Origin of the sequence: Mesorhizobium sp. BAC0120 (genome assembly GCF_033542235.1) — a bacterium.
Taxonomy (GTDB): Bacteria; Pseudomonadota; Alphaproteobacteria; order Rhizobiales; family Rhizobiaceae; genus JAWRCU01.
Genome location: NZ_JAWRCU010000004.1, coordinates 1 through 55,425 on the forward strand (window position 1 = coordinate 1; position 55,425 = coordinate 55,425).

The 55,425-nt window shown below is 61.9% G+C and carries 55 protein-coding genes and 10 pseudogenes (1 of these 65 only partly in view); 29 read left to right on the forward strand and 36 right to left on the reverse strand.

Annotated elements, in window-relative coordinates:
• The coding region (locus SAZ10_RS10305; RefSeq protein ID WP_318609141.1) for a cold-shock protein at window positions 1–185 on the reverse strand (185 nt) is incomplete at its 3' end.
• Between the two features lie 46 nt (window positions 186–231).
• A complete protein-coding gene (locus tag SAZ10_RS10310) occupies window positions 232–408 on the reverse strand; it encodes a hypothetical protein (RefSeq protein WP_318609143.1) in 177 nt (58 codons plus the stop codon).
• A 1,339-nt stretch (window positions 409–1,747) separates the two neighbouring features.
• On the opposite strand from SAZ10_RS10310, the gene SAZ10_RS10315 reads away from it, so the two are divergent.
• Entirely contained in the window at window positions 1,748–2,059 is a 312-nt protein-coding gene (locus SAZ10_RS10315; protein ID WP_318609144.1) for a DUF736 domain-containing protein, read from the forward strand.
• 126 nt (window positions 2,060–2,185) lie between these two features.
• On the opposite strand, the gene SAZ10_RS10320 is transcribed toward SAZ10_RS10315, so the two are convergent.
• Together SAZ10_RS10320 and SAZ10_RS10325 are read right to left on the reverse strand one after the other, a co-directional pair.
• A complete protein-coding gene (locus tag SAZ10_RS10320) occupies window positions 2,186–2,350 on the reverse strand; it encodes a hypothetical protein (RefSeq protein WP_318609145.1) in 165 nt (54 codons plus the stop codon).
• Between the two features lie 486 nt (window positions 2,351–2,836).
• Complete coding sequence (locus SAZ10_RS10325; RefSeq protein WP_318609146.1) at window positions 2,837–3,190, reverse strand: hypothetical protein; 354 nt, start codon at window positions 3,188–3,190, stop codon at window positions 2,837–2,839.
• Between the two features lie 311 nt (window positions 3,191–3,501).
• Between SAZ10_RS10325 and SAZ10_RS10330 the strand changes: the two genes are divergently transcribed.
• Window positions 3,502–3,897 carry a hypothetical protein gene (locus SAZ10_RS10330; protein WP_318609147.1) on the forward strand — a complete coding sequence of 132 codons (396 nt, stop codon included), beginning with the start codon at window positions 3,502–3,504 and terminating at the stop codon, window positions 3,895–3,897.
• Window positions 3,898–4,095: 198 nt separating this feature from the next.
• A complete protein-coding gene (locus tag SAZ10_RS10335; RefSeq protein WP_318609148.1) occupies window positions 4,096–4,302 on the forward strand; it encodes a hypothetical protein in 207 nt (68 codons plus the stop codon).
• 527 nt (window positions 4,303–4,829) lie between these two features.
• On the opposite strand, the gene SAZ10_RS10340 is transcribed toward SAZ10_RS10335, so the two are convergent.
• On the reverse strand, window positions 4,830–6,419 hold the full coding sequence (locus SAZ10_RS10340; RefSeq protein ID WP_318609149.1) for a Fic family protein: 1,590 nt from the start codon (window positions 6,417–6,419) through the stop codon (window positions 4,830–4,832).
• A gap of 202 nt (window positions 6,420–6,621) precedes the next feature.
• On the opposite strand from SAZ10_RS10340, the gene SAZ10_RS10345 reads away from it, so the two are divergent.
• From SAZ10_RS10345 to SAZ10_RS10355, 3 genes are all read left to right on the forward strand, one after another.
• Window positions 6,622–6,870, forward strand: a complete 249-nt coding sequence (locus tag SAZ10_RS10345) for a hypothetical protein (protein WP_318609150.1) — start codon at window positions 6,622–6,624, stop codon at window positions 6,868–6,870.
• Window positions 6,871–7,836: 966 nt separating this feature from the next.
• The gene (locus SAZ10_RS10350) at window positions 7,837–8,148 is read left to right on the forward strand and encodes a DUF736 domain-containing protein (RefSeq protein ID WP_318609151.1); all 312 of its coding nucleotides are present in this window, start codon (window positions 7,837–7,839) and stop codon (window positions 8,146–8,148) included.
• A gap of 373 nt (window positions 8,149–8,521) precedes the next feature.
• Complete coding sequence (locus SAZ10_RS10355; RefSeq protein ID WP_318609152.1) at window positions 8,522–9,721, forward strand: DUF932 domain-containing protein; 1,200 nt, start codon at window positions 8,522–8,524, stop codon at window positions 9,719–9,721.
• A gap of 922 nt (window positions 9,722–10,643) precedes the next feature.
• Here the strand turns inward: SAZ10_RS10355 and SAZ10_RS10360 are convergent.
• The 4 genes from SAZ10_RS10360 to tnpA all read right to left on the reverse strand — a co-directional run bounded on the left by SAZ10_RS10360 (window position 10,644) and on the right by tnpA (window position 15,074).
• Window positions 10,644–11,396 carry a hypothetical protein gene (locus SAZ10_RS10360; protein ID WP_318609153.1) on the reverse strand — a complete coding sequence of 251 codons (753 nt, stop codon included), beginning with the start codon at window positions 11,394–11,396 and terminating at the stop codon, window positions 10,644–10,646.
• Between the two features lie 811 nt (window positions 11,397–12,207).
• Window positions 12,208–13,737 carry an IS66 family transposase gene (tnpC, locus tag SAZ10_RS10365; RefSeq protein ID WP_318609154.1) on the reverse strand — a complete coding sequence of 510 codons (1,530 nt, stop codon included), beginning with the start codon at window positions 13,735–13,737 and terminating at the stop codon, window positions 12,208–12,210.
• Window positions 13,738–13,818: 81 nt separating this feature from the next.
• A complete protein-coding gene (gene tnpB / locus SAZ10_RS10370) occupies window positions 13,819–14,172 on the reverse strand; it encodes an IS66 family insertion sequence element accessory protein TnpB (protein WP_318609155.1) in 354 nt (117 codons plus the stop codon).
• Window positions 14,169–15,074 carry an IS66-like element accessory protein TnpA gene (gene tnpA / locus SAZ10_RS10375; protein WP_318609156.1) on the reverse strand — a complete coding sequence of 302 codons (906 nt, stop codon included), beginning with the start codon at window positions 15,072–15,074 and terminating at the stop codon, window positions 14,169–14,171. Before tnpA ends, tnpB begins: the two co-directional genes overlap by 4 nt.
• Before the next feature lie 376 nt (window positions 15,075–15,450).
• Here tnpA and SAZ10_RS10380 point away from each other — a divergent pair, with 376 nt between their 5' ends.
• The gene (locus tag SAZ10_RS10380; RefSeq protein ID WP_318609157.1) at window positions 15,451–17,565 is read left to right on the forward strand and encodes a DUF3363 domain-containing protein; all 2,115 of its coding nucleotides are present in this window, start codon (window positions 15,451–15,453) and stop codon (window positions 17,563–17,565) included.
• A gap of 112 nt (window positions 17,566–17,677) precedes the next feature.
• On the opposite strand, the gene SAZ10_RS10385 is transcribed toward SAZ10_RS10380, so the two are convergent.
• The 5 genes and pseudogenes from SAZ10_RS10385 to SAZ10_RS10400 all read right to left on the reverse strand — a co-directional run bounded on the left by SAZ10_RS10385 (window position 17,678) and on the right by SAZ10_RS10400 (window position 20,077).
• On the reverse strand, window positions 17,678–17,782 hold the full coding sequence (locus SAZ10_RS10385) for a universal stress protein (protein ID WP_318609158.1): 105 nt from the start codon (window positions 17,780–17,782) through the stop codon (window positions 17,678–17,680).
• A complete protein-coding gene (locus tag SAZ10_RS10390; RefSeq protein ID WP_318609159.1) occupies window positions 17,740–18,120 on the reverse strand; it encodes a universal stress protein in 381 nt (126 codons plus the stop codon). The genes SAZ10_RS10385 and SAZ10_RS10390 overlap by 43 nt, the downstream gene beginning before the upstream one ends.
• 104 nt (window positions 18,121–18,224) lie before the next feature.
• Window positions 18,225–18,578, reverse strand: coding sequence for a BA14K family protein (locus SAZ10_RS33585; protein WP_412535196.1), 354 nt, complete (start codon window positions 18,576–18,578; stop codon window positions 18,225–18,227).
• 162 nt (window positions 18,579–18,740) lie between these two features.
• Window positions 18,741–19,277 (reverse strand): hypothetical protein, encoded by a 537-nt coding sequence (locus SAZ10_RS10395; RefSeq protein WP_318609160.1) that lies wholly within the window; start codon window positions 19,275–19,277, stop codon window positions 18,741–18,743.
• A gap of 207 nt (window positions 19,278–19,484) precedes the next feature.
• Window positions 19,485–20,077 (reverse strand): annotated as a pseudogene (locus SAZ10_RS10400) (tyrosine-type recombinase/integrase).
• Between the two features lie 336 nt (window positions 20,078–20,413).
• Here SAZ10_RS10400 and SAZ10_RS10405 point away from each other — a divergent pair.
• The 7 genes and pseudogenes from SAZ10_RS10405 to SAZ10_RS10435 all read left to right on the forward strand — a co-directional run bounded on the left by SAZ10_RS10405 (window position 20,414) and on the right by SAZ10_RS10435 (window position 25,701).
• Window positions 20,414–21,321: pseudogene (locus tag SAZ10_RS10405) on the forward strand (tyrosine-type recombinase/integrase).
• Between the two features lie 2 nt (window positions 21,322–21,323).
• A pseudogene (locus SAZ10_RS10410) lies at window positions 21,324–21,518 on the forward strand (transposase zinc-binding domain-containing protein); the annotation flags it as partial.
• Between the two features lie 146 nt (window positions 21,519–21,664).
• On the forward strand, window positions 21,665–22,867 hold the full coding sequence (locus tag SAZ10_RS10415) for a tyrosine-type recombinase/integrase (protein ID WP_318609161.1): 1,203 nt from the start codon (window positions 21,665–21,667) through the stop codon (window positions 22,865–22,867).
• A complete protein-coding gene (locus tag SAZ10_RS10420) occupies window positions 22,840–23,385 on the forward strand; it encodes a tyrosine-type recombinase/integrase (RefSeq protein WP_318609162.1) in 546 nt (181 codons plus the stop codon). The genes SAZ10_RS10415 and SAZ10_RS10420 overlap by 28 nt, the downstream gene beginning before the upstream one ends.
• Window positions 23,382–24,371 (forward strand): tyrosine-type recombinase/integrase, encoded by a 990-nt coding sequence (locus SAZ10_RS10425; RefSeq protein ID WP_318609163.1) that lies wholly within the window; start codon window positions 23,382–23,384, stop codon window positions 24,369–24,371. The genes SAZ10_RS10420 and SAZ10_RS10425 overlap by 4 nt, the downstream gene beginning before the upstream one ends.
• A gap of 104 nt (window positions 24,372–24,475) precedes the next feature.
• Window positions 24,476–25,474, forward strand: a pseudogene (locus SAZ10_RS10430) (IS91 family transposase); the annotation flags it as partial.
• Window positions 25,471–25,701 (forward strand): hypothetical protein, encoded by a 231-nt coding sequence (locus SAZ10_RS10435; protein WP_318609164.1) that lies wholly within the window; start codon window positions 25,471–25,473, stop codon window positions 25,699–25,701. The pseudogene SAZ10_RS10430 and the gene SAZ10_RS10435, both read left to right, overlap by 4 nt.
• Before the next feature lie 187 nt (window positions 25,702–25,888).
• Here SAZ10_RS10435 and SAZ10_RS10440 read toward each other — a convergent pair whose 3' ends face one another.
• From SAZ10_RS10440 to SAZ10_RS10460, 5 genes are all read right to left on the reverse strand, one after another.
• The gene (locus SAZ10_RS10440) at window positions 25,889–26,131 is read right to left on the reverse strand and encodes a hypothetical protein (protein ID WP_318609165.1); all 243 of its coding nucleotides are present in this window, start codon (window positions 26,129–26,131) and stop codon (window positions 25,889–25,891) included.
• A 58-nt stretch (window positions 26,132–26,189) separates the two neighbouring features.
• A complete protein-coding gene (locus SAZ10_RS10445) occupies window positions 26,190–26,450 on the reverse strand; it encodes a DUF982 domain-containing protein (protein WP_318609166.1) in 261 nt (86 codons plus the stop codon).
• Window positions 26,451–26,509: 59 nt separating this feature from the next.
• Window positions 26,510–26,713, reverse strand: coding sequence for a hypothetical protein (locus SAZ10_RS10450; RefSeq protein WP_318609167.1), 204 nt, complete (start codon window positions 26,711–26,713; stop codon window positions 26,510–26,512).
• 74 nt (window positions 26,714–26,787) lie between these two features.
• Entirely contained in the window at window positions 26,788–27,069 is a 282-nt protein-coding gene (locus SAZ10_RS10455; protein WP_318609168.1) for a hypothetical protein, read from the reverse strand.
• A 53-nt stretch (window positions 27,070–27,122) separates the two neighbouring features.
• On the reverse strand, window positions 27,123–27,332 hold the full coding sequence (locus SAZ10_RS10460; RefSeq protein WP_040999790.1) for a cold-shock protein: 210 nt from the start codon (window positions 27,330–27,332) through the stop codon (window positions 27,123–27,125).
• A 309-nt stretch (window positions 27,333–27,641) separates the two neighbouring features.
• On the opposite strand from SAZ10_RS10460, the gene SAZ10_RS10465 reads away from it, so the two are divergent.
• Entirely contained in the window at window positions 27,642–27,890 is a 249-nt protein-coding gene (locus SAZ10_RS10465) for a DUF982 domain-containing protein (protein ID WP_318609169.1), read from the forward strand.
• A 125-nt stretch (window positions 27,891–28,015) separates the two neighbouring features.
• Window positions 28,016–28,291, forward strand: a complete 276-nt coding sequence (locus SAZ10_RS10470; RefSeq protein WP_318609170.1) for a hypothetical protein — start codon at window positions 28,016–28,018, stop codon at window positions 28,289–28,291.
• Window positions 28,292–28,383: 92 nt separating this feature from the next.
• On the opposite strand, the pseudogene SAZ10_RS10475 reads toward SAZ10_RS10470, so the two are convergent.
• Window positions 28,384–28,916: pseudogene (locus tag SAZ10_RS10475) on the reverse strand (NYN domain-containing protein); the annotation flags it as partial.
• A 188-nt stretch (window positions 28,917–29,104) separates the two neighbouring features.
• Between SAZ10_RS10475 and SAZ10_RS10480 the strand changes: the two are divergent.
• Both SAZ10_RS10480 and SAZ10_RS10485 read left to right on the forward strand, forming a co-directional pair.
• Entirely contained in the window at window positions 29,105–29,962 is an 858-nt protein-coding gene (locus SAZ10_RS10480; RefSeq protein WP_318609171.1) for a transglutaminase family protein, read from the forward strand.
• A gap of 131 nt (window positions 29,963–30,093) precedes the next feature.
• Window positions 30,094–32,205 (forward strand): annotated as a pseudogene (locus tag SAZ10_RS10485) (catalase).
• A gap of 79 nt (window positions 32,206–32,284) precedes the next feature.
• Here SAZ10_RS10485 and SAZ10_RS10490 read toward each other — a convergent pair.
• From SAZ10_RS10490 to groES, 11 genes are all read right to left on the reverse strand, one after another.
• The gene (locus SAZ10_RS10490; RefSeq protein ID WP_318609172.1) at window positions 32,285–33,445 is read right to left on the reverse strand and encodes a PHB depolymerase family esterase; all 1,161 of its coding nucleotides are present in this window, start codon (window positions 33,443–33,445) and stop codon (window positions 32,285–32,287) included.
• Window positions 33,446–33,567: 122 nt separating this feature from the next.
• Entirely contained in the window at window positions 33,568–34,827 is a 1,260-nt protein-coding gene (locus SAZ10_RS10495; RefSeq protein WP_318609173.1) for an FAD-dependent oxidoreductase, read from the reverse strand.
• 109 nt (window positions 34,828–34,936) lie between these two features.
• A complete protein-coding gene (locus SAZ10_RS10500) occupies window positions 34,937–35,857 on the reverse strand; it encodes a hypothetical protein (RefSeq protein WP_318609174.1) in 921 nt (306 codons plus the stop codon).
• A gap of 163 nt (window positions 35,858–36,020) precedes the next feature.
• Window positions 36,021–36,518, reverse strand: a complete 498-nt coding sequence (locus tag SAZ10_RS10505; RefSeq protein ID WP_318609175.1) for a ferritin-like domain-containing protein — start codon at window positions 36,516–36,518, stop codon at window positions 36,021–36,023.
• 40 nt (window positions 36,519–36,558) lie between these two features.
• Complete coding sequence (locus SAZ10_RS10510) at window positions 36,559–37,068, reverse strand: response regulator (RefSeq protein ID WP_318609177.1); 510 nt, start codon at window positions 37,066–37,068, stop codon at window positions 36,559–36,561.
• Between the two features lie 84 nt (window positions 37,069–37,152).
• A complete protein-coding gene (locus SAZ10_RS10515; protein WP_318609178.1) occupies window positions 37,153–38,376 on the reverse strand; it encodes a GAF domain-containing sensor histidine kinase in 1,224 nt (407 codons plus the stop codon).
• A gap of 319 nt (window positions 38,377–38,695) precedes the next feature.
• The gene (locus SAZ10_RS10520; RefSeq protein WP_318609179.1) at window positions 38,696–39,733 is read right to left on the reverse strand and encodes a fatty acid desaturase; all 1,038 of its coding nucleotides are present in this window, start codon (window positions 39,731–39,733) and stop codon (window positions 38,696–38,698) included.
• Window positions 39,734–39,764: 31 nt separating this feature from the next.
• The gene (locus SAZ10_RS10525) at window positions 39,765–40,049 is read right to left on the reverse strand and encodes a hypothetical protein (protein WP_318609180.1); all 285 of its coding nucleotides are present in this window, start codon (window positions 40,047–40,049) and stop codon (window positions 39,765–39,767) included.
• Between the two features lie 12 nt (window positions 40,050–40,061).
• Window positions 40,062–40,454 carry a hypothetical protein gene (locus SAZ10_RS10530; protein WP_318609181.1) on the reverse strand — a complete coding sequence of 131 codons (393 nt, stop codon included), beginning with the start codon at window positions 40,452–40,454 and terminating at the stop codon, window positions 40,062–40,064.
• A 153-nt stretch (window positions 40,455–40,607) separates the two neighbouring features.
• Window positions 40,608–42,245, reverse strand: a complete 1,638-nt coding sequence (gene groL / locus SAZ10_RS10535; RefSeq protein WP_318609182.1) for a chaperonin GroEL — start codon at window positions 42,243–42,245, stop codon at window positions 40,608–40,610.
• 36 nt (window positions 42,246–42,281) lie between these two features.
• Complete coding sequence (gene groES, locus SAZ10_RS10540; protein ID WP_318609183.1) at window positions 42,282–42,599, reverse strand: co-chaperone GroES; 318 nt, start codon at window positions 42,597–42,599, stop codon at window positions 42,282–42,284.
• Window positions 42,600–43,104: 505 nt separating this feature from the next.
• Between groES and SAZ10_RS10545 the strand changes: the two genes are divergently transcribed.
• The 6 genes from SAZ10_RS10545 (at window position 43,105) to SAZ10_RS10570 (ending at window position 45,573) form a co-directional block, all read left to right on the forward strand.
• Complete coding sequence (locus SAZ10_RS10545) at window positions 43,105–43,365, forward strand: hypothetical protein (RefSeq protein ID WP_318609184.1); 261 nt, start codon at window positions 43,105–43,107, stop codon at window positions 43,363–43,365.
• Window positions 43,362–43,730, forward strand: coding sequence for a hypothetical protein (locus tag SAZ10_RS10550; RefSeq protein ID WP_318609185.1), 369 nt, complete (start codon window positions 43,362–43,364; stop codon window positions 43,728–43,730). The genes SAZ10_RS10545 and SAZ10_RS10550 overlap by 4 nt, the downstream gene beginning before the upstream one ends.
• Window positions 43,731–43,832: 102 nt before the next feature.
• Window positions 43,833–44,069 (forward strand): hypothetical protein, encoded by a 237-nt coding sequence (locus SAZ10_RS10555; RefSeq protein ID WP_318609186.1) that lies wholly within the window; start codon window positions 43,833–43,835, stop codon window positions 44,067–44,069.
• 2 nt (window positions 44,070–44,071) lie between these two features.
• On the forward strand, window positions 44,072–44,398 hold the full coding sequence (locus tag SAZ10_RS10560) for a hypothetical protein (RefSeq protein ID WP_318609626.1): 327 nt from the start codon (window positions 44,072–44,074) through the stop codon (window positions 44,396–44,398).
• Window positions 44,395–44,670 carry a DUF1488 domain-containing protein gene (locus tag SAZ10_RS10565; protein ID WP_318609187.1) on the forward strand — a complete coding sequence of 92 codons (276 nt, stop codon included), beginning with the start codon at window positions 44,395–44,397 and terminating at the stop codon, window positions 44,668–44,670. Before SAZ10_RS10560 ends, SAZ10_RS10565 begins: the two co-directional genes overlap by 4 nt.
• A 9-nt stretch (window positions 44,671–44,679) precedes the next feature.
• A complete protein-coding gene (locus SAZ10_RS10570; protein WP_318609188.1) occupies window positions 44,680–45,573 on the forward strand; it encodes a transglutaminase family protein in 894 nt (297 codons plus the stop codon).
• 377 nt (window positions 45,574–45,950) lie between these two features.
• On the opposite strand, the pseudogene htpG reads toward SAZ10_RS10570, so the two are convergent.
• From htpG to SAZ10_RS10590, 4 genes and pseudogenes are all read right to left on the reverse strand, one after another.
• Window positions 45,951–47,839 (reverse strand): annotated as a pseudogene (gene htpG / locus SAZ10_RS10575) (molecular chaperone HtpG).
• A 135-nt stretch (window positions 47,840–47,974) separates the two neighbouring features.
• Window positions 47,975–48,205, reverse strand: coding sequence for a hypothetical protein (locus tag SAZ10_RS10580; RefSeq protein WP_318609189.1), 231 nt, complete (start codon window positions 48,203–48,205; stop codon window positions 47,975–47,977).
• 69 nt (window positions 48,206–48,274) lie between these two features.
• Window positions 48,275–49,906 (reverse strand): annotated as a pseudogene (gene groL / locus SAZ10_RS10585) (chaperonin GroEL).
• Between the two features lie 59 nt (window positions 49,907–49,965).
• Window positions 49,966–50,253, reverse strand: a complete 288-nt coding sequence (locus tag SAZ10_RS10590) for a co-chaperone GroES (protein WP_318609627.1) — start codon at window positions 50,251–50,253, stop codon at window positions 49,966–49,968.
• A gap of 365 nt (window positions 50,254–50,618) precedes the next feature.
• On the opposite strand from SAZ10_RS10590, the gene SAZ10_RS10595 reads away from it, so the two are divergent.
• Window positions 50,619–50,963, forward strand: coding sequence for a hypothetical protein (locus tag SAZ10_RS10595; protein WP_318609190.1), 345 nt, complete (start codon window positions 50,619–50,621; stop codon window positions 50,961–50,963).
• A gap of 60 nt (window positions 50,964–51,023) precedes the next feature.
• Window positions 51,024–51,265 (forward strand): annotated as a pseudogene (locus SAZ10_RS10600) (usg protein).
• 458 nt (window positions 51,266–51,723) lie between these two features.
• Here SAZ10_RS10600 and SAZ10_RS10605 read toward each other — a convergent pair.
• Window positions 51,724–52,725 (reverse strand): annotated as a pseudogene (locus SAZ10_RS10605) (IS91 family transposase); the annotation flags it as partial.
• Between the two features lie 169 nt (window positions 52,726–52,894).
• Between SAZ10_RS10605 and SAZ10_RS10610 the strand changes: the two are divergent.
• The 3 genes in view from SAZ10_RS10610 to SAZ10_RS10620 are tightly spaced (each overlapping or abutting the next) and all read left to right on the forward strand, a layout consistent with a single transcriptional unit that may run on beyond the window.
• Window positions 52,895–54,097, forward strand: a complete 1,203-nt coding sequence (locus SAZ10_RS10610) for a tyrosine-type recombinase/integrase (protein ID WP_318609161.1) — start codon at window positions 52,895–52,897, stop codon at window positions 54,095–54,097.
• A complete protein-coding gene (locus SAZ10_RS10615; RefSeq protein ID WP_318609162.1) occupies window positions 54,070–54,615 on the forward strand; it encodes a tyrosine-type recombinase/integrase in 546 nt (181 codons plus the stop codon). The genes SAZ10_RS10610 and SAZ10_RS10615 overlap by 28 nt, the downstream gene beginning before the upstream one ends.
• Window positions 54,612–55,425, forward strand: partial view of a tyrosine-type recombinase/integrase gene (locus SAZ10_RS10620; RefSeq protein WP_318609163.1) — the 5' portion only. It continues 176 nt past the right edge of the window; only the first 814 of its 990 coding nucleotides appear in the window; the start codon lies at window positions 54,612–54,614; its stop codon lies off the right edge, out of view. The genes SAZ10_RS10615 and SAZ10_RS10620 overlap by 4 nt, the downstream gene beginning before the upstream one ends.

Consider the following 55,425-nt stretch of genomic DNA (forward strand, 5'->3'; position numbering starts at 1 on the left):
TTCTTGCCGTTGCGGTTGTCCTTCACGATGTCGAAGCTGACCTTTTGGCCCTCGACGAGCGAGCTCATGCCCGCGCGTTCGACGGCGGAGACATGGACGAAGACGTCTGGCTGGCCATTGCCGAGTTTGGACCTTCCCTCTGTGACAACCCTGTCGCACCGGGCTGTCCGGGCTTTTCCGGCCATGCATGCTTATGATGGCGCGGAAAGAGCGGCGTCAGCAGCGTCACGATCAGCCCGTGCACAGGCGTGAGCGGTGACCGGCCACAACGGCGACACCGATATAGCCCTCGCGCTGCAGCTCGCGCACATAGCGCTGCACGGTGCGCCGGCACCGTTGCAGCGCCAGATAAGTGACCGTCGTGTCGAGCACGCGCCCCGTGCGGTCGCCGCGATAGGTCAGCTTCATAATTTTCCCGGCGCAGCGCCGCGCGCCATCACTCAGGTTGCGGTCAACGTCGAGTCCCGCGGCCGTCGCCGGGACGAACGCGCCGCTGTCGCGCGGTGATGCATGGCGCGGCCTTTCGCCAGGCACATAGTGACGACAGCGTTGCAGCGACCGCGTCCGCCGGACCTCCGGCGCCGCCATTAACGCCTGGAACTCGCTGCAGGGCACCGTGTCGGGGACGACGCCGGGCAGGCGTGAAATTGTCCACGGCTTCCCGCCGCCGGCGCAACGACGTGCGCGCGAGATCGAGCAACTCCGATTCGTTGCATTCTCGGTAGTATCGCATTGTGGTCTCCTCCTATAGCTGTGAGAAAACCGGCAGAAAATCGGGGCAAACATCGCATCGGAATTTGTTTGCGATGTAAGGTCCGCTTCCAGTCGGGCCTTTTCATGATTATGTCGTTCGACTTTCAATCTGATAGTTAGATGTTACACGATAGCTGGAATTGCCCGCCCCGGGATGCACTTACGCAATACGCCGCCGCTAAGCCCTGTATTCGCCGGACTTCCAGCTTTGTGCGAATCCATTCTCCGGCAAAGAAGGCCCCGATCGTTCCGAATCATGCACACCCAAAGCGGGCCAGCGCCCCGCCTCCATCACCGCAGTTCCGGCCACCGCGCGCCGGGCTGTTTCTTGAATAGCGGCGCAAGGAGTCCGCGCGAGGCCACCCCGGTTTCCCGGGGCAGGCCACGGTCACAGTTTGACCGGAGCGCGCCCGATACCGTCCCGGCATCCGGCTGCGATCCCCCGTGGAGGGGAAGAGCAGGGCCAAGCCCGCGGGACCTGGAACGCCGCCTGACCTCGGCCGGTGTTCGGGGTCAGCGCAACACGTATCATCGGCAGCGCCGATCTCATGGCCTCGGCCCATCGCGAAAAACACGACGCGGTCGTTGCCGGTCTTCTCGCGTGCGCCCTCGGCGCCTGGTTGAGTGCAGCTTCCAAGTGTCTTGATGGCAGGGTGAGGATTCCGGGTCGCCTTCGCAGTTCCGATGACAGGGCGCCAGTCTTCTCCCCGTGCCGGGTTTTTGCCCAGGGCCACCACCAACGCATGCCTCAGTCGCTGGCTATCCAGCCGGAGGTCGGGCTGCGCCCTCAATCCTTCTGCCCACAATGACCGGTTCGACCTTTTTCCCCGGCGCTGAAGCGCCTTCCTCGCGCAAGCCAAAAAAGATCGCCCCGTCGTCATCCTCCACTTCGTTGCGGGCCTGCGGCTGCGGTCCGGATCGCCCCCCGGGCCTTTGATCGCCATCGAGGCTGCGATGGTCGTGGTCTCAAGACGAAAACCAAAGGAGACTGACAATGGCTAACATCGGCAACTTCACCAAGGCGGAAGACGGCACCTTCACCGGCACCATCAAGACGCTGGCGCTCAACACCAAGGCGAAGTTTTCCCCGCTCGAGCAGACCGGCAACGGCGGCCCGGACTTCCGGATCTTCGCCGGCAATGTCGAGATCGGCGCCGCCTGGAAGAAGACGTCGCAGCAGGACCGCCCCTATCTCTCGGTCAAGCTGGACGATCCGAGCCTCCCGGCTCCGATCTACGCCTCCCTCCACGAGGACGAGCAGCCCAGCCAGTTCAGCATGATCTGGACCCGCCCCCAGGCGAAGTAACCGCCACGGCCGCCCCGGGAGAAAATCCGGGGCGGCCTTACCCTTTTTTCCCTGCCTGTTCAGCCCGGCGCGGGAGGCGAGCTCCGTCGCCCCCAGCGCATTAAACTGGCCGCCGGTTTCGCGGGTTCATGTCTCTGTTGCGGCCGGCTGCCCGTCTTCGTATGTCAGGATGCGCGCGGCTTCCGGGATCAGGGCCAGCCACTTCGAGCCGACCCGCCCGACAGCCTCAGCGAGCGTGTAGTGCATCTCGGCTAGCCAGTCCGGCTGGTTGAGTACAAGCGCGGCGGCCAAATGCTCGCTCGTCGACAGAACCCCAAACGCCCCGTTCCTGGCGTCGCGAGCTTTGCAACGATATGTCGTGATTCACCGTGCTCACGGATCGCCCCTTATCTTTTTTTAAGTCGATGCGCTTACGCACTAGCCGCACCTCGGGATTCTCCGCCGACCCCCCCCGTCTTATGGAGATCCCGGCGATGTCAGCCTGTTATAGGTCTCCGGACCATATTTGTCCAAAATCTGCGGCAAGGTTCGCCCCGTTTCCCAACCATCGCGTCCGGCGTTCCTGATCACCTCTGCCGATTGTGCCACATACCGAAACAGGATCAGCCGGTTTCGGCAGATCGATTCTGTCTTCGACCCTTCGAGGCATGACCGGCATCGCAAGACCAGTTTCCCGCAGAACTTTGTCTCTGATCTTTCGATCGACGGCGTCTATTGCGGTTTCCAGCACCCAGGACGAAAAGCTCGTAGGATCATCATTACCTGAATAGCGGCCCTTCAGCTCTTTAATCCTGACATCGTCGCCGTCTCTTTTGGCGATGCGAGCATGTGCCGCCTTGTAACGGTTATAGGCATCATCGAAAGCGGCTTCCTCGGACTCATAGGCCGCCTCAGCAGCCGCCTTTGCGCGATTGTACGCTTGCTTTGCGCCTGCACTGCGGGGTCGTGGTTCATGCGGGCCACACATGCGCTAAAAGCCTTGGCGGCGTTGACTGCCGTCGTTTCATCGCTGGTCAATTGAACGTCACCCGATGTTTCCTCAGGCGTGGCGTGCGCTCCCGCGCCATGAATGACCGCAAACATCGGCACAGCAATGATGCCCGCGAACAAAATCTTTGAAAGATGATGCATAAAATCTCTGAAATATAAAGGTTCGACGTATCTTTTTCCGAAAAATCGTCAAATTGCAAAGAAATAAACAAATATGACAAAAACCACCTGATCTTGTCGAGGCGCTGATTGAGCTTGATTTGCACCGGTTCTCTGCTTTCACAGAACGATATAGAATAGCGCCGGCCGTCATGATCATGACCACCCGGGCGCATAGTGCAAGGGGGCTACGCTTCAGGAAGCGAGATGTTCCGGGACGGATGAACCTGCCGGGCTGAGAGAAGAGCCATGGCGCTTCGATCCCTCCCCGCGCTCTCCCTCGGAGCCGTCCCATGACCGTCATCGATCCGTCTTCGGCCGCTCACGCGGCCGCGGCTGGCGCTGCCCGCACCGCCCTTTCGGGCAAATATCCTAGGCGCCCGCACCGGTGTATCCTGTCCTGGCTTCGGGTCAGCCATGCGATGACTGTGTTCAAAGCTGTGTCCGTCCTTATCGCATTCAACGCCGGGATGCCTGTGCTGACCGCGGCGGCCGCCGACTTTGCCGGCAAATACACCGGCACCGTCGACAGCTATGAATGGACCGCGATCATTGCGCCAAAAGGAGGTCAGACCTACAAGATCCTGGTCCAGGTTGGGCTCGACGCAACCAAAATGCAGCGGCAAATTTCAGGATGTCGGACGCCTGCAGCACGACCGAATCGTCACACCGCCCGCCAAGGACCATAGCTGCACGCTGACCTTTCCAAGACCGCAAACGGCATCTCGATCGAGGAGAAATCCCTTTGTCAGCTCGATCATGGCGCCGCCTGCATATTCACCAGCCGCCTCACCAAGGTAAGGGGGACCGCCACGTTTGACCGCGGCTTTCTCGGAATATGGGCGCCGGATAGACCCTCCTGCGCCCGCGAAGGCACCGAATGGTTCATGGTTTCCCCAGCCCACATAGAGGGGCGGGAATTCAGTTGCGATCTGGAGCAGTCGACGTCGGATAGCGGCGTCGCCCGTCTGCGCTATTCCTGCACCGGCGAAGACGCTGTTTACAGCCTCGATCTCCGATGGCGCCTCGACGCCAACGGTCATCTGCTGGAGCAGTCCGGCGGAGAATCCAAAGACTACATTCGCTGCAACTGATCGCGAACGCCGTAGCCGTCCTTCCGGCGCCCGACGGGCGTCAGAGGAGGGCCATCGGCAAGTACAAAATGCCTGACGCAGCTACTTTGTAACCGCCACGGCCGCCCCGGAAAACCGGGGCGGCCTCGCACACCCTGACAGGGGTGTGTTTCGCTCGCGGACAGCCCCAAAAATTATTGACAGCGACTATGCCGATCATGGTCATCATGACGATCGGCATCGTCGTCACAGTGGAGAAGAAGATGAAGAAGGCGCCTCGGCCTTACAAGCCGACCGGGCCATAGTCAGCGGTCGCCTCCCGAGATGCCGTCTCGACGGTTCGGTGACTGTCCCCTGGCGCAAAAAGGGCGATCGCGACCGCCACGCTCATCGCGATCATGCTGACGACGTGCTGCCATACGTATCGAAAAAACCATACAAGCAAGAGCTATCCTTTTTCGTGGCGGAAACAGTCGAAGCGCAGCCTCGTCGGCAACGGCCGGTCCCCCGCGCCGGCTCTGGACGGGGTTGCTGTTGCCGGGGAACGATCATTCTGCCCCATGGGGTGCAGCCGCAGCACGGTCCGCCTTACTGTCCACCTCCGCCATGGTTTCGGCGAACATCGCCTCGATCCGCGCCGCCTCCCTGACCGTGAGTGCCGCGAATTCCTTTTCGCGGGCGCGTTTTGACAGCCTGCCCTCATTCTGCCGCAAGAAACGGAAGAGCAGGTCCAGCAGCCTGTCCGGCATATCGGCGATGGCGCTGACGCGCATCTTGAACGCATCGTAACGCCTCAGGAAGGCCGTCTCGGCCGGCAAGTCGACATCAATGGCGCGCGCCACGCATGAAAACAAAAACTCGGCGTGCGGCGTTGCGTCGAAATACCTGTAGAAATCGGCCGTTTCGTTCAGCACCTCGACATTGCCGCGCTCGGTCGGCCGCCAGCGGATCAGCGGCAGTAACCGTTGCGAATAGCCTTCGAGCGTGCGGCGATAGTCCTTGATGCGGTCCAGGATGACCGCCGAGATCGGAAACGCCACGCCGGGCGGGTTGAATCCGCGCTCCGCCAGCACGTGATGGATCAGATAACGGTGCAGGCGGCCGTTGCCGTCCTCGAAGGGGTGGATATAGACGAACCCGAACGCCAGCATGGCGGCGGCAAGGACAGGGTCGAGCGCGCGCGCCGCCGTCCGGTCGAATGCCGTCAGCCCTTCGATCAGCCCCTCGAGATCCTCATGGCGCGCGCTGATATGGTCCGGAATCGGCGCGCCGGTGTCACGGTCATGCCCGCCGACAAATCCCCCTTCGCCGCGCAGCCCGAGATGGACAAAGCGCGCATCACCGATGACGATCCGCTGCAGCCGCAGCAGTTCATCGCGGTCGATCGGCCGCCGCCCGGCCTCGCCGATCACCTGGCCCCACCTCTGAATCCGGTCTTGCGACGGGTCTTCTCCCTCGATCGCGAAACTCGATCGCGAGTCCTTCAGCAGCAGGAAAGCAGCCGCGCGGGCCAGCAGGTCCGCAGGGACATCGGCAATGACAGCCCTCGCCTCGCCCGCAAGGTTCCGGGCGACGAACGCCTCAAGCGCCGGCGTCCTGAACACCATCGGGCAAAAAGCCGGCGCGCCCGGCAGGTTGTTCTTGACGCGGTGGCGCGTCGACGTGGTTCCGGCCGTCGCCCATTGCTGTGCGGGATCAACCACAGGCGCATAGGCGCCGGCGGCCGCATCGGGCAGATCGAGACGCGCCTGCATCAGCCATTCATAAAGAAACCAGATCCGTCGCGCGTACGCACCCGTGGGGCTTGCCCGGACGATGGCGGCAACCGGCTCGGGGCCGGTCTTGCCAAACAGGCCCTTCAGAACGCCTAGGTCCAAGCCTTCATAGCGCAGCGCGAAGGTCAGGTGCCCGGCGAGATCGCCGCTCGGCCGATGCCGAGGCGTGTAGATTCGCCAGCCGTCGCCCTCGTAAATTCTGTGCCGCTGCCCGATCGCCGTGAGTTTCAGCGGCACCGGCACGCTCAGGCCATAGGCATCGATCAGCGCGGCATAGCCCGCCGGCTGCGCCTCTTCCGGCAGCCGCCGGCCGTGAAAAACGGTTACAGCTTCTGAAAAACGATTAGGGACGGCGACGGACATGAATTTCGATTCTTTAGAGGTTAAAACCAGTTCCAAAAACAATGATATCATGAAAATCGATAAGTTGCCATCAATTTTAGTTCTAAATAGGCAACGTTCATGAATTTCAATAACGTCATGGCATCTCCCAACGCACACTCACCTTGCCAACGTACAGCAGCGGCGCCGTTAAGGATGAAACCAATGATGAAAGGACCGAGCCATGACTCAGCACCGGATCACAAGCCACAGCAAGCTGCGCGACGTGATGATGGCTGTTGCACGCGGCGAGCAGGCCGCGCCGCCGGATGCGGGAGGGCAAAGCTTCGAGAACGTTGAGGCGCTGGTGCGGCTGCTTACGCCGGAGAACCGGCGGCTGCTCGCCATCATCCGAGATCGAAAGCCCCGGCCAATCGCCGAGCTGCCCAAATGGTCCGGGCGTGCCGCGCCCAAAGTCACGCGCACCTTGTAGAAGCTAGCGGCAGTCGGGTTTGTCAGGATGAAGGAAGATCACAGGCGGAAGATCCCGACTGACGTCATTCACAAGCTGACCGTGGAAATCGATCCATTTTCACAGAATGATCGGCTTGAAATCGTTTAGTTTGGCTCCTGCGACGGCGGACTGTATATCCGAAACAGCATGACTTGGGCTCGCCCTTCGAGCCGCGCTCTACTCGCCGCCTGCGCGGCTCCCGAAGCCCCTTGGCGGGGCTTCGCGCAGTCGCGTGACGATCGCTGATGCAGGAAATGCCGGCGGACATCTCGCCTGTGGCCCCAACTATGTCGAAGCTTCGCTCTGGCCGGCCCTATTCGGCGGCACGGCGGCGCGCCAGCAAATCAGACGAGATCACGCATATCTTCGTCTTGGGTGACGACCCTGCCCGCCTGGGGCTGATCGGTGCAAAGAACGACGGATCGTCATGAAGACTTGCGGCCAGATGGTGCTCTTGCCGGGACCGCTCCACTCATGCTGTTCGAACAAGGCAGTTGCTTGGGTGGAGACCGGATTGCCGACCCTGCCAAGTGTTGCGATGGCGACAACGACGCATGTCACCGTCCCGATATCGACGATTTCAGGCTCTCGACCCATTCGAGCCGGTGTAGCCGTTCTCAGTGCGGGAGAACGCACGCAACCGATCGTTACCGCCAAATCGTGGTCCCTCCTTCTGTCTGAACCAAGCCGCGCCCAACGCGGCCTCGAATGGATTGGTCTGACCGAAGACCGGACGCTGAAGCATCGCCTCGATCGCCTTCCCGCAACGTCCGTCGCCAGCTTTTTTCCGCCGCCTTCGGCTTTGCATCGCGAAGCAAAAAAGCCGTCGCCGCCGCCCTTCACTCGTGTTCCGGCCCTGCGCGTGCGGGGCCGATCGTCCCCGGTCTGTCGACCCCCATCGAGGCCGCGATGGGCGCGGCCCGATCAGCAGAAGGAAACCACGACATGGCAACCATCGGCACTTTCACCCGCACCGAGAACGGCTACACGGGCGTGGTCAAGACCCTCAACCTCAACGTCAAGGCGGTGAAGTTCGCGCCAGCCGAGGGCGAAAACGAGAAGGGTCCGGACTACCGCATCTTCGCCGGCGCCACCGAGTTCGGCGCGGCATGGAAGAAGCGGTCTGACAAGGGCAACGACTTTCTCTCGGTCAAGCTCGACGACCCGTCCTTCCCGGCTCCGATCTATGCGAGTCTGGTCGAGACCGAAGGCGAGGATCTGGCGCTCATCTGGTCGCGCCGCCGCGCCGCCGAGTAGGACCGGCCACCGGTGAAGCCCCGCGAAAAGCGGGGCTTTGCCCTGCTCATGTCCTCCAGTGCATCAGGAGTTTGATACGGAGAGCTGCGCTCCGTTTTGTCTCGATCGGCCGCGGCTCACGCCTTGCCGATCCTGGGGGAGCCAAGGGGTTTTACCCCTTGCTCCCCGCAAATGCCGCCTACGCGATGGCAGGGCCGCAGCCTCGCAAAGCGGCCAATCGCCACGACTGATCAACATCATCATCCGCTCCGCTCGCCGTGCAGCCCGGCCATGCTCGCCGGCATTTGCCCCCTTCATCCCCGCGCGCTCACGCGCCCCCGGGAGGCATGTCGGGGGACATGCCTTCGGCAGTAACGGGAAAGGAGCAATGATCATGAACATCATCAGCACCAGCCAGAATGGCCAGCAGGCCGTAAACGGCGGTTTCCACGTGGACATTTCGCGCGGCGAGCGGATCGGCCGCGTTTCGTCGGAATGGTTTTCGCGGCCGGACGACGAGCGTTATCTTTCGCTGACCGAGCTTTACGACGCTGTGAAGGCGAGGGCGGATCGCGCGAAGGCTCGCACCCTGGAGAGCCGCGCGGTGCGTGTGGGAGCGAGCCGGGAGGATGCGGAGAGGCTTGCGCTCATCGTTCCCGGTCAGGATGAGCCCATTGCGCCGACACATTGGAGTTTCGGCCAGCTTTGCAGCCTTGTCGGCGCGCCGGCATCCTACATGCGGCAGCTTCCCGCGCCGCTCGCAGGCATCAACCTGCAGCATGGTTTGCTGTCGCACCGCGCCGAGCTTGTGAAGACGCTGGAGGCAGAAAATGGCCGCATCGAGCTTCGCGCCGTGACCGGGCCGGACTATGGCCGCATCTGGGATCACGAGCTCGTCGCCGCCGTCATGCGCATCGCCGGAAACGGTAGTGGCGACACCATTTGGAAGGTTCCGGGCGTGCTGGATTGGGCGACCATGACGCACAATCCCTTTGTCGACGTGACCAAGGACACGACCACGCTTTATGCCAGCGACCGCGACGTGTTCCTGTTTCTGGTGGACGACACGCACCCCATTGAGGCCGGGCGCCTGCCGAACGGAGAGCCGGACTTGTACTTTCGCGGCTTTTATTGCTGGAACAGCGAAGTCGGATCGAAGACGCTTGGCATTGCCTCGTTCTACCTCCGCGCGGTTTGCATGAACCGCAACCTTTGGGGTGTGGAAGGCTTCGAGGAAATCACGATCCGGCACAGCAAGTTCGCGGCGCAACGTTTTGCCCATGAAGCAGCCCCCGCACTGACCAGCTTCGCCAATTCCTCGCCCGCGCCATTCGTCGCCGGCATCAAGGCCGCGCGGGAGAAGATCGTCGCCCGCACGGACGAGGATCGGGAGAACTTCCTGCGCAAGCGCGGTTTCAGCAAGACCGAGACGGCAAAGATCATCGAGACGGTGCTTTCCGAGGAAGGCCACCCGCCGGCCAGCATCTTCGATTTCGTGCAGGGGATCACCGCCCATGCGCGGGCCAAGACCAATCAGGACAGCCGGCTCGAGCTTGAAGGAAAGGCGAAGGCCCTGCTTGAGAAGGCCGTCTAGAAACCGCTGCCGCGCGGCCAGCTCATCGGCCGCCCGGCATCCTACGGAGAGATTGTTTGCTTCGATCTGGTGAACTGGGTTGGCCGTGCGCCGCGCCAAGATGGCACGGCCGTCGCTCGCCGGGCTTCGCCCGGCTCGCGATGCAACTGCCATCATGGTCACGACAGAAACTACTCGGCCACACACGAACCGGAACGACTAGTCGATCGTGGGCGGGTCAGGGTTCCGCCTTCTTCCTGCCACTGACTTCGCTGTGGATGCGTTGCTCGCAGATGCCGCCGCCCAAAGCGTCCGCGTGCGCTTCGGGTTCCTCTCGGCAGCCGCCGGGACCGGCGCTTATTCGACGCGTTTTCGTCCCAGCCCCAAACTTTTTGAGCGATGACTTGGCCGCCGCATAGACGGGCGGCTGCCTGAAGTTATCTGCGACACGTCCCAACTTGTTGAAATTAACTACCGCGGCTGAAGCGGCGTTTGACAGTAGCCGGTACGCACATCAGGTTCCCGCCGTTGGGATCGTTGCCGGAGCCCGCTCTCGTCTTCGAGGGCGGGCTTTGTCGTCGGCCCGTGGCGGCCAATGCCCAACCTCCGCTGCTATTCCCGCCACTCGCCATGTCACGTTTCATGTCGCATGTTCTGCCGATAGTCGCCGATTGCAACACAGGCGCAACACGAAACGCCAGGAGCATGTTGGCAAGATGTTGCTATGCCAGCCCTCTCAAGAAGCGAAGGTCAAACTGTCCCTTGTGAATGGCGCAAGGGCATCTTGGAAGACGACGGGCGAATATTTGCGAGGTTCACGCGCCCCCTTGGAAGCAGCGCGAGACGCTGCTGCAACACCCGAATGGGAATGCTGCCAAAGCGGTGCGCTTGGCTCCGGTTTCTGTCAGCAGCTCACAAGCCGCGCCATCCCCTCCAGCAGCCTTCAGACCGACGGCTCGTAGAGATGCGTCATGATTTGACCGGAGCGCACCGGATCGATCCTGTCGGCCTCTGCGAGTGCCCATTGCTGCCACGCTGCAAGTGCCGAAGCATCAACATCGACAGAACCTTCTTCGATCGCGTGCCGAACGCGCTCAACAAGTGCTCGGATATCTTGAGCCTGGCGCAGTAGTTCTCCGCTTGCCCGCAGGTTTTCTAGGCGCTGCTGATTGAGCTGTGCCAGTCGCTCCTGCCGCCGTTTTTCCTGTTCGATCTGCTCCCGCTTCGCGCGCTCCTCTGCCTCTTGCAGGCTCTGCCTGAACTTTTTCTCTCCAGCCACAATGATCGCAGCCGCGATTGCAGCGATCCTTGCCTCCAGAGTGCCTTCGTCATCATCCTGCCAAGACACGGTAGCCTTGCGGTCGAAGCCTGGATCGAGCCGCAGAACGAGCGGCGTCGACGCCGGGAGGTCGGGCGCCGGCCGCAGGTAGCCCTGCTCACGCACGGTCCGGTACTTGCCGGCGATCGCGATATCCAAACCCAAATAGCTGTCGCCTATGATCGCTCGCGCATGGATCTCTCCGTCCTGCTCGTGGGCGTCGCCGTCATGACCGCGCTTACTCAGTGCCAAAAATACCGCGTTGAGGATTCTCAGGCGCCGCTTCCCAAGCGGTGCGTCGAACTTGGGCTGGTCCCAAGACCAGTCGCGCTCTGCAACTTTCTCGCGGCGACGTTGCTCCTTCTTGAGCAGCTGCACGAGCCCTCCATGGGGCCTGTCCAGCGTCTTCGGAGCAGAAGCTTGGCCGATCGCTTTCAGCTCCTGCGCGTAAAGTTCGTCGAGGTCTTCCGGAACCAGCGCGGAAGCGAATGGACCCTCCGATGGAAGCCGCGCAGCTGGCGACAGAGCCTTGGAGAAACGAGCATCGACCCTCAGTCGGCCGATTTCGCCGGGCCGCCGTGGCCGTGCGTTGGGGCGCCTGGGCACCGGCTTTCCGGCACGCATTTTGTTCCAATATCCTTGAGGCGGTGGTGCAACACCGCATCTCGCCAGGAGCTTTCTTAGCCCGACGTCAGACAGGTCGAGCTTGGCCGCCAGGTCCCGCATAGGCGCGGACCAGGCGAAGGCGATCAAATCGTCAGGCAACACAAGGATGTCGTTCCGCCACACGCTGTTTTCCCCTTTCATTGGTCAGCGAATAAGGCTTCTGGCATGCCATCGCAGTGCCCGTGTGACAAACCCGCAGTCTCATCCGGTAGGGCTGTGCGAGGCGTTGCTGTGATATGAAGACAGAGCAAAAATCGAGCGCATACAGGGTTCAACGTGCGCACTCGTTCTGTTGAACGCCTGCTCGTGAACCGCCGAATTTGCGCTCGGCAAATGTCTTTTTCTTTCGCGCTCAAGCCGTTTTCTGAGCGCGTCTAAGCGCATTCGCTTTGCAGAATTCGTGTACTTTCCCGTGGATCTGTTTTGCAGCATTCATTGTGGCTGCGAGGGTTGATTTTGGCATAGCTTTTCAAGCTTAGGTGCCGGAAAGATGTCCGGTAAGCGTCCGTGCATTGCACGTCGCTCAGTGCTTGACAGGATTCTGCTGCTTCCAAGCCCAAGGCATGAGCTCACCGAGATGGTTGGCCGGATAACCGTCGACCATGCGGTCGAGCATGTCGGTGAGGTAGGCGTAGGGCTCGGCGCCGTTCATTTTGCAGGTTTCGATCAGCGAGCAGAGGAGGGCCCACCGATGTCCACCACCATCGCTGCCGGCGAAGAGATGGTTCTTGCGGCCGAGCACCACCGGACGGATGGCGCGCTCGACGGGATTGGTGTCGAGCTCGACGCGGCCGTCGTCAAGGAAGCGGGTGAGCGCCGGCCAGCGGACGATCGCGTAGCGGATGGCGTCAGCGAGCGTGGAGCGCTCGGGCAGGAGCGGCAGTTGTGCATCGAGCCACAGGCGCAGCTGCTGGACGATCGGCCGGGATCGTCGTCGCCGCGCCACCAGCCGATGCGGCGGAGACTGGCCGCGCACCTCCTTTTCAATGGCATAGAGATCGCCGATCCGGCGCAGCGCCTCCTGGGCAATCGGCGATCCGGTGCTTGTCGCGACTTCATAGAAGTTGCGCCTGGTATGCGCCCAACAGGCCGCCAGAATGACGTCGTCGCGCGCCGCCAGCTTCTCGAAGCCGGCATAACCGTCGACATGGAGCACACCCTTGAAGTGCTCGAGGTGAGCAATCGGGCGCTCGGCTTTGCGATCCGGTTCGAACAGATAAACGGCGGCCGGCGGCGCCTCGCCGCCCCAGCCACGCTGATCGCGGGCGTAGACCCAAAGTCGGCCGGTCTTTGTCCTTCCGCGGCCAGGATCGAGCACGGGAACCGGCGTATCCTCGGCAAAGAGATGGTCGGCGGCGAGCACGTCTTTCATGAGCCGCTCGTGCAGCGCCTCAAGCCACCAGCAGGCGCCGCCGACCCAACCGGCGAGCGTCGAACGGTCCAGTCCCATGCCGTGCCGGGCATAAATCTGCGCCTGCCGGTAGAGCGGTGTGTGATCGCAATATTCGGCTGTCAGCACCTGTGCGACCAGCGCCGGCGTGGCCAGTCCGCGGGCGAGAACGCGCTCCGGCGCCGGCGCCTGAGCGATGCTGTTGCAGGTCCGGCAGGCGTATTTGGGACGCGTGATGCGCAGCACCCGGAAGCGCGCCGGCACGTAGTCGAGCATCTCGCTCACGCTCTCGCCAATGCCGTGAAGAGCACCGCCGCAATGGCGACAGATGGGGCTGTCGACGTCGATGAGTTGCTCGACGGGCGGAAGATGATCGGGCAAGGGTGTGCGTTTCGGCAGAGCCTTTTCGGTTTCTGCCACGGGCACCGGATGGCGCTCGCGCACCCGCTCGATATCGCTTTCGATATCCTCCAGGGCGAGCTCGAACTGGTCGGGTTCGAGACGCTCGGAGCGACGTCCAAACTGCGCCCGCTGAAGCTTCTTGATGATGGCGCGGAGACGCTCGATCTCGCTCTCGCGGCTCTCAACCGCCGCCGCCATGTCGCGCACCAAAGCCTTGAGAAGCGCGATGTCGGAAGGCAGGTTTGCGAGGTCGAATCGCATGAAGAATCATACTTCGATGCGCCGATTAGACCAAGTTTTCTGTTTGATTCTGCTCGTTTTTTCGACGGATTTCCCGCACGCTCAGCCGGCCAGCATCGGTCGCCAGAAGCGCTCCGGAGCACGCCAGTCGATGCCTTCGATAAGCATGGCCAGCTGCGCCGGCGTCAACATCACCGTGCCGCCAGGCTCGGCCAGGCGCGGCCACACGAACCGTCCGTGATCAATGCGTTTGGTGAACAGACAAAGCCCTGTCCCATCCCAGAACAGCACCTTCAGGAGCGAGGCGTTCTTGCCGCGGAAGACGAACAGATGACCCGAGAACGGGTCCTTCTTGAGCTGTTCCTGGATCAGGGTAGCGAGACCGTCGAGACCCTTGCGCATGTCGGTGTAGCCGAGCGCCAGATGCACTTTCACGCCGGCCGGAACGACGATCATGACGCCTTCTCCCTCCCGGCGAGCTGGCGCTTCACCGCAGCCGGAGTTGTGCCGGCTGGCGCAAACACGCGCCGTCCATCATCCAGTTCGATCGCCACCATTCCGTCCGGCGGCCGTACCAGATCGCGCAAAGTGGCGAGAGCCGGCGGCCCGTTTTCTCCTCCATCGGCGAGCTCGACCAGCGCCAGTTCCGGCGCCTTACGAGCGGTCAGGCCGAACTCCTCTCGCCAGCGGAAGGCCATGCTGGTGGCAATGCCATGGCGGCGGCAGACCTGCGCCACGGCGACGCCGGGCTTCTCTGTCTCCTGCACGATCGCCCGCTTCTGCTCGTCGCTGAACCGGCGTCGGTTCGAGCGCCCGTCCACCGCCTGCGGTGTCAAGCGGTATTTGCGCCGCGCGCAATTAGCAGCGCTGCTTAATTGGGCCCGGGCACTCGGATGAAGAAGCGATCGCCAGTCCATTTCGTCGCCGGATTCTTCCAGGCGATCACGCCAGATCCGCAACGCATGTCGCGAAAGCCCGAGCGCCGCGGCGTACTCGGCATGGCCCATGCCGCTCCAATTCATCGCCTCGACATGCATGCTCCAGAACGCTCGCAGAGCGATCGGGCCGCTGTCCGTGCGCCTGCCGTAGCGGTAGCGCGGCCGCCTCTGGGCGCGCTTCGGCTGCTGCGTCTTGTGCTGACGTCCGGCCTTCTTCCGGCGCGAATTCTGCAGCTTTTCCGCACGTTTGCGCAGATCGTCGGCGCTCACCAGATGCCGCATCCACAGCACGAATGTCGTGATCGAAAGATCGCGCCGAAGGCAGTATTCCTGCGCATCCAGATTGCCGCGGAACCAGCTCGCCACGTGCGACGACGAGTAAGGGCTGTTGGCCTTGGCCCAGGAGCGGCGAGGCGCCATCGGAGATCCTCCACATGACGAAGGAACCCGACATGACGCGAGATTGCACTACCCCAAATACGTGCAGGGACCGGACGCTTACGATGTCCGTATTTTTGACGGCAAGATAAAGCGAACTGGCGTTCGCACTCCCGTAGGTCGTAAGTGTTTGTCTGCACATTGTTTTTTGAGCCTCCATGTGGTGCTTTTCCGGCCTCTGCAGGAGGTTTGGAAAGCGCCGCAATTCCTGTATCAATTTGTTTTCAAAGAGAATTTATGGCGCCATCAGCAACGTGCGGTAGGAGGTTTTCTCGCCACCGTGTCCTTTATGTACGCCATACTACGACATCCTGATTTCTCGACTTGAAGGGCTGGAATCTTCGCCTACGTCGCGCGCATGAGCGACGAGAAGGACGATCGCATCCGCATCCGCCCCGGACGGCCCCGCAACAGCAGGGGCGCGCGGACGAACACGCGCGATCTGCCCTTTGCCCGGCATGTCGAGATCGCCATCCGGAAGGCCGGCGGCGACCCGCGCCGCATCGGTTCGGCCGGAAGGGGAAAGAGAAGCGGCAGCGGGCGGTTCAACGCGCGCGGCCGGGGCGCCAAGGTGGCTGAGTCGTTTTCGAGGGATACAGGCGGCTGGCAGCGGGATTCGCTCGGGCGCTTCCGTGCGCGGCGCGTGGTCGTCAAGGCCCGCGTGGTGCAGCTCAATAGTCAGCGCGGCGGGCGCGGCCACAAATTCGTCACCAGTCGCGGCGCGGTCGATGCGCATCTGCGCTATCTTGAACGCGACGGTGTGACCAGGGACGGCGAGAGAGGACGCGTCTATTCGGCCTTCGAGGACGAGGCCGACGGCAAGGCGTTCATCGAGCGTGGGCGCGAGGACCGCCACCAGTTTCGCTTCATCGTCGCGCCGGAGGACGCGGCCGAGCTGGCCGACATAAGGTCCTTCACCCGCGACCTGATGGCGAAAATGGAGGAGGATCTGGACACGCGGCTCGACTGGGTGGCGATGGACCATCACAACACCGGCCATCCCCACACCCACATCCTGCTGCGCGGCGTCACCGACGACGGAAAGATTCTCAACGTCGCCGGCGATTACATCGCCCATGGCATTCGCCATCGGGCAAGCGCGCTGGTGACGCTGGAACTAGGCCCGCAGACGGAGATCGAGGTTGCCCGCAAGCTCGCCAATGAAGTGGATGCCGATCGGCTCACCCGTCTGGACAGAGTGCTGATCGCCGAACAGCAGGAACATGGCTCCATCGACCTGCGTCCGGGTGGCAGTGACAGTTACACCATCCTGTCCAATCGCTATCTGTTGATCGACCGGGCCAAGAAGCTGGAGCGCCTTGGTCTTGCAACGGAGATCGAGCCCGGCCGGTGGGAACTCGCCGAAAAGGCGAAGCGCACGCTCAAAGAGCTTGGCGTGCGCGATGACATCATCAAGACGATCCATCGCGCCTTGCAGGACCACGGCCTCGACGCAGAGCGCGGCCCCGCCCAATACGTCATGCATGGCAAAACCGTTACAGAACCGGTCGTCGGCCGCGTGCTCGCCAAGGGGCTCGCCGGTGACGGCATCGACGATCGGCTCTATGCCGTCATCGATGGAACGGACGGATGCACCCATTATGTCGAGACGAACGACGCCACGAAACTGGAGGAAATCAGGCGCGGCTACATCGTGGCACTCGACCCGATCCTGCCAAAGGAGGAACCGCGCGCGGCCGACCGCAACATCCAGATCGTGGCGTCCGACGACGGCATCTATCGACCGAGCAAACATCTTGATGCGATCCGCGAGACATTCCTGGCCGAGGGTAAGGACCCCGACGCCTTCGTCCGTTTCCATGTCCGCCGCCTCGAGGCCCTGCGCCGGGCCGGCCATGTCGAGCGCGTTGACGCCGACCATTGGAAGGTGCCATCCGACCTGCCGGAGCGCGGCATCGCCTATGACATGAAGAACCGCGGCAAGGATTTCACTGTCCGCACCCTTTCCGCTTTCGATCTCGACGCGCAGATCGGCGGCGACGGCGCCACCTGGCTCGACCGCGAGCTTGCCGCCCGCAATCCCGCGCCCTTGCACAGACAAGGCTTCGGGCTGGAGGTGGACCGGGCACTCGACCGGCGCGCCTTCAGGCTCGTCGAGATGGGCCTTGCCACGCGCGACCCGCAGAGCGGCGTCATCACCTTTGCGCGCGGCTTCGTGCACAGGCTGGAGCAGCGCGAGGTTGGCCGCGTCGGCCAAGAGCTCGCGCAGGAGCGCGGCCGTATGTTCTATCCCACGCGCGCCGGCGAGCATGTCGGCGGCAAGCTCGTCGGCTCCGTCAGCCTGATGAGCGGACGCTATGCCATGCTGGACGACGGCCTCGGCTTCCAGCTCGTGCCCTGGCAGCCTGGGCTCGAAAAGCGCATCGGGCAGGAGATTTCCGGCCTTGTCCGCGACAGCGGCGGCATCGATTGGGACTTCGGCAGAAAGCGGAGACTAGGGATCGGCATGTGAGACGATCAGCATACACGTGAAGGCTTCTTTTCGATCGCGAAGGCGAAGGTTGCGCCACTTGCAGACATTGGCGACCTTCCCCTGCCGCTCTGGCAGCGCTCGCGAAGTCACCTCAGCTTCGATGCACGAGCACTGGAATCTTGGTGTGCGTCAAAACCTTGACTGTCTCACTCCCTAGGACAATTGCCGAAAGTCCGCTTCGCCCATGTGAGGCCATGAATATGAGGTCGCACCCCTTAGCCTGCGCGGTCTCGCCGAATAAGGATGATCGTGCTCGACCTGCAAAGTCTCACAGGGCACGCCTTTCGCTCTTGCATCGGTTTCCGCAGCCTCGAGATAGAGCTTTGGTTGCCCGTGCAGATATTCGCGGATGAAATCTGCTGCTCCGGGGATGTCCGCGACCGGGGCCAGATCAGAGCTAAGGGAATGGTATGGAACTGTGACGGTAAGGGCCGTGACTCGGGCATTCAAGGCTGCCGCAAGCTCAATTCCGTGCGCGACGGCTTTTTGCGACAACTCGGATCCATCGGTAGCAATTAAAATGTGCTTGTACACCTAGGGCTCCGTCGAATTGCACTTGGTGAGCAAGAATCGATGCTTCCTTTACGGGCGCATAGCTTCATCCTAAAGGTCAAGCTTCGCTGCTCCGCACCGCGGCGCTATCGCAAATATGGGCAAAGCACTCTCTGCCCGCTGTAGGTCGTGTAGAGTCCGGTCCTCCAGTCAAAAGACCTAAACCGGGCTGCGCAGTGACGGCGGACATCGCTGCCCCACATCATGCCAGGTGCGTGATAGTATGGTTTTCCGCGCCCGTAGCGCCACATCATGCCCGGACCGTGGTAGTATCCGGGTTCACGCCGATGGTCCCAATCGTCCCACATCATACCGTGGCCATAACAGCAACCTGACCTATTGGACCGATTGCTGGTGTCGGCGCTGGCAGCGGTGGAGCTCATGCCGGCTATCGCGAGCACAAGAGAAATACCACCGAACAAGCAGGCTCTGGTGCTCATACACTACCCTTGAGGGCCTCTACAGTTAGGCGCATGGCTTCATCGAAGCTGACTGCCAGCGTCCTTGCGAAATAGTAGCTTATGGTTCCGTCGCGCCGCACCGGCTGGCTCCGTCAAGTCTCTTCTCGCACCCTCCTCGTTTTGGCTGTCGTGACGTATGCACTATTGCGCAACGGTAAGCGCCGTCACCATTCCTGCCGCGTAGTGTCCTGCGACATTGCAGATTAGCAAATAGGAACCGGGAGCGAGGGCGATTTCCAGCGTTTTCGACGCGCTCGGCTGCAGATCGGCAGCTTCCCCGACGATCTTGATCTGCTCCTCCGGCACCCGCGCCTGCACATAGTCGTAAGGCAGCGGCGCGAACGGGTTATCAACGCCGACGACGAGCACTTCGTGCAGGACGCTCCTCGACCAGTTCGTGACCTCGAATGTCACCGTGCCCGTTTTGACGCTCGCCTTGTCGGTCCGGATCGACATCATGCCGCCCATCATCATTCCGGGCCCCATCATTCCCGGATGCATCATGTTGCCCATCATGCCCTGACCCATCATGCCGTATCCGGCCATTCCCGCCGGCATGACGCTCGACACATCAAGAAGCGCGACCTTCATCGTGGCAGACTGATCGGCCGCCCATGCGGTTGTGGCCACGGCAGCGGATACAAACAGGGCAGCCAAGCAAGTGTGCAGATTTCTCATGTGACTATCCTCCAATCGTTCAACAAACGTGCCGTCATTGCGACACGAGCGCCTTGACGTGCGTCAATAGAAAGATTGTCGACACATGCGCTTGCGACCGATTTTTGCCAATGCCCGAACAATCGAAACGCAAACTGCGCGGTTCGAACCCGAATGACCGAAACGGGTCACAGAGCGCCGCTTCTTACGGCGACGCTCTGCAGTTCTCTACAATTCAATCTGTTCCGAGATTGCCAACGCATCGTCGACTTCTATGCCGAGATACCTAATAGTGCTCTCCAGCTTGGTGTGACCGAGCAGCAGTTGTACGGCGCGGATGTTCCCGGTCTTCTTATAGGTCTGCGACACTTTGGTGCGCCTCATCGAATGCGTGCCATAACGCTTGAGTCAAGCCCGATGCTGGCAACCCATTTGTCGACAATCCTTCCGTACTGCCTCGTTGACAGATGCGGTTTCGCCCGCACCCGGCTCGGGAAAAGATAGTCACGCGCGGTGAGACGTCGTCGGGCGATCCGGGCCCCGACTGCGACTCTGGTCTGTTCCGTGATCTCGAACTGCACTTGTCGCCCAGTCTTGCGTTGAATGATGACCGCGCGATCACGAACGGTGCCGGACAGCGCGATGTCTCCAACAGTGACGGCGACCAAGTCGCAACCACGAAGCTTACTGTCGATCGCGAGATCGAAAAGTGTCAGGTCCCTTACTGCGCCCGACACCTGCAGCCGTGTTCGAATGCCCCAGACCTCGTGCGGCTTGAGCGGAGGCTTCTGACCAACGATATGGCTTCTGTTCCAAGGCATGGTTCTTCTCCATGCCGCCCTCCGCAGCCGCAGCACCCGCAATGAGCCACTGAACTCTAGCACTGGACTTGGAGTACACCTGAAGGATTCGCCATCAATGGTTACCGGCTTGAAACGACGTCGATATCAAGGCCTCAACAAGAGGCGCGCTCGCGCCACGAGTCGCCATTCGAGCGCAAGCACTGGAATGACCGGAAGGGGGCCGCAGAACGAACCCGCTGCGCGGGAGGGCGCCAGCGGCTGAGGTAGAGACCAAGAACCGGTCGTCACGCCCACATTGAGCGGGGTTCGGCAGGGGCAGAGCATCACAGGCTTCTTCAACAAGGGAGCCTGACCATGCCTCATTCAGTTCTCGAAGCTCCGATCAGCCCGCTGCGCCAGCGGCTGATCGACGACATGAACATGCGGCGTTTCTCACGGGAGACGCAGCGCAACTATCTCCGCGACATCGGACGCCTGGCGACGTTCCTCGGCCGGTCGCCGGATACAGCGACCATCGACGACCTGCGCCGGTTCCAGATCGAGCAGCAGGACGACGGTGTTCCCGTGCCGACGATGAACAGCATCGTGTCGGCGCTACGCTTCTTCTTCACGCATACGGTCGATCGTCCCGATCTGGCGCGCAAGCTCGTCCGACTGCGGCACCCGCGCAAGCTGCCGGTGGTGCTCAGCCGCGACGAGGTCGCCCGGCTGCTCAACGCCACCACCTGCCTCAAGCACCAGGCCGCGCTGTCGGTTGCTTATGGCGCGGGCCTGCGCGTGGCGGAGGTGTCGATGCTGAAGGTCGCCGACGTCGACAGCGAGCGGATGCTGCTACGCGTCGAGCGCGGCAAGGGCGGGCGATACCGGAACGCCATGCTGTCGCAAGACCTGCTCTTGTTGCTGCGCCAGTGGTGGAAGGTCGGGCGCCTGCAGGGGTGATGCATCGCGACGGCTGGCTGTTTCCGGGGCAGCATGCCATGAAGCCCATCAGCACCCGCCAGCTCTATCGCGTGGTCGTCGAGGCAGCGCAGGCGGCCGACATCGCCAAGCGGGTCGGGCCGCACACGCTCCGTCACAGCTTCGCCACCCACCTGCTGGAGGACGGCACCGACATCCGGATCATCCAGGTCCTGCTCGGACACGCCAAGCTAAATAGCACCGCCTTCTACACCAAGGTTGCAACCCGCACGGTGCGCACCGTCACGAGCCCGTTCGACAAGCTTGGCCTCTTCAAGCCGGAAGAGATCTCACCCGACGGCTGAGCGTGCGCGCCTCGATCGAGGTTGCCGACATCTTCCGCACTGCAGGGCCCGCCTACCGGGCCGCCCATGCCGGGCATCTGAGCCTCGCCCAGCTCAAGGTCATGTCGGCGATCGAGCACTGCCGCACCGCGGCCCTTGGCGGTCACGTCGAGGCCTGCGAGGACTGCGGCCAGTGGCGCATCGCCTATAACTCCTGCCTTATGGGCAAAGCCGGTAATGGGGAGCTGCCAATCGCGATCACCGTATTTTCCTGTGTATTGCCGCTCTCGAGCTCTCCATTACAAGTCACCCGTGCGGCCCCGTTGGGTCGGCCACTGATGGCCGGTCACATACGGAGACGGACATGTTGGAGACGTACTTCTCGGCAGCGAAGATGCTGGGGCATCTGCGCAGTGGGCCGAGCGGGCCTTACCTTGACGGGTTTGCAGCGGCGCTGGAGCGGCAGGGCTATGGCCCCGAGACAGCGGTACGCTATTTGCGAGCGGCGGCTCACATCGGCCATGTTATGGCCGAGCAAGGCGCGGGCCTGACGGACGTTGATCTCGCCGCGTTCGGCGAGCACCTGCGGACTTGCCGGTGTCCACGCGCCAAAGGCGGCCGGCGCAACCACCACACCATCTACGGTGCCAGGCTCTTTCGTCGGCACCTCGTCGAGCTCGGCCTTTGCCGGTCCGCGGCCGTGGGGGCAGCACCCGCTGAGCCGCAGCTGGTCGCCGACTTCAAGACGTGGCTGCGCAAGCATCGCGGCGCATCCGATGCCACCGTCAGGCTCTACGCCCGCGACGCCACAGGCCTGATGATGGAGCTTCGATCTGACCCGGCCGGCTGGAGACCGAACGATGTCCGCAGTTACTTCCTGGAGCGGGCGAGCAATAGCGGGAGTGGCACGATCGAGAAGATGACGACGAGCCTGCGGGCCTTCCTGCGGTATCTCGCAGTCGCAGGCCGTTGTCAGGCAGGTCTCGACGGCGCCGTTCCAGCCTACGCTCATTGGCAGCTTGCCGACATGCCCCGGTATCTGTCGACCGAGCAGGTCGACCGGCTGATCGCTGCCTGTGATGGCGACTTCGGTGGACGCCGGCGTGATCGTGCGATCGTACTTTTGTTGGTGCGCCTCGGCCTGCGGGCCGGTGACGTGGCGCAACTGCGTCTCGCGGATATCGAGTGGCAAACGGGATCGCTGCGGGTCTGCGGCAAGTCGCGCTACGAGGTCCGGCTGCCGCTGCCGCAAGACGTCGGGGATGCGATCGCCGCCTACCTCGAATGCCGGCCGTCTACCCGCCGGAACGATCCCTTGTTCACTGGGCCGCGCTCGGACCGTCCGTCGCGCAACGCGATGCACGGCTCAGAGCCGTCTGTCGCTTCGTACGCCATGTCCAGGTGGAGGACGTCAGGCACGAGCTGCCGCCGGCAAATCACTTCGGCGCCCGCAAGAAGCGTCGCACGCCGCACATCTACACGACAGACGAGATCAGTCGGCTGGTCGAAGCTGCGCTGCGGCTTCAGCCAACGCGCGGCTTGCGCCCGCACACGCAAGCGACCTTGATCGCGCTGCTCTCATGCACCGGGCTCAGGATCTCCGAAGCCCTGAAGCTGACGATCGCGGACGTGACCCGCGACGGTCTGCTGATCCGCGAGACCAAGTTCCGCAAGACGCGACTGGTGCCGCTGCACGACACGGCGGCCGCCGGCTTGCAGCGATACCTGGCACGTCGCGGGCCCGGCTCAGACGATGATCCGGTCTTCATCGACAAGCGCGGTCGGCCGCTACGCTACATTGCCGTCAAGGAGACCTTCGACAGGCTGGTCGACAAGGCTGGTATCAGATCGACGTCGGCTCGCCGTCCTCGTCTGCACGATCTACGGCACACGTTTGCGGTGCGCGCGCTGCAAGGCAGCCCTACCGGCCGAGGCCGGTGCGGGGCGCACATGGCGGCACTCGCGACCTACATGGGTCACATCAACATCTATGCGACCTACTGGTATCTCGAGGCCACGCCCGACCTCTTGCGCGATGTCGCCATGGCCGGCGAAGTGTTCATGTCCGAAGGGAGGTCAACATGACGCCGATCGCTCCCCTCATCGAGACGTTCCTGCGCGACACACTCGCTTGCCAGCGGGGCGCCAGCCGGCACACGAGCGACTCCTATGCCTCGAGCTTCCAGCTGCTGTTCGTGTTCGCCGCCGACCGGCTCAAGGTCAAACCTTCGGCGTTGACGCTCGAACAGATCGATGCCGGGCTCGTCAGCGCCTTCCTTGAGCATCTTGAGGACGAGCGCAAAAACGCGGCCGTAACGCGCAACGTTCGCCTGGCGGCGATCAAGTCGTTCTTCCGCTTCCTCGAGTACCGGCAGCCGGCGGCGCTCGAGCAGATCCGCCGTGTACTGGCGATCCCGTTCAAGAAAACTGACACGCGCCTCGTGCCCTACCTTCTGCGCGAAGAGCTCCAAGCCGTGCTCGACGCTCCCGATCCGGCGACACGCGATGGCGTCCGCGATCGCGCAATGCTGCACGTGGCCGTCTGCGCAGGGCTGCGCGTCTCCGAGCTGACGGGCCTCAAGGTCGATGACATCGACCTGCCTTCGATGAGCATCCGCGTGCTCGGCAAGGGACGCCGGGAGCGGACGCTGCCATTGTGGAAGCCGGCGGCCGCTGCACTGCGTGCCTGGCTGGCCATCCGCAGGCAGGTCGCGACACCCGAGGTGTTCGTCAACGCCCGTGGTGAGCCTCTGAGCCGATGGGGCTTTGCCTATCTGCTCAGGCAGCACGCCGCGACTGCAGCTCGCAAGCAGCCCGGTCTCGCCAAGAAACGCGTCTCGCCCCACGTGCTCAGGCACACCTGCGCGATGGTCGTTCTGCAAGCGACCGGGGACATCCGGAAGGTGTCGCTGTGGCTGGGCCACGCTACGCTGACGACCACCGAGGTCTACACGCGCGGCGATCCAACCGAGAAGCTCGATGCGATGGAGGCGATCTTGCCGCCCCACCTGCGGCGCGGCGTCTTCCAGCCCACCGACCGGCTGATCGAACTCCTCAGGCGTACCTCGTAATGGAGAGCGGGGTTGGCGGTGATTGGTGCACGAGCGCGATCAAATTGCCGCCAGCTCCCCATTATCGGCTTTGCCCATAAGGCAGGTAATGGGTGACGCCCATTACCTGCCGCAACCGGCACTGTCCGAAGTGCCAGGGTGCCACGGCGCGGACATGGCTTGCCGAGCGTGAGGCCGACCTGCTGCCGGTCGGCTACTTCCACGTCGTCTTCACGCTGCCCGCCGAGGTCGCCGACATCGCCTTCCACAACGAGGCGGCGGTCTACGACCTGCTGTTCAAGGCGGCGTCGGAGGCAATGCTGACCATCGCGGCAGATCGGAAGCATCTCGGCGCCCGCATCGGCATCACCGCCGTGCTCCACACATGGGGTTCGGCGATGACGCACCATCCCCACGTGCACATGATCGTGCCGGGCGGCGGCATTGCACTCGACGCAAGCCGCTGGATATCGTCGCGCCCGGCATTCCTGCTTCCGGTGAGGGTACTCGGCAAACTGTTCCGCCGGCTCTTCCTGACCCGTCTGGGCGCGCTGTACGACGCCGGCCGGCTTAGCTTCTTCGGATCGATGGCGCATCTCACCGACCGGCGGGCATTCCTGCGCCACTTGTCGCCCGTCAGGAGGAAGTGCTGGGTGGTCTACGCCAAGGCGCCCTTCGCCGGACCGGAGGCCGTGCTCGCCTATCTGTCCCGCTACACCCACCGGGTCGCCATCTCGAACAGCCGCCTCATCCGCTTCAACGAGAGCGGCGTCACCTTCCGCTACAAGGACTATCGCCGCGCCGATCGCCAGCAGGTCATGACGCTCGCCACCGATGAATTCATCCGCCGCTTCCTGCTCCATGTCCTGCCGCCCGGCCTCCATCGCATCCGCCACTACGGCCTGCTCGCCGGCTCCGTTCGCAAGGCCAGTCTCGCGCTTGCTCGCGAACTCCTGAACGTCGCCGCGCCGTCTGATGACGACACCCCGAAAGAACCGGACGACTTCCGCCCGCCATGCCCCTGCTGTGGCGGCCGCATGATCGTCATCGAGGTGTTCGAACGATGGAGGCAGCCGCGCGGACCGCCGGACAAAACGACATCGAACCGGGAGAGCTGTCTATGACCCGGCATCGCATGGTCCAGCCTTCAGCCGCCGGCATCCAGCCTTCGGCAGCAGACCCACGCGCGTCCATGGTGATCCTCGATGCTGAAGGGGTCGCGTCCGGCCGCCCACCAAGCCGACAATACCGCACGGAGGCGCAACGAAGCGGTCTGTCCGCATCCATCCCGGCGCTTCCCGACGGCGGTCGCGCCATCGACGACACCGGCCGAAATCCGAAATCCCCATAGCCATCGCCTGTGGCCCGCGGGTTCCTTCCTCGGGGATTTTCGTACGCCTGTCGGCGCCCGAAACTCTTCACGGGAGCGGCCAGTCAGGTTTTGGCATCCAAGCTGCACTTGCAGACGTTCGCGTCAGCCGTTGCAAGGTCGCCCTAGAAGTGACGGGGAAAGCGGCCCTTCAATCAAGACTGGACGGTCAGTATGGCCGCTCCTGCCGAAGTGCCTTTTCGGTGCTGTTTTGCTCTTCACCGTCATCTGGGCGATTCAGCGTTACCGTACAGCGGATGAGGAAATTCCAGTCGGGTCCGTGCTCGATGATGAGATGGAGATCCGAAATCTCCTCGAAATAGTGCTCAACACTCTTCGGCCCGTCATCGGTGCGATAGTCGATGACGGCCTTCCAGCGTTTTTCGCCATGAAGGGTGACAACGTTGTTCATCTACGCTCCGTGGCGGTCACGGCACTCAATCTGAGGCCGAGAAGGTCTATTGCCGAGGTCAATACAGGCGCAGCGTGGAGTCGATCCTGATCCCGGCGCCCGTCATTGCGGCGATGAAGGCGGAACTGACCTGCTCCGGCGTGGCGGTGCCCAGTTTGACGCTCGAGCAGCAGTTCATGGCGTCGGGCCACGCCGGGGTGTCGTGCTCTCCCCAATGGGCGAACAGGAAATCAGCCGCCTGGGACACCAACGAGATCAGGCTAAAGCCTGTTCGGCCGTCGTAGATCACCAAAGGCACCCTGAAATTCTGACTGTTCATCGTGGACCCATCGGGATTTCCAGGGCGAGCGTTCTGCCTTCGCCTGGCGTCCGGACGTCTCAATGCATCTCATGTCTGAGCTTCGTTTCGGCTGCTCTGCGCCGCGAGCCGTCGGTATCGTCCTGCCTGCGGCGTCGCGCTTCTTCAGGCCGTGCTCCCAGCCGGATAGACTTGGAACGTATCGTCACCACGGGCGGTCTGCCCAGCAGCATGTCATAGAACTTCGTCACGGAGTGCCGATAAGCGAGATAGGTGGAGAGCATTTCATCATCCTTCCCTGTTGGAATTCGGCGATCGTCTTTGCCCCCCGCTCTGCGATCTTGCCTGGCCGATCCGGTTAGGCCCCCTTGCGTCCGGTTGCCCGCTTTTTCGGGGACGGTTTGTTTGTGTTTGTTGCCTCGCCGGCAAGCCTGGCCAGTCTCAACCGCTCGGTCTTCTGTTCCCGCACGGCCGCTTCGCCGTCGATGATCTGGCGGGCAGCCCTGGTGGTGGCGTCCTGCTTCGTTTCGATGGCGGTCGGCTTGGGCTTGAATATCCCTTGCGGCATTTCAGGGTGTCGCATGTGCGGATCTCCGGTCATTAAAAGAAAAAAGGCCGGGACTTGCCCGACCTCTCTCATCTGCGCTCTGCGGCCAGTGCCAGTACATCCGTGGTCAAAGGCCGGCGCAATCGTTATGCGGCCTGCAGGTTCTCGGCTGCGCTCTTGCCGTTGCGGTTGTCCTTCACGAGGTCGAAGCTGAGCTTCTGGCCCTCGACGAGGGAACGCATGCCGGCGCGCTCGACGGCGGAGATGTGGACAAAGACGTCCGGCTGGCCGCCGCCCTGTTCGATGAAGCCGAAGCCCTTGGTCGCATTGAAGAACTTCACGGTTCCAGTATTCATGACGACTTCCTTTCAATCATCCGTAGAAAATTGTCTGCCGCGCAAGATGAACGACAAACGGTTCAGACCGATTTTGAGAGGAGAAGATCGCCGAAGACGCAGTTCGCGTCAGAAACAAAGTTCGACAGCCAAGATCGATGTTTACAACATAGACCCATCTGGTGTTCGAAACAAGGCACGGCCGGTAATAATTCTTCGTCCCTCAAAATGAATGACCTCGCAGAAGCGAGCCGTCGACCACCCGCTGAGAATTCCGGACGAGATGCGGAATTGCCTCGCTATCCGTGCGACGATGCACTATGGACAGCGATGCAAAATCCCAAATTCGCTGAGCCGGTGACCGTTCGGGCCAACATTCAAGGCGCCGAGACAATCGTTACCGACGTCTATGAATGCTCGTCATTTCTGCTCCGGAACTGGCCGGGCAAGCGTGGGCCAGCCCATCGCGCGGCCCTCCAGGCTTGCCACGATGCCAGCGCAGACAAGAAGCCCATATCGAGCGTGCGACGGGCGTTCGCTTCCGCGGCGCGCGAAGCCGGTATTCTGGTTGGGCATTAGTGGATCGGTTTGCCGAGAAGGGCCGAAGCTATCATTGCAAGAAGAACAGGTGCCAAGCCAACGGGATGTATGAATAGGACAAGCCGCCCTGTTCGAGTCCTTGGCAAGCAGTCAAAGGATATTCCATGGCAAACCCCTGTCGGGCGTTCTACACCAGTTCGAACGGCGACTGCTGGCTGGTCGTCAAACCCGGCGGCGAAGGCGACATTTTCGTGAGGCATGAGCCGAACCAGGCTTCGGGTGGCCAGGCTTCCGAGGTCGACATCGCCACCTTCATTGCCCGCGGGACTGGTTCACCTGAAGGCAAGGCCTTGATCGATCTGCTCAGGCAACTGAGCACCGAACAGGACCGGGAGGATATGGAAAGGCTGGCCGCCGACAAGGAGCATACGTCAAAGTGATCGGCTTCGGCAGTCGGCCTTCGAACGTAACCTGCGACGCTCCGACCTGCGGATAGATAAATGAAAAAAAGAGGCGTATCGCGTCACAACGATTACGTCCGCCGTGCCTTTCTCGCCGCCTCCGGCTTGATCGTTATGCGCAGCATCCCTCCCTCGGGATGATCGATGTCGAAGGTGGCGGTCTTGCGCACGAGATCGCTCAGCTTGCGGAAGCTGAAGGATTGAAATCGGAAGCCAGATTGGCAAGCTGCGTGCCGACCGCACCGAGCGGAACCCAGCCATCCTCGCTTTCCATCTGAGCGATCACCTTGCGGATGATCGGCACTGCCGTGGACGGCGGCTGCAAAGGTTTCATGTTCGGCTCAGCTTCCGGTTCGTTCGCAGGAGCGGACGGTAATAGGTTCTCGGTATAGACGAACCGGCGGCAAGCCTGACGAAACTCTCGGGCGTCTTCTGCTCGCTAAAGCCGAACACGTCGATGTCCTGCTCGCGGATTCGGGCGGCGAGCCGGGTGAAATCGCTGTCGGAGGAAACCAGGCAGAAGCCGTTGAAGCGCCCGCTGTGAATAAAGGTCCATGGCGTCGATGACCAGAGTGATGTCGCATGGGTTCTTGCCTGTCGTATACGTGTTTCGAGGCGGCGTTATCCGTGCAGGCATACCCTCCCGACTGCATATCAATTTAGGTGTCACAGCAACGATCGCGCTACAGGCGCGTTCTGCATGCATACCCGGCGATTTCGGTCTGTACTGGGGACTTCGCTTGAAATTCCACGAGGATGATCATGAGGGCCAGCGGCCTTTCGGCGGAGTAGATGAGACTGGCCATCCACCACAGGACGAGCTACCGCTATGCTCGACCCGTAATCTTTCAGCCGCACCGCATGATTCTGCGGCCACGGGGCAGCCATGAAGTTGTCTTGCTGACAAGTTCACTTGTCTGCTCGCTGGTCGCGCAACTTGAGTGGACGCAGGACGTCTTCGGCAACCTCATCGCAACTGGCAGCTTCTTGGAGCCAGCCGCAGAACTGGTCATTGCAAGCGAGTTCAAGGTCGAGCAGTCGGCGGTGGCATGGCCGGTGTTCCGGATCACGCCCGAGGCGCATTCCTTCCCATTCGAATATCCCCCCGATGATCTGGCCGATCTGGGCGCACTGCGCATTCCGGAACATGAAGATCCCGAGGGGCGCATGGCCGATTGGGCGCGAGCGTTTGTTCGCGGTGCGACAACCGATACGCTTTCGCTCCTGAAAGACCTTAATGCCGGCATCCTCAGCTCGGTGGCGTATCGCATGCGGGACGAAGAAGGCACGCAGGCGCCCCTGGAAACGCTGATGCTAGCGAGCGGCTCATGCCGCGATATCGCCGCGCTGTTCATCGAGGCCGTCCGCCATCTCGGCTTCGGCGCCCGCGCCGTCTCTGGTTACCTATTCGATGCACAGCAAAAGACAGACGACCCAGGATCGACTCATGCGTGGGCCGAGGTCTATCTTCCCGGCGCTGGATGGATCGCCTTTGATCCGACGCATCGTCGACTCGGCGGCGCCAACCTCATCCCGGTCGCGGTTGCCCGAAGCAACCGCCAGATCATGCCCATCGTGGGCGGCTATGTCGGAAGCCCAGCAGATTTCCTTGCCTTGGATGTCGCGGTCAAAGTCACGCCAGAATCATAATCTCGCTCAAGCCGGTGGAAACGACGCGGACCCTCCATTCTCCTTCTACCTGTAAAAGACACAGGAACTGAACGCCGGCCACTTCATTGAGGAAGACGCGCAACGCGCAATTCACCTTCAAAGGAATTTCCATGGCCAAGAGCGCTAGACAGTCGTCGGGCACGCCCGCGACGATCCATGACCAGAAACTTGAGCGCGGCAATGGCGGCGAGCTGCACCAGATCGCGGAAGGCGATGCTCCTGTCCTGACGACGGCTTAGGGCGTTCCGGTTGCCGACGACCAGAACACCTTAAAGCTAGGCGAGCATGGACCGACCCTGATCGAGGACTTCCACTTCCGCGAGAAGATTTTCCACTTCGACCACGAGCGCATCCCGGAGCGGGTGGTGCATGCACGCGGCTACGGGGCGCACGGGTATTTCGAGACCTATGAGTCGCTCGCCAAATACACGCGCGCTGACATTTTCCAGCGTGCCGGCGAGAAGACCCCTGCCTTCGTTCGCTTCTCCACTGTGGCCGGCAGCGAAGGGTCCGCCGACCTTGCACGCGACGTGCGCGGCTTTGCCGTCAAGCTCTACACGCAGGAGGGCAACTGGGACATCGTCGGCAACAACATCCCAGTTTTCTTTATCCAGGATGCCATCAAGTTTCCCGACATCATTCACTCGGTAAAGCCGGAGCCCGACCGGGGTTTTCCGCAGGCCGCATCCGCCCACGACACTTTCTGGGACTTCATCTCGCTGACGCCGGAATCCATGCACATGATCATGTGGGTCATGTCTGATCGGGCGATCCCCCGCTCCTTCCGCTTTATGGAAGGTTTCGGCGTGCACACGTTCCGCTTCCTCAATGAGAAGGATGAGTCCATCTTCGTCAAGTTCCACTGGAAGCCCAAGCTCGGCCTGCAGTCGGTGGTGTGGAACGAGGCAGTCAAGATCAATGGGGCCGATCCTGATTTCCATCGCCGCGATCTCTGGGACGCGATCCAGTCCGGCAATTTTCCGGAATGCGAATTGCGGGTCCAGCTCTTCGATCAGGATTTCGCCGACAGTTTTGACTTCGACGTGCTCGATCCGACCAAGCTCATCCCCGAGGAAGTTATCGAGCCGATCGCGGTGGGCCGCCTGGTTCTCGACCGCATGCCGGACAACTTCTTTGCCGAGACCGAGCAGGTCGCGTTCATGACGCAAAACGTACCGCCCGGCGTCGATTTCTCCAACGATCCACTGCTGCAAGGCCGCAACTTCTCTTATCTTGATACGCAGATCAAACGGCTCGGCTCGACCAATTTCACGCACCTTCCGATCAACGCGCCGAAATGTCCGTTCCACCATTTCCAGCAGGACGGCCACATGGCGATGCGCAATCCGGTCGGGCGGGTGAATTACCAGCCGAACTCGTTCGGCGAAGGTCCAAGGGAATCGCCACAGCGCGGCTTCCAGTCATTTCCCGAAGCCATGGAAGGCCAGAAGGTCCGGCTGCGCGCGGCAAGCTTTGCCGATCACTACAGCCAGGCGCGCCTGTTCTTCGACAGCCAGACCGCGCCAGAGCAGAAACACATCGCCATGGCGCTGACCTTCGAATTGAGCAAGGTCGAGACGCCCGTCATTCGCGAACGGATGATTTCACTTCTGCTCAACATCGACGAAGGACTGGCCGAAACGGTCGCCGACAAGCTCGGCATCAAGGAGCTGCCCAAGCCGGCGGACGCGGCAGTTGCCCCACGCGACGATCTCCAACCGTCACCCGCGCTCAGCATCATCGCGAACGGACCGGATAGTTTCGCGGGCCGCAAGATCGGCGTGCTGGTCAGCCCTGGCGCTGACGCGTCGCTTCTGAAGAAGCTCCGAACCCCGATCGAGAAGGAAGGCGCGACGATGGAAGTCATCGCTCCAAAGGTTGGCGGTGTCGAAGCGGCGGACGGAAGTACAATCTCTGCCAAGCACATGATCGATGGTGGGCCTTCGGTCCTGTTCGACGCCGTGGCGCTGGTCCTCTCCGAGGAAGGTGCCGAACGCCTCACCGGCGAGGCCGCCGCGCGCGACTTCGTCGCCGACGCCTTTGCCCATTGCAAGTTCATCGGGTTTACGCCCGGCGCCGCGACGCCGTTGCGGAAAGCCGGCGTCGATCCGGACGTCGATGAGGGGCTGATCGGTCTCGGCGAAACGAAGGCGATTGCCGGATTCATCGAGACGTGCCGAAAGCTCCGCCTCTGGTCCCGAGAGGCGGCGGTCAAGCTGTAGCACGGTGCCTGAGCAGGGCCGAAGAGCCAGCCGTGGCTGGCTCCTTCGTTGAGACGCACATTCCGATACGGGCTAGCTATCAGCGCATCAGCCCGGCGGTCCGCAGGGCGTCCTCGATAATCTTCTGCACACCTGACGCGGGTGACGCCTCCCGCTTCGGAGCCGTCGACACCTCCGGAGATCGCGCCGGCATCCTTGGTCCGGCATTGGATTGGGTTCCGATGGGCGGCGGGGAATAGACGACGATGTCCCGCCGCTTCGACCCGGCAGAAGGCCTTGCCTCTCCGTCCGCGATCTCCCAGAACCGCGCGATCTCCTGCGTCGAGGAGATGCCGACATCCAGCATGTATGGTCCCGGTGTTCCGTAGCCATTCTTGTCGATTGGCGTGCCATGGCCCATTCCGGCAATGATGTTAACCTCCAGCACGACCTCTCCGCTGGCATCGCGCCAGACCTGCCGCGTGTTCTTGCCCTCGGTGCGAGTGTGCGTAGGCGCGGTTTGGATCTGGTGGACGCCCCACCACTGGCTGGCGATCGCCTTGGCATTCGAAACGTCGACGGTCTGGTCACTCGTCCCCTGCCAGATCGAGATCCTGGGCCATGGGCCCCGATGCGGAGACGCGTCACGCAGCATGCGCCGCAACTCCTCGTCCGAGGGGCTACCATGGCCTCGCATGCGGTCAAACGCTTCCGGGATGGTCTTCGCGCTGCCATAAGCGAGGCCGGCAATGATTGCGCCGCCGGCGAAGACATCAGGATAGGATGCAAGCATGGTCGCAGCCATGGCGCCCCCGGCAGAGAGGCCCGTGACGAAGATGCGTTTCCGGTCCAGGCTATGCGCCTTCACCATCGCCTCGATCATCTGGCGTATCGAAAGCGCCTCACCGGCATCCCGCTTCACATCGGCAGGCTGAAACCAGTTGAAGCACAGATTTGGATTGTTGGTTCGCTGCTGCTCGGGATAGAGCAGCGCGAAGCCGGCTTCATCGGCAAGCTGCGACCAGCCTGAATGATGGTCGTAGCCTGCCGCGCTCTGCGTGCAGCCATGCAACACCACAACGAGCGGCGCACCTTCCGGCAGGTCATCAGGAAGATAGAATTTCGCATTCAAAGCGCCGGGGTTGGAGCCGAAGCCGGTTAGCGCCGAAAGACGGTCGGGCGCGCCAAGGTTACCGGAAGAGCCTGGGTCGCGAGGCTTCAGCGCGGCAAGCCGCGCGATCGTATCGGAGATTTTTCGCAAGTGGGCCGTCCTTGTTGATGACGCCCGGAATTGGACGGCAATGGGTGCAACGCACCTGCAGCAATATCGTCGCTGCACTGCACCATAACAAGGGAGATGCTCAGATGAGTAGATTTCTGGAGTCAAGCCATGAGTTTGCCTGCCGCGTCTACCAGCTTCCTGACCATGCCTGTGTGACCAAAGGCGAACAGCTTTGCGTCCGTATCGTCACGCCCTGCAATCGTGGTCGAAATGATCTCCGACGCGATCTGCGAAAAGGTGATTCCGTTGCCGCCATAGCCTTGGACGGCGAAGATACCGGGATGACCGGGCAACTCGCCGATATAGGGCAACCCGGTCGTCGTGGTGCCGAAGCAGCCGGTCCAAGCGAACTCGGCCGCGGTATCCAGTTGCGGAAACAGATGCTTCAGCTTGGTGGAAATCGTCCGCGTCTTGGCTGCGAGCAGACTGTCCCGTCTCGCCTCGTCGACGAAGTCCTCGTCCTCGCCGCCGCAGATCACACGTCCGTCGGCTGTCGCGCGCATGTAGAGATAGGGATCGGACGCCTCCCAGACTAAAGCCGCGCCGGGCCAAAGCGCACTCTTCTGCGGCTTCGTTGCGATGGCGTAGGTGGAGATCACGGAATGGGTGTCGGAGGGCACGATGTCCAGGAATTCGTAGCCCGTTGCCAGCACGACATGTCTGGCGGAGATCACCGGCCCGTCCTTGGTTTTCGCGCGAACGCCGGTCGGCCCGGTGGCAAGGCCTGCGACCTCGACGGGAGCGTAGAAGCGGGCTTTTCGGTCGAGCGCCTTGCCGAGAAAGCCGGCGGTGAGCTTGCGCGGATCGAGGGCCAGATTGTCATGGCTGAGAATTGCGCCCTTGCGGTCGATGCCGAACTTCTCCTTGAGAACGGCGGGCGTCAGATAGCTCGCGCGTATTCCAGCGTTGGACCTGGCCTCCGCCTCCAGTCGCAATTCTCCGGGATCGAGAGCATTCCCCGCGAGATACAAGGATTGGGTTCCAGTCATGTCACAGGCGATACCGAGTTCACTGATGCGACCTTGCAGGTTGGTTACCGCCAGACGCGATCGTCTCCACGCCTGTTCGGCGTCGAGTTTTCCGATCTTCCGGCTGAGGCCAGAGAGCGGTTGATCGATCTCGAACTGCACCAGCGCGGTGGTCGCCGGCGTAGAGCCGAGCATGCTGCCACGACGATCGACACCAATGATCGTGAGACCCCGAGCGGAAAGCACCTCGACCAGCATTGCGCCGCTGATGCCGAGCCCTACTACCAGCACGTCGCACGTGACGTCTCGCGTCAGCTTTTGCGTCGGTATGCGGGGAGCGCGGTAGGCCTCCCAAACAGGAACGCCGGTCCGCAGGTCGAGCTTGCGCGTCATCGTGGTCGCCAGGGTATGAGTGAAAACATGAACCCCGGCGAATGATCACCGGGGTCCATCGAAGATGGTTGCGGGCCGACCATGCCGAGCAAGACCAGCCGAGAACCGGCTATCTTGATGTGGTCACGTAGGCGATCTCGTCATCGTCGCGCTGCCTGCCGCCGAGCGCCGCGGCGGCGCTGGCGATGAAGGCGCCGACCAGCAACGGTAGTGCACCGACCAGCGCGAACGTCGCTCCGGCCTTGCGTGCGGTGTCGGCAGCTTCCTGCGCGGTTACCTTGGCCTGCTCGACCTGGGCCAGGACGGCATCGACGCGCGCGGTTGCATCGGCTTGAGACAATCCCGTGCGGGCTGCTACGAGTTGGCCAAGATAGGCCTTGTCGTCTGCGGACATTTCTCCCGCTGCCGCGCTGGCGATGAGGATCCGCGAGGCCTGCGCGGCCGCAGCCGTGTCGCCTTCCGCTCCCGGTGCCGCCAGTCTTGCAGCATCGGCGGGACGGAAGAGGGAGTCGACGAAATAGGAGGTCGCATCGGTTCCACCACCGTCTCCGGCATTTGCCGATGCTCCCGCCGAGGCGCCCATCGCAGCTCCGGATGCCACTTTGGACGCCGCCTGAACGCCCGTGCCGATTGCCGCCGACAGGGCCGAGCCCAGCACGAAGACGACGAGCAGCGTCGCCAGCGCCCAGGCCATGAACCCGTGCGCGGTATCGCGGAAGAAAGTCTCGTCGGTATGGATGCCGACCCATTTCGTGCGAAGACGCCCGGTCAGATAGCCTCCGAGCCCGGACGACAGCCATTGCACGATGACGAGCCAGATCGCCGTCGAGACCGCGAAGGTTGTGACGCTGGCGCCCGTGTTGGACCACGGTGAAACCATGGTGAGGCCGAGGCCGGAGCCAAGAAGCATCAAGATGAAGGTGAGCGTCGCGGCCGCGAAGGCGCCGGCGACGATAGGCCCCCAGCTGACGGCCGACGAGGATGACTCGACCGGAGCGGCCACGTCAGTGGCGAGGATGGTTGAAGCCATGATTGTCCTCCTATCGCATGAACAGAGCGAGAAGGATGATGATCGGAATCGGAACCCCGAGTAGCCAGAGCAGAATGCCGCGACCCATGATGGTCTCCTGTCGAAGGTATGAAAGCTGAAAAGAAGCCAGCCACCGCGGCGGCGCCGGGTGGCTGAATGTGGGTCAGGCGGCCTTGGCCATCTCGTTGGCGGATGCGTCCGCCAAGCCGGTCAAGGCCTTGTCGGTCATGGACTCCTCGCCGAGCGTCTGGTCGAGCAGTTTGGAGGCCTCTGCCATGCCGAGGACCTCGGCCCAGCGTTTGAGTGTGCCGTAACGCGTGATCTCGTAATGCTCTACGGCCTGGGCCGACGAGATGAGGCCGGCATCGATCGCTGCCGTGCCCTTGAAGGTTTCGATGATCTCCTCGCCTTCAGAGATGATGCCTTCGATGGCGTCGCAGGTCTTGCCCTGAGGCCGCTTGCCCATCAGTTCGAAAACCTGCTGCAGGCGGTCGACGTGGCCCTCGGTCTCGTCCTTATGCTTCTCGAACGCCGCCTTGAGTTCAGGCGATGATGCCGCGCGGGCCATCTTGGGAAGGGCCTTCAGGATCTTGCGTTCTGCGTAGTAAATGTCCTTGAGCGTATCGTGGAAGAGATCTTCCAGTGTCTTTTCTTTTGCCATGGGAGTTTTCCTTTGGTGCGCATCTTGTGAGCGCTGCCATTCACGAGGTCGTGAAGCGCATCACATACAGCGTCCCGCAAGCCGAAAGGTTCCGCATGCCCCCGCTCTCACTGCGCGCGGAGCGCGCTCTGAAGCGGATAAAACTGATTCGTAGTGTGCTCTCGGAAAGCGATCGCCAGGTTCCGACGTCCAATTCGGCGAGCGTTCTTTGAAGGTCAGCTGTCGTGAGCGGCTTTCTAATGAACCGGCTGCCTTCGGCCATATCCGATGTATTCGGTCTCCTTTGGCCGGACACGACGATTAGGTGACAGGGCGGCCACCGGTCCCGAACCACAAAGGTCAAAGTGAGGCCATCCATGGTTCCCGGCATGTCCACGTCCGTGATCACCGTCATGATGGCAGGATCGGATTCCAGCATCGCGATCGCCTCGTCGGCATTGGCCGCCTCGAGAACCGGGAAACCCATATCTTCCAGCGATGCCACCAGATCCATCCGGATGAGCGGCTCATCCTCGACAGCGAGTATCTTGGCTGCAGGGCGGGAGGTCACCGAGGCTCCATATGATGCAGAATTGCATCCAAGCCTCCGCGCATCGGGAATGGCAGCTCGCTGCAAGTAGAGAGAACCGCCCGTTTAGTCGTTTGGTTCCGGGTGGCTGGAATTTTTCCGAGCCGGCGATGATGCACGGATATCCAGAACAAATCTCGTCGACGAGGCGTCCGATGTCACTCCAAGCGTTCCGCCATGGGCCTTCGCAATCTCGGAAGCGATGAACAGCCCAAGGCCGAGACCTTCGACATTCCGTCCACCTTCGCCTCTCGCAAATGGCTCGAAAAGGTTTGCAAGCGTCTCTGCCGGAATTGGAGTGCCGCTGTTCTCCACGGCGAGTTCGAAACCCGCCTTATCTGCTTTTGCTGACACGCGGACCGGCTTATCCACGTCGCCGTAGCTCAAGGCATTGCCGATCAGATTGGAAAGAAGTTGTGCGATGCGACCGTTGTCCACCGGCACGGCGTGTTCCACCGAGACCTCGGCAATGATCGACCGATCAGGGTGCGCGGTCCGCAGTTCGTCGACAACCTGATCGAGTGTTCGCTCGAGGAGATGGGCATCCGCCTCCAGATCGAGCGTCAGCCCGCTTCCCAGCCGGGATCTCGCGAAGTCCGCGACATTGTCGATCAAACCACGCATGCGTAGCACGCTTCCCTGCATCAGCAGCAGGATCTGTCTGCTGTCGGGTTCCGCCTCATGCCTGCGCATCAGCAGCTTGGCTCCGGAGACGATAGAGGCGAGCGGATTGCGCAGATCATGGCCGAGCACTGCGATGAACTTCTCCCGCATCGCGCCGAACGCTCTTTCCCGGGCAAGCAATTGCTCGCTCACGGCGATCTGATCGACGGAATCGAGATGGGCGGCGATCAATTCTGCAAAGAGCCTGAACATGCCGACGATTTCCGGATCCTTGAGCTTGGCCGGCTTCGGATCGATAGCGCAGAGCGTCCCGAAGAAGGAGCCGTCCTTGCGAAAGATCGGCATGGAGATATAGCTCTGGAAGCCATACATCGCCGGCGTCGGATGACCGCAATAGATGGGATCTTCTGCGACGTTGTTGATGATGACGGGATCTCCGCTTTGGCGAATCTCGTGGCAGATGGTGGTTGCGACCTTCAACTCACCTCCGGGCTGAAGGCCGAACGCGATATGGTCCAGCACGCTGCACGCGATCCAGCGATCCTCGGTGACGCGTGCGACAGCCGCAAATCCCATTCCCGTAGTTCGGCACACCACGTCGAGGATGGTCGGCACTGCGTCAATCTTCCCGATGGCGTCGATGTCCGCCTGGTAGTCGCTTTTCAATTGTTGGCTCTCGGTGAGATTGTAGCGGAGACATCTCCGTGCCGGCGGCGCGCTGAGACGAACTCGGCGCCCATGGCACAATCCATCCTAACAATGCGCCAAAGAGAGGCGGATCGCAATTGGAAACGCAACTTGCCGGCGATCGTAACGAGCCTTTGGCCGGACAGAAAGACTGTCCATTTGAAGGAACATCTTGACCGTATCGCCGATCTGCCCGTGCAATCTCTTGTAGAGCAGGCGGAGAAGGTCGGCTTGCAGCCAAGGCGACACTCGGACTCGCAAGGGGCAGCTCTTCACGGCAAAGCGATGTCGTCGCCTGCTACCGTGATGTCGTCCTATGACGTGCCTCACGAAACGAGATGAGACGCTGGCTGTTTTCATCCCAAAGAACGAGCTTCAAGCAACGGAAGCTTTGCATGATGGTGATATGGCCGATGCCGCACAGTTCCGGGTAGTCCCTCAGCACTTCCGGAAGCCGGTAATACGGCACTCTGCTCGAAAGGTGGTGGACGTGATGAATGCCGATGTTGGCCGTCAGCCATCGCAAGACAAAGGGCAGTTCATAATATGAGGAGCCGTGCAGAGCGGCGTCCTGGAATTGCCATTGCTGCTTTTGCGACCAGTGCGTTTCCTCGAACTGATGCTGGACGTAGAACAGCCAGATACCGGCTGATCCGGCCATCACCACGACCGACAGTTGCACGAGCATGAACGACCCGATGCCGACCAGCCAGACGAGGCCGAGGGCCAGAACCAGGATCGCCAAGTTGGTCGTGATGGTCGAGACCCACGGTTCGAGCCCTGAGCGCATCATGCCGAAGGGCAGCCTTTGCTTGAACAGGAAAAGCCAGATGGGGCCGATGCCGAACATCACGGCCGGGTTGCGGTAGAGCCGGTATGCGAGCCGGCGCGATCGCGACAGGGACCGGTACTCGGCCACGGTCAGGGTCGTGATGTCGCCGACGCCGCGCGCGTCGAGATTACCGGCCGAGGCGTGATGCGCCGCATGTGCACGACGCCAGTAATCGTAAGGCGTGAACGTCAAGACGCCGATCACGCGACCGGTCCAGTCATCCGCCTTGCGGTGGGCGAAGAAGGAACCATGGCCGCAATCGTGCTGGATCATGAACAGGCGAAGCAGGAAGCCTGCCGCCGGAACAGTCAGCGCCATTCCCAACCAGACGCCATGATACACCGCCATCGCGGCGAGCGTCCAAAGGCAGACGAACGGGACAAGCGTCACCATCAGTTCGAGCAAGCTGCGCCCCCTGCGCGGCTCCCGGTAGCTGGCGAGAACCTTCGGCCAGGCCCGTTCGCCGCCTCGGAGCGCAGGAGATGTGGCTTTCGTCAACGACAATGGTCGTGCCTCGATAGGTTTGGAGACTGCTTTACGGAACGGTCCGGACGCAAAAGCCGTGGTGTAGAGAAGTCACCACGATTGGGTTTTCATAAGAGGCGGTTGTCCTCGGCCGTCTGACGAGCATGCCGTCGGTGTAGGCTTTCCGGCGCCGTTCGGCAGCCGCCTTGCGGATGTTTTCGAAGCGGTTTTGTTCGTTCTCTTTTGTTGCCGGCTTCGGATCGGCTTTCTTGACAGAGTTGGCCATCGAATAGATTCCTGTCGCTGGTGGATGGCGAAAGAGATCGCCGGAAACCTGCCCGGCGATCAGGGACATCTCGCCTCGAATCTATGCGGCGAGAGCCATGGCGCAAGCCTGGACGCCCAGCCTATCTGGGCTGGTCTGTCCGGGCATGGTCGCCCAGCCGCCGGCCTCGATGAACTGCCGTTTCGCGTAGCTGTCGGCCAGGGCCTTCAACTGAGCAAGTTTCGCCGCCTTATCCGGCGCCGCGTTGAACCTTTCGACGCATATGGCGGACGCCAGTTCTCCGCGTGCGTTGTCGCCGGCCGTCGCCGCCATCGCCTGTGAGGTGCCGCCGGTCACCCAGCCGCCCCAGCTAAAGCCGACGACCATCGTGGCGACGACCGCCGCAATGCACGCCCAGACCAGCATGGTCTTCGAAGGCTGATAGTCTTCCCAACGCCGTGAGAAGGATCGATTCGTCGTACTTTGCATGGCCATGGTATCAATCCTTTCTGATTGAAGTTCCGATTACCCTCCGCCGTCGGCGGAGAGTTGAGGCACTGCCTTCGCATATCGGCTCGGGCGCGACGGCCTGAAACGAAATGCGGGATTGCTAGACGCCATCCCAGGCATCCGCGACTGTCGATGCGCCTAGTAGCCCATTGCGCTCATACCGCCATTTCCGGCTGCCGAGGCGGCGGAATCTTTCACCGGGATATCGGCGATCATCGCTTCCGCGGTGATCAGCAGGGCGCCGATCGAGCCGGCATCCTGCAAGGCGGTGCGAACGACCTTGGCGGGATCGACGATGCCGGCCTTGATCATGTCGACATAGGTCTCCGTCTGCGCGTCGAAGCCCTGGTTGCGATCCTTGCTGTCCGTGAGCTTGCCGATGACGATCGAGCCCTCGACGCCGGCGTTATCGACGATCTGCCGGATCGGGGCTTCGAGCGCCCTGAGCACGATCGAAATGCCAGCGGTGACGTCCGCATTGGCGCCCGTCAGCGAAGCCAGCGCAGTCCTTGTGCGCAACAGTGCGACGCCGCCGCCCGGAACGATGCCTTCCTCAACCGCCGCGCGTGTGGCGTTCAGCGCGTCGTCGATGCGATCCTTCTTCTCCTTGACCTCGGTCTCGGTCGCACCGCCGACGCGGATCACCGCGACGCCGCCGGCGAGCTTGGCCAGCCGCTCCTGCAGCTTCTCCTTGTCGTAGTCCGATGTCGTTTCTTCGATCTGCGCCTTGATCTGGGCGATACGCGAGGCAATTCCGGCCTTGTCTCCGGCACCATCGATGATCGTGGTCGTATCCTTCTCGATCACGACCCGCCTGGCGCGCCCGAGCATGTCCAGCGTGACGTTTTCCAGCTTGATGCCGAGGTCCTCGGAGATCATCTGTCCGGCACTCAGCACGGCGATGTCTTCCAGCATGGCCTTGCGGCGGTCGCCGAAGCCCGGCGCCTTGACGGCCGCGACCTTCAGGCCGCCGCGCAGCTTGTTGACCACGAGCGTCGCCAGCGCCTCGCCCTCGACATCTTCCGAGATGATCAGCAGCGGCTTGCCGCTCTGCACGACGGCTTCGAGGATCGGCAGCATGGCCTGGAGGTTGCCGAGCTTCTTCTCGTGGATGAGGATGTAAGGGTCCTCCAGTTCCACGCGCATCTTTTCGGCATTGGTGACGAAGTAGGGCGAAAGATAGCCGCGATCGAATTGCATGCCCTCGACCACGTCGAGCTCGGTCTCTGCCGTCCTGGCTTCCTCCACGGTGATGACGCCCTCGTTGCCGACCTTGTCCATCACCCTGGCGATCATGGCGCCGACGCCGGCGTCGCCATTCGCAGCGATGGTGCCGACCTGGGCGATCTCTTCCGAAGATTTGACCTTCTTCGACTGCGCCTGGATTTCCTTGACGACGGCGGCGACGCCGAGATCGATGCCGCGCTTCAAATCCATCGGGTTCATCCCAGCGGCGACCAGCCTGGCGCCTTCGCGCAGGATCGAGGCGGCAAGCACGGTCGCGGTCGTGGTGCCGTCGCCGGCAAGATCGTTGGTCTTGGAGGCTACCTCGCGCACCATCTGCGCGCCCATGTTCTCGAACTTGTCGGCGAGCTCGATCTCCTTGGCGACCGTGACGCCATCCTTGGTGATGCGCGGCGCGCCATAGGCCTTGTCAATGACGACGTTGCGGCCCTTGGGTCCAAGCGTCACCTTGACGGCATTGTTGAGCAGTTCGACACCGCGCAGCATTCGGTCGCGAGCGTCGGTGGAGAATTTGATTTCCTTGGCAGACATGATGTTTGTCCAATCGATTCTTGAATGAGGACGCGGTCAGGCCGCCCTCTCGGCGGCCGCTTCGGTCTTTTCGACGATGCTCATGATGTCAGCCTCCTTCATGATCAGGAGATCCTCGCCGTCGATCCTGACCTCGGTGCCGGACCATTTGCCGAACAGGATGAAGTCGCCCGCCTTGACGTCGAGCGGGATCAGTGTGCCGTTCTCGTCCCAAGAACCGGGGCCCGCGGCGATCACCTCGCCTTCCTGCGGCTTTTCCTTCGCGGTGTCGGGAATGATGATCCCGCCTCTGGATTTCAAATCACCTTCCGCACGCCGGATGACGACGCGGTCGTGGAGCGGCCGGAATTTCATTGGGATCTTTCTGAGGCTGCGCGTAGGGCTGCCACGTCACCAACATAGGGCGTTTGGCACTCGATTGATAGGAGTGCCAAATTTAATTCTTACGTATTTGAAAATATTTCCTCGATCATCTCATATAATTTACAGAAATTATCGCTTTTTGAGGGTCGTACTGTTGTTTTCAATCGATTGTTTATTTTCTGTAAATCGGGATTTTTAATTTACGGCTGAAAATAAATAAAAGCATGCCACGCCTTGTTCGCACCTCAATTGAGGTGCATATAAGTGGCTCGTTGATTTGGCCGATTTGGGTTTTGCGGTGTCAGAGACCCGCCATTCACCACCGAATTCTCGACAGCGGCTCTATTGCGCCAATCCGGCGCATGTGTCGCTCCGTTCGAACCCTGGAATGAACGCCGACGCTGACCACGGATGTACTGGCAGCGTCGGCATCGTTCCGGTTCGGATGGGAATAATGCAGGAGGCGCCTCCGCGTGCGTCTGCGGGAATCGCAACCATGGCCAGCCGTACCACACAGACAGTCGTCCATTTCTCCGCGCCATTCAGCTTGCCGGACTTCGATACGCCGCAACCGGCCGGCGACTATCGCGTCGACCATGACGAGGAAGCGATCGAGGGCGCCTCCTGGCTTGGCTGGCGACGTGTCGGCGCTTTCATTCACTTGCCTGGCATCGGGATGCGCGGACCGACGCAGCAGATGGTGCCGATCAATCCGGCGGACCTCGACGCCGCACTCGAAAAGGACAAACAACCATGACTTATCTAAGCGCCCGGCAACCCGGTGCCCGATCGGTCCGACCCGCCCCCGCAACCCATCTTTTTGCGGTGGGCCAGGCCGTTCACCTGCGCGGCAATTTCGGCACATTCCCGAAAACCTCGGAAGTCTACCGCATCACCGGCACGCTCCCGCCGAGAGGAGATTCGCTCCAGGACCGCATCCGCAACGATGACGAACGCAATGAGCGGGTGGCGACACCGGACAGCCTCGAACCGGTCCGTCCCTCGCAATCCAGCGAAGGCGCAACCCTCATCGAAAGGACGTTCGGCCATGGCCAAGGGACAGAAACGCAGCAATCGCGAGATCAGGAAGCCGAAGCAGGAAAAGGCGCCGCCCAAGCCTGAAGGCGCGTTCAGCAACCCGATCAAGCTCGCCACAAACAGCAACGCTTCGCGTGGCAATGGCAAGGGCTGATGACCGCGATGCGATACCGGTGGGCAAGAACGATGAAGATCGTGATCGAATTCTACAGGACCCGCGACGCCGACGATGCCCATGCCGTCATCGGTCGTGAAGCCCTTGAGGTCGACGATCTCGACGGCGCCATTGCAGCCGCGCGGCTGTTGGCGCGAACCCTCGACATGCCACAGCGTCCCGACTCCATGGCGATCACCGACGCGAACGGCAAAACGCACTACTCCGGCGTCATCGACCCGGAAGCAGTGGACGAAGGAAGACAATGACCATGAATATGCAGCACGTCAAGGAGACTGAACGGAAGCGAATTGCAGCCGCGATCAGCGTCTGGGAAAACGAGGGCGGTGCGCCCAGCCAGGATTCCATGCACCATCAATATGGCCGTCGTATCGAAGCCGACCGTTCCTGGACTATCTATCATGTCTTTACCGGAGTTCCAGCGCGTTTCGGCGGCGATGCCATGACCGGCCTGAGCCGTCTGGATGCGACGCGTGGCATGTTGCGTCTCAACCTGCGCAACGCCGAACGCCGCAGGGAACGCATCGAACTCTCGTCCTTCAAGGCAGTTCCCAAAACGGCGGAGCGCGGGTCATGACGCTGACCTTTCCCAACCCAAGCCGCAGCTTCGACGAAGTCCGCAACGCCGTGCGCTTCATGGGCCATGACGGCATGTTCCAGATCCGCTTCTTCATCGAGGTGGGTGCGCTCACGAGGTCGGATGCTGCCAAACGCGAGGCGGGGGCGCTGGAAGCCAAATGCCTGTCGGCTTTCGACGCGTTGCGCCCATCCATCTACGATGTCGCGCGCGAGGCCTATTCCCACGGCCGCCGCGATTCCTACACGCTGACCGCCGCGGATTTCCGGTAACGTCTCAAGATGCTGATCCGCTATGGCTATGAGATCACGCTGACATGCCAGCAGCCCAGGGCCCTGGTCTGCCTGCTATCGGTCCATGAGGACCGCGCGGCCGACATCAGGATGCCGGAAACGACATTCACCACTCCCGACGTATCGGTCTCGACCTACCGCGGTCTCTTCGGTAACCGTTGTCGGCGCCTCGTTGCGCCGGCGGGCGACCTGACGATATGGGGCGACGCCACGATCGAGGATGACGGCAGGCTGGACAAGGTGGTACTAAATGCTCGTGAACTAGCGGTGCCTGACCTTCCGGACGACAGTCTCGTCTACCTCATGGGCAGTCGCTATTGCGAGACCGACCGACTCAGCCAGATCGCCTGGGATATATTCGGCACCGTTGCTCCGGGATGGGGCCGCGTGCAGGCGATCTGCGACTTCGTCCACAATCACATCCACTTCGACTACATGCAGGCCCGCTCGACGCGAACGGCCTTCGAGACCTATCACGAGCGTGTCGGCGTCTGTCGCGACTTCGCGCACCTTGCCGTCGCGTTCTGCCGCTGCCTCAATATTCCGGCCCGCTATGTCAACGGCCACCTCGGCGACATCGGCGTGCCGGTCGTCGATCCGATGGATTACAGCGCCTGGATCGAGGTCTTCCTCGATGGCGAATGGTACACATTCGATCCGCGCAACAACACGCCACGGATCGGCAGGATCGTCGTTGCACGCGGCCGCGATGCGGCCGACATACCGCTGATCAATTCGTTCGGTCCGCATGTCCTGAAGGCGTTTCGGGTCTGGACTTATGAGGTGCCGGGACCGATCGGTGACAAACATGTCGAAGCCTCATCTTCCCGAGATGGGAACATACGCGGAGCGATGCATTCCGACACAAAAAGTCGGCGTTAAGCCACTTTGTTGGGAGGTCTGAAAGTGGTGCACCTCACCCTACAGCTTCGCCTTCGGCAATGTCTGCTTTTGTGCACCGGCAAAAGGCATAATCAATGCCCACATTGCGGGCGCATTGCTGCCGAAGGTGCCCCGTCAGCACACGGTATCAGAAAGGGATTCGAACTGGCGCGGAGTTTATTTGAAGCGACTTTCGGTTAGCGTCAGCAAATGAAACTCATCACAACATTATAATGGTGGTAGCGCTCCATCGCAATGTTGCATCCGGTGGGCTGCCTCAGATCCAACTTCGCCATTCCTCCATGTCGACTCCACCCTTTGTTGAAGTTAACGTCGTCCCGAAAATAGCCGTTGGGGATCTTGCCAACCTGCCTTGCTCAGTCTCTGGACAGCCCCCGCGCAATCAAGCGTGCAAGCCGCTCCGAGAATGCCCTGGCATCCGCCGGCTTGTCGCCGTCAAGCACACGGGCCTCGTCATAAAGAAGATGCGCCGCATCCTCCTTGAAGGCCCGCTCGTCGTTGCCAAGCTTTGCCAGCGCTACGATGCGCTCGTTCCGGGGATTGATTTCCAGAACAGGCCTCGCAGCCTTGTCGAGACGGCCTGCCGCATTGAGCAGCCGTTCGAACTGCCGATCGGGGCCATGCTCAGGGGCGACCAGACAGACCGCGCTCTCGGTCAGGCGGTCGGAGGCCTTCACGTCGGATACAGCATCACCGAGCGCTGTTTTGACGAAGGCCAGGAACGTGGCGATTTCCGATGATATTTCGGCGTCCGGCTTTGCAGAGCCGTCGAGCAGTGGAATGTCCGAGAGGTCGGCCGCGCCTTGCGTTACCGATTTGAACGGCTTCCCCTCGAATTCCGGCGCGATCGTCACCCAGAAGCTGTCGACCGGATCGGTCAACATCAGGACTTCAATGCCGCGTGCCTTGAAGCCCTCGAGCTGGGGCGAAGCTTCGAGCCGCGCGCGATCGTCGCCGGCAATGAAGAAGATGGCCTTCTGCCCTTCCTTCATTGCAGACACGTAATCGGCAAGGCTGCGCGACGCCTCACCGGAGGCAGTCGAGCGGAAGCGGGCCAGCTTGAACAGTTGCTCGCGCCGTTCGTAGTCTTCGTAGAGACCTTCCTTCAGAACGACTCCGAAGTTCTCCCAGATCTTCGCATAGGCTTCCGTATCATTCTCAGCCAGTTTGACGAGATCACCAAGGATACGGTTGGTGACGCCCTTTCGGATCGCCGCCAGCAACGGGCTTTCCTGGATCATCTCGCGCGAGACGTTGAGCGGCAGATCGGCGGAATCGACCAGCCCGCGAACGAAGCGGAGATAGCGCGGCAAGAGGTCGGCATCGTCGGTGATGAAGACGCGCCGCACGTAAAGCTTCATCCGCCCCTTGCGGTCCTGATCGAAGAGGTCGGACGGACGCGCACCGGGCACGAAGGCCAGAACGCTGTACTCCTGCCGGCCCTCGGCGCGGAAATGGATCGTCGCGGCTGGCTCGTCATACTGGCCGGCAATGCCGCGATAGAAATCCGTATATTCCTCGTGCTTGATCTCGCTCTTCGGTTTCACCCATAGGGCCGTACCGTCCGCGATGTCGCGTGCTTCGGCACCGGGCTTTTCGATGAGCGAGATCGGCACTTGCACGTGGCCGGACTGTGACTTCACCAGTCGTTCGAGCTGATAGCTTTCGGTGTAGGAGGTGGCGTCCTCCATGAGATGAAGTACGACGCGGGTGCCGCGCTCGGCGCTTCATCAAATGCGACCCGACCAATCTCATAGGAACCTTTTCCGTCGGAGGACCAGCGCCAGGCTTCGCTTCCCGCCTGTCGGCTGATCACGTCCACTCTGTCAGCCACCATGAAGGCGGAGTAACAACCGACGCCGAACTGGCCGATCAGCTGTGTGTCTTCATTTGCTTTGCCGGCTTCGATGCGCTCCATGAAGGCACGTGTTCCCGATCGGGCGATAGTGCCCAGCGCCTCCGCCATCTCGTCGCGGCTCATGCCGGTGCCGTTATCTTCCACGACAAGCTGCTTTTTGTCGGGATCGGCGGCGATGGCAATGCGCGGCCTGGGATCGTCGCCCAGCAGTTCGGGACGGCCGATCGATTCATAACGCAGCTTCTCGCAGGCATCGGCGGCGTTGGCGATCAGTTCTCGCAGGAAGACATCACGGTCGGAATAGACCGAATGCACCATCATATGGAGCAGCCGCGAGACGTCCGCCTCGAATGTTCTCGTTTCCGTCGCGGTGGTATCTGTCGTCATCTCAACGCCAATGCTGTGTGCAAACTGTCAATTTCGATTTTGAATGGCAGGAAAGCGGAAAAGTCTCAAGGTCGGGCTCCGCCGCCCCCGCCAGCTTATCTGCTGGAAGGCTCGCCCGGAAGCGAGGTCTGCGATCTACGATCCGCTGCTCTCAGACGTCCCAGATGATGCTGACACATGCTGCGCGGCGAGGAACATCAGCGTCGAGGCAGCCGTGCGGCGGCTCCAGCCAGCGGATTCGGCCATGTCAATCAGGCCGTCCAGCAGCGGCTTCAGCGCGCTCCGGCATTCCGTTTCGTGGGCCAGGAACTCTTTGGCCGAATGTGTCGGAGACGGAACGGCCCCGACGGTTGTCATCATATTCATGGCATTCTCCGAAGTCAGTCTGACATAAGCCCGCTCCCGAAACCGGGAGCGGGCAGTTTTATCGAAACCTCAAAAGTCCATGCCGCCACCACCCGGCATGGCCGGGATCGGTGCTTCCTTTTTCGCCTTCTCGGCCACCATTGCCTCAGTGGTGACGAGCAGACCCGCAACGGAGGCAGCGCCCTGCAGCGCGGTACGCACGACCTTGGCAGGGTCGATCACGCCCGCTTGTAGAGATCGCCGAATTCGTTGGTCTGAGCATTCCAGCCCCAGCCGAACTCGGTCTTCTCGCGCAGCTTGCCGACGATGACCGAACCTTCGGCACCAGCATTCTCGGCGATCTGCCGGACAGGAGCCTCAATGGCGCGGCGCACGATCTCGATGCCATGCTTTTGGTCGGCATTGTCGGCGACGACCGCATCAAGCGCCGTCGTCGCGCGCAGCAGGGCAACGCCCCCGCCCGGCAAAACGCCTTCCTCGACCGCGGCACGCGTAGCGTGCAGCGCGTCGTCGACGCGGTCCTTCTTCTCTTTGACTTCGACCTCGGTCGAGCCGCCGACGCGGATCACCGCAACACCGCCGGCCAGCTTGGCAAGCCGCTCCTGCAGCTTCTCGCGGTCGTAGTCGGAAGTGGTCTCCTCGATCTGCGCCTTGATCTGGGCGACACGGCCCTGAATTTCCTCCTTCTTGCCGGCACCGTCGACGACAGTGGTGTTTTCTTTCTCGATCACCACTTTCTTGGCGCGACCAAGCATCTGCAGCGTGACGTTCTCAAGCTTGATGCCGAGATCCTCGCTGATCGCGGTGCCGCCGGTGAGGATTGGCAATATCTTCCAGCATGGCCTTGCGGCGATCACCGAAGCCAGGCGCCTTGACCGCAGCCACCTTGAGGCCGCCGCGCAGCTTGTTGACGACCAGCGTGGCAAGCGCCTCGCCTTCGACGTCTTCAGCGATGATCAGCAGGGGCTTGCCGGATTGCACCACGGCTTCCAGGACCGGAAGCAGCGCCTGAAGGTTGGCGAGCTTCTTCTCGTGGATGAGCACGTAAGGCTCTTCCAACTCGACGCGCATCTTATCTTGGTTGGTGATGAAATAGGGGCTGAGATAGCCGCGGTCGAACTGCATGCCTTCAACAACTTCCAGCTCGGTCTCGGCGGTCTTGGCTCCCTCGACGGTGATGACCCCTTCGTTGCCGACCTTCTGCATCGCCTCGGCCAGGAAGCGGCCAATTTCTGCATCGCCATTGGCCGAGATGGTGCCGACCTGAGCGATCTCGTCGTTCTTGGTCACCTTGCGCGCATTGGTCCTCAGCTCGGCGACGATCGCATCGACCGCCTTATCGATGCCGCGCTTCAGGTCCATCGGGTTCATGCCCGACGCGACAGCCTTGGCGCCTTCCTTGACGATCGCCTGCGCGAGAACCGTAGCGGTCGTGGTGCCGTCACCGGCAAGGTCATTGGTCTTCGACGCCACTTCGCGCACCATCTGCGCCCCCATGTTCTCGAACTTGTCCTCAAGCTCGATTTCCTTGGCGACGGTGACGCCGTCCTTGGTGATGCGCGGGGCGCCGAACGACTTGTCGATGACGACGTTGCGGCCCTTGGGGCCCAGCGTGACTTTCACCGCGTCGGCGAGGATGTTGACACCACGCAGCATGCGCTCGCGGGCTTCGGTGTTGAAATTGACTTCCTTGGCAGCCATTGGATCACTCCTTCAAATCTAGGCAGCTTTCGTTGACTGGTTGACGTTGAAAGAAGCCGTCAGGCGGCCTTCTTCAGCGTGGCGGCCTGTTCGATCACGCCCATCACGTCGCTTTCCTTCATGATGATGAGGTCCTGACCGTCGAGCTTGATCTCCGTGCCGGACCATTTGCCGAACAGGATGCGATCGCCCACCCTAACGTCGAGCGGCTGAAGCTGGCCGGCCTCGTTACGCGCGCCGGGGCCGATGGCGATAACCTCGCCCTCGCTCGGTTTTTCCTTCGCGGTGTCGGGGATGATGATGCCGCCGGCGGTCTTTTCGTCGGCCTCGATGCGGCGGACCAGGATACGGTCATGCTATGGACGGAACGCCATGTCGTTCTCCTTTAAGGACAAACAGATTTTGAGGTTCCTCCGCACCGGACCGGCAAATTCGAACCGGCGCGAGGTGCGGCGATCCTTCATCAGGCATCGCGCGCGCAGATCGAGCTAGTTTTGCGATTTTCCGATCAAGAGGCGAACGCAAAAATTTTGGCACTCTCGTGCAGAGAGTGCCAATCGTCTGTTATCATGCAGCTATTTTGTTTAAGCGCTGGATTTTCCCGCTTGAAATTTCGCTGCCCTCCAACAAAGTTATCCCAGCCTAGTGCTGCCTCTGCGCAGCCGGAATCTGAACCCGCAACCAAGGAGTTTTTTGCAGACGGAGGACATCGATGAACCGACAGAAGTTTTCGCCGATCATTCCCTCTCTTGCCCCTGAAACATCCGACCTTTCGCTTGATCGCCTGCTTGCGCCGGCCAGGCACTTCAAGCATCCCAATGACGTGTTGAGCGACGAAACGCTCGATCTTCAGGAAAAGCGCGCAATCCTCTCATCCTGGGCCTCGGACGCATGCGCCGTCGAATCGATGCCGGCGCTGCGCCAGCCGCCGGGTGCCGAGCGGCCCATCTCCTTCGATCAGATCATGGATGCGCTGCGGCAGCTCGACGGTGAAGCATCAACGCACCAGTCCGGATCAGGAGATTTCCGCCACAGCTTCGACCGGCTGGACGCATGAGATCGTAGGGCGAAGGAGAAACGTATCGTGACAACGATCAGCAGGGAATTCCGCCTGCAGATGGAGGGCTATGGCCTGACCACGGCCGAAATCCACTATCATCTCCGGATCATCCCAGCCTGCTGCAGCTCTATGTCTGGCAGGAATATGATCTTGCGCCGGAGTTTCCGGAATTGAAGGGTTTCCTCGACTACTGGGAACGCGAGCTTGAAGGCTCCCTGCATTCGGTGCGCGTCGCCCATCATTGCCTGATCAAACCATCGGAATGGAAGGCGGTTGATGGCATCATTTCGATCCACTGACAGTAACGGAGCGCAACGCGAAGGCGGCATCGCCGAATGTCCGCTTTTGTGCACCAGCAGGGAAGTCGCAATGGCGGAAATGCGGGCGCACAGTTGCCGTTCGGCCTGCGTGGCGGGAACGACTGCTGTGGTGAAGGTTTTTCGATGCGGGCCGCGGCGTGACGGTGGCGGCTGGGCCTGTGTCGGCCCGCGTTGAAAAACCTCCCAAGGAGGAAGCCGCGGGGGGCTGGGTGGAGCCTATGGGGAAAGCGTTCGGCTGGCGGTGACCGGCGGGCACGACAGCAGCAATCGGGTTGGCGCAACAACGGCCAATGATGTGATGAGGGCTGGTTCTTGAGGCTGCCTGCCGTTGTGTCTCGGCGATTTTGCGGTGTTTGGCAAAGCCTGACGCAAACCGGCGCCACCCCGGAGCACATCGCAGATCCGGGCCGGCCTTGGCTGATGTGACATGCATTTCGTCATGCGGCCTTTTCCCACGGTGGCGCACGGGATCTGGGTTGCTGGCCACGGAGAAATATCTCGACGATGCGCATCGGGCCGCCGCAGTCCGGGCATGGCTCCCTCAGGGTGAGCGGGGTGATCTCGGCGCTTGGCGCTTCATCCTGCAATGGCGTTTCCGCCCCGAGCAATTTCCTGATCTTCGTGACAATGGCCTTGCGGCCTGCTGCGACCAGCAGGCCGTAATGGCGGATGCGGTGGAACCCGTCGGGCAGCACGTGAATCAGGAAGCGGCGAATGAACTCGTCGGTGGCCAGCTGCATGACCTTGTGACGGTCACCGTTCTTGATCCGGTAATCCTTCCAGCGGAAGGTGACAGTCTCGGCATTCGCGCTGATCAGGCGGCTGTTCGAGATCGCCACGCGATGGGTGTAGCGGCTGAGATAGGCCAGCACGGCCTCGGGACCGCCGAACGGTGGCTTGGCGTAGACGACCCATTCGGATTTGCGTAGCGGCACGAGCCAGGCGGCGAAGGTGTCAGCCTGTGCAAGCCCGGCCAGATCCCCGAAGAAGGCCAGGTCGCCTGATCGATGCAGCGCCATCAGACCTTCCACAAAGAGCCGTCGGAATAGCCGCGATAAGACCCGCACGGACAGAAAGAACCCGGGGCGGCAGCCGATCCACCGCGTGCCATCCGGCGACAGTCCCCCTCCGGGCACGATGATGTGGACATGAGGGTGATGCGTGAGCGCCGATCCCCATGTGTGCAGCACGCTGGTCATGCCGATGCGTGCGCCGAGCCGCTTGGGATCGGCCGCGATCGTGGTCAGCGTCTCGGCCGATGCCCGAAACAGCAGGTCATAGACAGCCTTCTTGTTCCAGTAGGCAATCTGCGCGATCTCGGCCGGCAATGTGAAAACCACGTGGAAATATTCCACGGGCAGCAGATCCGCGGCGCGGGCGGCCATCCAGTCCCGCGCCGCAGGTCCCTGGCACTTCGGACAGTGCCGGTTCTGGCAGGTAATGGGTGACGCCCATTACCTGCCTTATGGGCAAAGCCGGTAATGGGGAGCTGCCAATCGCGATCACCGTATTTTCCTGTGTATTGCCGCTCTCGAGCTCTCCATTACAAGTCACCCGTGCGGCCCCGTTGGGTCGGCCACTGATGGCCGGTCACATACGGAGACGGACATGTTGGAGACGTACTTCTCGGCAGCGAAGATGCTGGGGCATCTGCGCAGTGGGCCGAGCGGGCCTTACCTTGACGGGTTTGCAGCGGCGCTGGAGCGGCAGGGCTATGGCCCCGAGACAGCGGTACGCTATTTGCGAGCGGCGGCTCACATCGGCCATGTTATGGCCGAGCAAGGCGCGGGCCTGACGGACGTTGATCTCGCCGCGTTCGGCGAGCACCTGCGGACTTGCCGGTGTCCACGCGCCAAAGGCGGCCGGCGCAACCACCACACCATCTACGGTGCCAGGCTCTTTCGTCGGCACCTCGTCGAGCTCGGCCTTTGCCGGTCCGCGGCCGTGGGGGCAGCACCCGCTGAGCCGCAGCTGGTCGCCGACTTCAAGACGTGGCTGCGCAAGCATCGCGGCGCATCCGATGCCACCGTCAGGCTCTACGCCCGCGACGCCACAGGCCTGATGATGGAGCTTCGATCTGACCCGGCCGGCTGGAGACCGAACGATGTCCGCAGTTACTTCCTGGAGCGGGCGAGCAATAGCGGGAGTGGCACGATCGAGAAGATGACGACGAGCCTGCGGGCCTTCCTGCGGTATCTCGCAGTCGCAGGCCGTTGTCAGGCAGGTCTCGACGGCGCCGTTCCAGCCTACGCTCATTGGCAGCTTGCCGACATGCCCCGGTATCTGTCGACCGAGCAGGTCGACCGGCTGATCGCTGCCTGTGATGGCGACTTCGGTGGACGCCGGCGTGATCGTGCGATCGTACTTTTGTTGGTGCGCCTCGGCCTGCGGGCCGGTGACGTGGCGCAACTGCGTCTCGCGGATATCGAGTGGCAAACGGGATCGCTGCGGGTCTGCGGCAAGTCGCGCTACGAGGTCCGGCTGCCGCTGCCGCAAGACGTCGGGGATGCGATCGCCGCCTACCTCGAATGCCGGCCGTCTACCCGCCGGAACGATCCCTTGTTCACTGGGCCGCGCTCGGACCGTCCGTCGCGCAACGCGATGCACGGCTCAGAGCCGTCTGTCGCTTCGTACGCCATGTCCAGGTGGAGGACGTCAGGCACGAGCTGCCGCCGGCAAATCACTTCGGCGCCCGCAAGAAGCGTCGCACGCCGCACATCTACACGACAGACGAGATCAGTCGGCTGGTCGAAGCTGCGCTGCGGCTTCAGCCAACGCGCGGCTTGCGCCCGCACACGCAAGCGACCTTGATCGCGCTGCTCTCATGCACCGGGCTCAGGATCTCCGAAGCCCTGAAGCTGACGATCGCGGACGTGACCCGCGACGGTCTGCTGATCCGCGAGACCAAGTTCCGCAAGACGCGACTGGTGCCGCTGCACGACACGGCGGCCGCCGGCTTGCAGCGATACCTGGCACGTCGCGGGCCCGGCTCAGACGATGATCCGGTCTTCATCGACAAGCGCGGTCGGCCGCTACGCTACATTGCCGTCAAGGAGACCTTCGACAGGCTGGTCGACAAGGCTGGTATCAGATCGACGTCGGCTCGCCGTCCTCGTCTGCACGATCTACGGCACACGTTTGCGGTGCGCGCGCTGCAAGGCAGCCCTACCGGCCGAGGCCGGTGCGGGGCGCACATGGCGGCACTCGCGACCTACATGGGTCACATCAACATCTATGCGACCTACTGGTATCTCGAGGCCACGCCCGACCTCTTGCGCGATGTCGCCATGGCCGGCGAAGTGTTCATGTCCGAAGGGAGGTCAACATGACGCCGATCGCTCCCCTCATCGAGACGTTCCTGCGCGACACACTCGCTTGCCAGCGGGGCGCCAGCCGGCACACGAGCGACTCCTATGCCTCGAGCTTCCAGCTGCTGTTCGTGTTCGCCGCCGACCGGCTCAAGGTCAAACCTTCGGCGTTGACGCTCGAACAGATCGATGCCGGGCTCGTCAGCGCCTTCCTTGAGCATCTTGAGGACGAGCGCAAAAACGCGGCCGTAACGCGCAACGTTCGCCTGGCGGCGATCAAGTCGTTCTTCCGCTTCCTCGAGTACCGGCAGCCGGCGGCGCTCGAGCAGATCCGCCGTGTACTGGCGATCCCGTTCAAGAAAACTGACACGCGCCTCGTGCCCTACCTTCTGCGCGAAGAGCTCCAAGCCGTGCTCGACGCTCCCGATCCGGCGACACGCGATGGCGTCCGCGATCGCGCAATGCTGCACGTGGCCGTCTGCGCAGGGCTGCGCGTCTCCGAGCTGACGGGCCTCAAGGTCGATGACATCGACCTGCCTTCGATGAGCATCCGCGTGCTCGGCAAGGGACGCCGGGAGCGGACGCTGCCATTGTGGAAGCCGGCGGCCGCTGCACTGCGTGCCTGGCTGGCCATCCGCAGGCAGGTCGCGACACCCGAGGTGTTCGTCAACGCCCGTGGTGAGCCTCTGAGCCGATGGGGCTTTGCCTATCTGCTCAGGCAGCACGCCGCGACTGCAGCTCGCAAGCAGCCCGGTCTCGCCAAGAAACGCGTCTCGCCCCACGTGCTCAGGCACACCTGCGCGATGGTCGTTCTGCAAGCGACCGGGGACA

Coding starts and splice junctions, on each gene's coding strand:
- SAZ10_RS10310 (WP_318609143.1), bottom strand. CDS start 408: ATGAAGCTGACCTATCGCGGCGACCGCACGGGGCGCGTGCTCGACACG.
- SAZ10_RS10315 (WP_318609144.1), top strand. CDS start 1,748: ATGGCTAACATCGGCAACTTCACCAAGGCGGAAGACGGCACCTTCACC.
- SAZ10_RS10325 (WP_318609146.1), bottom strand. CDS start 3,190: ATGCATCATCTTTCAAAGATTTTGTTCGCGGGCATCATTGCTGTGCCG.
- SAZ10_RS10330 (WP_318609147.1), top strand. CDS start 3,502: ATGACCGTCATCGATCCGTCTTCGGCCGCTCACGCGGCCGCGGCTGGC.
- SAZ10_RS10335 (WP_318609148.1), top strand. CDS start 4,096: ATGGTTTCCCCAGCCCACATAGAGGGGCGGGAATTCAGTTGCGATCTG.
- SAZ10_RS10340 (WP_318609149.1), bottom strand. CDS start 6,419: ATGTCCGTCGCCGTCCCTAATCGTTTTTCAGAAGCTGTAACCGTTTTT.
- SAZ10_RS10345 (WP_318609150.1), top strand. CDS start 6,622: ATGACTCAGCACCGGATCACAAGCCACAGCAAGCTGCGCGACGTGATG.
- SAZ10_RS10350 (WP_318609151.1), top strand. CDS start 7,837: ATGGCAACCATCGGCACTTTCACCCGCACCGAGAACGGCTACACGGGC.
- SAZ10_RS10355 (WP_318609152.1), top strand. CDS start 8,522: ATGAACATCATCAGCACCAGCCAGAATGGCCAGCAGGCCGTAAACGGC.
- tnpC (WP_318609154.1), bottom strand. CDS start 13,737: ATGCGATTCGACCTCGCAAACCTGCCTTCCGACATCGCGCTTCTCAAG.
- tnpB (WP_318609155.1), bottom strand. CDS start 14,172: ATGATCGTCGTTCCGGCCGGCGTGAAAGTGCATCTGGCGCTCGGCTAC.
- tnpA (WP_318609156.1), bottom strand. CDS start 15,074: ATGGCGCCTCGCCGCTCCTGGGCCAAGGCCAACAGCCCTTACTCGTCG.
- SAZ10_RS10380 (WP_318609157.1), top strand. CDS start 15,451: ATGAGCGACGAGAAGGACGATCGCATCCGCATCCGCCCCGGACGGCCC.
- SAZ10_RS10385 (WP_318609158.1), bottom strand. CDS start 17,782: ATGGCCTCACATGGGCGAAGCGGACTTTCGGCAATTGTCCTAGGGAGT.
- SAZ10_RS33585 (WP_412535196.1), bottom strand. CDS start 18,578: ATGAGCACCAGAGCCTGCTTGTTCGGTGGTATTTCTCTTGTGCTCGCG.
- SAZ10_RS10395 (WP_318609160.1), bottom strand. CDS start 19,277: ATGAGAAATCTGCACACTTGCTTGGCTGCCCTGTTTGTATCCGCTGCC.
- SAZ10_RS10415 (WP_318609161.1), top strand. CDS start 21,665: ATGTTGGAGACGTACTTCTCGGCAGCGAAGATGCTGGGGCATCTGCGC.
- SAZ10_RS10425 (WP_318609163.1), top strand. CDS start 23,382: ATGACGCCGATCGCTCCCCTCATCGAGACGTTCCTGCGCGACACACTC.
- SAZ10_RS10435 (WP_318609164.1), top strand. CDS start 25,471: ATGACCCGGCATCGCATGGTCCAGCCTTCAGCCGCCGGCATCCAGCCT.
- SAZ10_RS10440 (WP_318609165.1), bottom strand. CDS start 26,131: ATGAACAACGTTGTCACCCTTCATGGCGAAAAACGCTGGAAGGCCGTC.
- SAZ10_RS10445 (WP_318609166.1), bottom strand. CDS start 26,450: ATGAACAGTCAGAATTTCAGGGTGCCTTTGGTGATCTACGACGGCCGA.
- SAZ10_RS10450 (WP_318609167.1), bottom strand. CDS start 26,713: ATGCTCTCCACCTATCTCGCTTATCGGCACTCCGTGACGAAGTTCTAT.
- SAZ10_RS10455 (WP_318609168.1), bottom strand. CDS start 27,069: ATGAGAGAGGTCGGGCAAGTCCCGGCCTTTTTTCTTTTAATGACCGGA.
- SAZ10_RS10460 (WP_040999790.1), bottom strand. CDS start 27,332: ATGAATACTGGAACCGTGAAGTTCTTCAATGCGACCAAGGGCTTCGGC.
- SAZ10_RS10465 (WP_318609169.1), top strand. CDS start 27,642: ATGCAAAATCCCAAATTCGCTGAGCCGGTGACCGTTCGGGCCAACATT.
- SAZ10_RS10470 (WP_318609170.1), top strand. CDS start 28,016: ATGGCAAACCCCTGTCGGGCGTTCTACACCAGTTCGAACGGCGACTGC.
- SAZ10_RS10480 (WP_318609171.1), top strand. CDS start 29,105: ATGAGACTGGCCATCCACCACAGGACGAGCTACCGCTATGCTCGACCC.
- SAZ10_RS10495 (WP_318609173.1), bottom strand. CDS start 34,827: ATGACGCGCAAGCTCGACCTGCGGACCGGCGTTCCTGTTTGGGAGGCC.
- SAZ10_RS10500 (WP_318609174.1), bottom strand. CDS start 35,857: ATGGCTTCAACCATCCTCGCCACTGACGTGGCCGCTCCGGTCGAGTCA.
- SAZ10_RS10505 (WP_318609175.1), bottom strand. CDS start 36,518: ATGGCAAAAGAAAAGACACTGGAAGATCTCTTCCACGATACGCTCAAG.
- SAZ10_RS10525 (WP_318609180.1), bottom strand. CDS start 40,049: ATGTCCCTGATCGCCGGGCAGGTTTCCGGCGATCTCTTTCGCCATCCA.
- SAZ10_RS10530 (WP_318609181.1), bottom strand. CDS start 40,454: ATGGCCATGCAAAGTACGACGAATCGATCCTTCTCACGGCGTTGGGAA.
- groL (WP_318609182.1), bottom strand. CDS start 42,245: ATGTCTGCCAAGGAAATCAAATTCTCCACCGACGCTCGCGACCGAATG.
- groES (WP_318609183.1), bottom strand. CDS start 42,599: ATGAAATTCCGGCCGCTCCACGACCGCGTCGTCATCCGGCGTGCGGAA.
- SAZ10_RS10545 (WP_318609184.1), top strand. CDS start 43,105: ATGGCCAGCCGTACCACACAGACAGTCGTCCATTTCTCCGCGCCATTC.
- SAZ10_RS10550 (WP_318609185.1), top strand. CDS start 43,362: ATGACTTATCTAAGCGCCCGGCAACCCGGTGCCCGATCGGTCCGACCC.
- SAZ10_RS10555 (WP_318609186.1), top strand. CDS start 43,833: ATGAAGATCGTGATCGAATTCTACAGGACCCGCGACGCCGACGATGCC.
- SAZ10_RS10560 (WP_318609626.1), top strand. CDS start 44,072: ATGAATATGCAGCACGTCAAGGAGACTGAACGGAAGCGAATTGCAGCC.
- SAZ10_RS10565 (WP_318609187.1), top strand. CDS start 44,395: ATGACGCTGACCTTTCCCAACCCAAGCCGCAGCTTCGACGAAGTCCGC.
- SAZ10_RS10570 (WP_318609188.1), top strand. CDS start 44,680: ATGCTGATCCGCTATGGCTATGAGATCACGCTGACATGCCAGCAGCCC.
- SAZ10_RS10580 (WP_318609189.1), bottom strand. CDS start 48,205: ATGAATATGATGACAACCGTCGGGGCCGTTCCGTCTCCGACACATTCG.
- SAZ10_RS10595 (WP_318609190.1), top strand. CDS start 50,619: ATGAACCGACAGAAGTTTTCGCCGATCATTCCCTCTCTTGCCCCTGAA.
- SAZ10_RS10610 (WP_318609161.1), top strand. CDS start 52,895: ATGTTGGAGACGTACTTCTCGGCAGCGAAGATGCTGGGGCATCTGCGC.